Source organism: Haliscomenobacter sp. (assembly GCF_040403615.1).
Classification (GTDB): Bacteria; Bacteroidota; Bacteroidia; order Chitinophagales; family Saprospiraceae; genus Haliscomenobacter.
Genome location: NZ_JBBAKG010000002.1, coordinates 88,724 through 146,394, shown reverse-complemented (window position 1 = coordinate 146,394; position 57,671 = coordinate 88,724). Strand labels below are relative to the sequence as shown.

Below are 57,671 nucleotides of genomic sequence, written 5' to 3'. Positions count from 1 at the left end.
CGACTAAAGTTGATGCCCCAACGGGTGATGCCACTTTTGTAGCGTAGGGTTTTGAAAGGCACGGCCATTTCAAATGTCCATTTATCGTCTTCGGTTTTGACTTCGGAAGTCCACTTGTTGTCCCAACTCAGGTTGGCGCTGCCCCCTTCAAAAAGCAAACCATCCCATTGAGCACCTTCTGCGTTGGATCCAAAAGTAAAACCGTTGGTAAGGTCGTCAAAAGGATCCATAAAAAGCAGGAAATTGTCATTGCGGCCAAAGTTGAAGTCGCGACGCAAAGATTCGACCATATATGGGCCAGGAAGTTTTTCGTAACAAGTGGCCAGAAGGTACATGTTTTGCTGGTCGTACAGCATGCGCACTTCGGTACGCACCTTAGCTTTGCTGGTATCCATGGGCAATACCATGTAAAAATCAGAGACCATCTCCGCTTTGCTCCAGGCCGGATCATCGCCAGTACCATCAATCTTGATGGGGCCATCGGCACGGTGAATGTGGTATTCAAAAGCGGCATTTTTCTTTTGGGAAAAAAGCAGGTTGAAACAAAGCAGCAGCGGTAGGATGCTTGTGCAGCGTCGGAAAAGGTTCATTTTGCAAGCGATCTAAGGTACAGACTGTACAATTTAAAAATTGTGTCAGTCAATTATTTCCTGAAATAGTCGGCCAATTCGGGGCAATTCCTGAGACATTCTCGGTATGCAGCCGAATTTCCAAATTGATCGCGGAAGGTATTGAAAAATGGTGAAATGTAGGGTTCCTTTTCTTCATCATCCCAACGTCGAAGTCCTTTGTTCATCTGCGCAAGTTTATCACAAGACCCCATCATGAAGACAATCCGGGCAGCCAGCTCTGCGTCAGGCTTGGCATTGTAGGCTTTTTGATAGTAGTCCAGTGCCTTGTTCATTTGATAATACTCCTTAAAATAAGTCTTTGCATTGGGCGCAAAAGAAAAGCTTTCAATTAAAACATAGTCTTCCCGTTCCAGCTCCGAATTTGATCGACCATAGCTGAACATCATCCAGTTTTGCCCCCAATAGGTGAAGTTGTAATAGGCATTTCCCAGTAAATAGCAGGCTTCGGCTTGTTTTGGTCCGGCTTGTTCGGCCTGTTTTTGTAGGTCAATCATCCGCCGCAAAATCAGTTTCTTATTGCAGCTTGTCTGTGGTTCGCCCTGCCAAGGATAAGATTCAGCCGTTGCAAAAGGATCATGATCCAGATTTCGCTTGAACGCATAGGTTTCATCCCAATAATTGTCGGGCAAATGTTCAAATGCCTCTAATGCTTGAGACAAACGATTTTGGCGAAAGGCAATGGTCCCTTTAAGGTCATACAATTGCTCGATGGAAGGTACAACGTCGATAATGACTGAATCTTCCTGTGGATTGATTCGGTAGTAGTAATGTCTTTCTTTTTCCAAGGCATCAAGTGGTGCCAGCAGCAGTTTTTCCAGTGCAGATGGCGTTTTTTTGTTTTCCTTTAGGGCAATAATTTCGTCCAGATCGCTAAGGGTAGCAAAGCGATCGAAATAACTGATCGATTCGTAGTACCCAGAGCTGAGGTAAACATTCTTGGGAATGAATTTACTGCGGTTGTAAAACAGCCCGGCAGTTGAGCTTTCGCCTTTTTGTTGAAAGAGTCGCGAAAAGTGGAGCAAGAGTTTGGGGTATATCCGGATTCCTGCTTCGGCAGCGCCGGCATATGCTTTGACCCGCGCCAATCCGCGGGCGATTTCATCTTTGACTTGCGGGTAGCGAATATCGAGTTGTTCAGGTAAAATGAGCAATTGGGTCAGGTTCTTTTGCAGCTGAATGGTGGGGGTATTGCGGTCTTTGACCCTTTCGAGTTCTGCATTCGCCAAAATAGGTTTTTGTTGCAGGTAGTAAAGGTGCGCCAAAGCCAAATGCGCAAAATCCGCTTGTTGAAATTGAGGGTTTTTCAATAAGCCTGCTAATAAATCAGCCAATTCAGCCAAATACTCCAAATCTTTAGCCAGGTTTTTTTTCAAATATGGAATTTCCTTTTCCAACAAACCCGCGCTTTCACCCGGCATATAGGAGCGGTTTTCCCCGTTGAACGCAAAATCGTAATTGTCATATTGGTAGCTTCCAAAAAAAGTGACCCGAGCTGTAAGCATCCAATCTTCCAATTTATTGATTTCACGGGTGATCAAATGGGGCAGGTAACGCGAGTTGGGGGCAACCTCGGCCAGGGATTTCAGCAAATCGAATGCTTTCCCCGGATGCTTGTAGGCAGCGATGGCATAAACGGCTGCTTTTTCCCTGGGGGTACGCGCTTTCCGCAATACATCCGCTAAAAGTGATGGGTCAAACAACTGGAATACCCGGATTTTTTTTGACTCAGAATGGTCAAATACTTTAGACATCAAATAAGCCGACTCTACAACATCGCCTTGTGTAGCAATTACTTCAGCTTTATGGAATTGCGCCCAAGGCACCAATACACTGGTAGTATCGTCCCATCCAAAGTAATCCTCGCAGTAACGGGTGCATTCATCCGCATTTTCTGCATAGCGAAACTGTACCACCAACTGATAAGCGTAACGGCGTTTTAGAAAAGGATCTTCAAGTGTTTTTACTTTTTGTTGCGCCTGTCGAATCAAAGGGGTGATTCGTTCATAAAAGTCTGACTCCGTTTCATCCAATTCCCAGGGGTCTGAGGATGAGAAATGGGCAAATTCTGCCTGCATGGCCAATTTGAGGTAATTTAAAGCTTCTGCTTTTTCGGGTTGCAACAATTGTTGAATGAAAGCATTCCGAGGATATTTTACACTCAATTGATTGACTTCCAGCGCATCCAGAAAGTACTCCGGCCCTTTTTTGTACAACACCTCCAGCACATCACTTTCGCGTACTTCTGGCCCCAGATAAGCCATCCATTCCTGACAATTGCGGCGATAGTCTTGCAATTCAGGATCGGCGGCATATTGAAACCCATAATAAAAACTCAAATCAAACGGATGCAAGGCGGGATCTTCGGTCAACCTGGGATTGAACCATACGATGCGGAATTCGTCGCGTTGAAAATCGATGCCGCAGCCGTTGGTGCGCATGGTGGGCAAGAGTAAGAGAACAATCAATATGGGTAGATAACGAATCATGGCAATTAATTTTTTTGAGTTCCTTACCTGCTCTTGAAATAATCTGCCAACTCAGGGCAACTTTTGAGGCACTCCTTGAACGCTGCGGTGTGCCTGTACTTATCGCGAAAGGTAAGAAAAACAGGAGAAAAAAACCGCTTGTACTCCTCTTCCGAAACTCCATAATTTAGATAGCCATTGCCAACCGTTGCATATTTCTCACAATGCCCTAGCATATAGGTTGTTCTAGCGGCAAGTTCGTCATCTGGTTTGCTATTGAGTACCATCTTGTAATAAGAAACCGCTCGTTTCATTTGCAAATATTCTTCGAAATACTCCTTACTAAGGCGTTGAAAAGGTGCGTGTTCATTTGAAACCCATCCATAAAGGCAATAATTGTACTTACCATAACTGAACATCATCCAGGAATTGCCCCACAAAGTAGTGTTAAAGTAGGCATTGGCCAAGCAATAGGCAGCTTCAGCCTGTTGAGCCCCTGGTTTAGAGGCTTTCTCTTGCAAGGCTATCATTTTTTTCAACACTGCAATTTTATTGATTGGTTTTTGCTGCTTCCCATGCCAGGGAAAATGCTGTGTGTCTACGAAAATATCGTGCTTGAGATAATCTGCAAATTCATAATTGTCTCTCCAGTAAGTATCCGGCAAATGCTCAAAAGCAGCGAGCGCCTCTTTCAATCGATCTTGACGAAAAGCCATAGTGCCTTTCAAATCATACAATTGTTCGATACTGGGTAAAAAAGAACGGATGTCTTCTGATTCATTCATTCGATCGTATGCCCAATCATAGCTAAACTCTTGTACCTCTTGGATGTTTAGGGAATCCGTCAACAGTTTTTCAAAAGGATTCTTACTGGTTTTACTCACCAAATTGATCAATTGATCCAAGTCTTCCATAGATGCAAACCGGTCAAAGTAGCTGATCTGGCTGTAATAGTAAGTACCCCATCTATCCTCTGAACTTATTGGGATAGCGCTACTTCGATTGTACATCAACCCTGCCGTTACGATGTCTCCTTTCTGTTGGTACAAGCGAGAAAAATAGAGCATCAGCTTGGGATAAATGCGCAATCTGCTTTCCAACAAATCGGCATGGATCAATATTTGGTGAAAAAGATCTGCGATTTCAGCCTTTGCTCTCGGGGTTTGGATGTCCATCAGATCAGGCAAAATCAGCAATTGAATCAGACTTTTTTGAAGTTGAATGCGGGGATCTTCTTTTGCTGTGATCTGATCCAAATGCTGCTTTGCCCGTGCTGGCTGATGATCCAGATAATACAGGTGGGCAACAGCAAGGTGCGCGAATGACTTTGCAGGGAACCGAGGATTTTTCAACAAGGATTCAAAAAGGCTTCGAAGCTGACGGGCATAAGCCAGATCCTTGGCGAGGTTCTTTTTCAGGTAAGGTATGTCTTTCATCAACAGCCCTCGGTTTTCGGAGGGCATGAAATCAACACCATCAACATCACCATAGAAATGGTCACTTTCGTCAAAAAACGTAACTTTAGGAGTCAGCAACCAGTCTTCGATTTTATTGATTTCTCGCACCAACAATTGAGGCAAGTAGTGCGAAGCAGGATTTAATGCGGCGATGCGCTTTAGGTTGTCCAGGTTTTGACCCGGGTTTCTATAACCAAGCAGTGCCAGGATAGTGGATTGCTCTTGTTTGTTTTGGGTTAGTTTTAAAGCCTTCACCAAGTTATCTCTTACGACCAAATGATGCACGCGGTATTTTTTGGATTCGCACAAATCAAATACCCTGGAAAGGATGTAAGCGGATTCGTCCTGTTTTTCTGAAGGCAATATTTCTGCTTTGTGCAGTTGCGCCCAGGGCATTAAGACCGATCCTGGACGATTCAGCGGAAAATATTCGTCACAGTACTTCAGACTTTGCGCTCCTTTGCCAGTATAGCGGCTTTGCACCACCAGTTGAAATGCGTATCGCCGTTTCAAGAATGCGTCTTTTACCGTTTTGATCTTTTGCTCGGCTTTACTGACCAGCAATTTTAGTTTGTTGTCAAAACTGAAATTGTCTTCTTGCAACATCCAGGGATCGGTATCCGCAAAATGGGTGAATTCTGAACGTAGTGCTAGGTCGAGGTATTCCAAAGCATCGGCGTGTTCGGGCTGCAGGATTTTTTTTACAAACGTATTCCCTGGAAAAAGATCAACCAGCCCTTTTTCTTCCATTGCAGAAAGTACCAGGTCTGGCGTCGTATCGTAGATCACTTTTTGTACATCCTGAACGCGTACCTCCTTTCCCAAATAATCGGCCCATTCCTGGCAATTGCGTTGGTAATCTTTTTTTTCCGGATCCGAAGGTTCGTAATAAAAAGGGATGCCGTAAATCAAATGCAAGGAATGGGTGGCCGCTTCTCCAACCAGTGCCGGATTAAAAAATACCATCCGGTATTCATCGTGAAAATAATAGACCCCACAGCCGTTGGTGCGGCCCATAGGCACTGCGCACAGCAACAAAATGGCCACACCTATTTTAAGATTACGAAACGTCAACATGGCTAATTTTTTTTCAACGTTTCAAAATAAGCACCTACCTCGGTCTGGTTCTGTTTGATTTTGTCGTAGTCCCAATCAAAAAAAGCTACCCTGGAAAAACGGTGGCCAATTCGTTCCTTTAATGCTTTTAAGGTTTCATTCATTTGTGCGGGGGTAGGGCCGTCCATCCGAATCAGGTCGCCTTCGCGCAGGTAGTCTTGCCCAAGTACGGTGTCTTGCAAAACCCGGTATTGATTGTCTTGCTCATGCTTCAAAAAAGTGTTTGCTCCAGATTGCTCTGCACTAAAATTGCGCAGAAGTCCTTGAAAAGCTCCCGCTCGATACCAGGCGCCCCAATTGAAGATGGGCAAAGCCAGTTCCATTTCCAGCGGGTATATTCGGCCTTTCAGGTATTGCTTTACCACCTGTGCGTCCAGAATGGCGTTGGTCTCAGATTGTTTTTTTGGATCGCCGGTGTTATAGCACATCAGCATCACTTTGTCTACCGGAGGGATGCCCATTATTTTGCGATCCCGGTATTGGTGCAAGCGCAGGGTTGAAGTAATCGTTGTCCCGGCTGCCGTTTGTTTCAGGAGTTTTAAGAATGAAAAGTATTTGTCGCGGGTAGTTTGCGTCCAATCGCAGTCAATTTGTAGTTCAACTACCTTATTGCGCCACTGGATTTTTAGGGAATCGAGAATGTCGTTTCTTTCCTCCCAGGTCAATTGTGGGGGCATCCCATCCAAGTAGGAATAGCCATATACACTTTGAGTCAGGTCTTCGGTTATCTGACTGACCTTACGGGCTACCTTATCGGCCAGTGCAGGAAGGTCTGATTCCTTAATGCGTTCGAAAGTGCGATTGGTGATGTACACGGCAGGGGTAACGGTACGTTTTTCCCAACCATTCAAGGGGTGGTAATAATCCAGATTCAAGATACCTCTCGGGATTGCTGATTCGTAGCCCGCGCTCCAGTCTACATCAAAATAGCGGAGGTAAAAATGCTGGTTGCCCAATTGATCGGCCAACTCGGCAGCTGCCGGTGCAAAGTCAATGGTGGTTTTCCAGTAATAAAAGGCCGGGCCAGTGTCTTTGATTTCCTGACCTTGGCAACTGGGCAGCGTTATAGAAATACTTGCCATCCAAAGGACTACAACGAATCGGATTTTTTGAGACATGTAATTAAACATAGATAGACATTATGGGTAGAAAGATAAGCAAGCTGGGGCAATTATTGTGGGAAAAAATGAAGCAACCTCAAAATGCAGACTTTACTTGTTTTTTAGACAAAAAAAGACTTAATTTGATCAAAACTTTTAGACCATGCTGCTCGCATCCGAAGAACATCAAATTGCGACAATTCTGGAAAGTCCTAGTGCTCCGTTGGTAGTCAACAAACTGATGGCCGCATTGGAAGACGAGAAAAGAAGGCGACAAGAATTTTACCGCGACGTTGATGATGACATGAAAGTGGAATTCATCAATGGAGAAATTATTGTGCATTCACCAGTGAAAAAAGAGCATACGGATGCGACTGGGTTTTTGTACCAATTGCTAAATGTATTTGTACGCGTTCATAAATTGGGCTACGTTGGTTACGAAAAAGTCCTGACCGCACTCACCCGCAACGACTATGAGCCAGATGTGGTTTTTTTTGGCACAGAAAAAGCAGCAAGTTTCAAAAAAGGGCATTGGAAATACCCTGCTCCTGATTTTGTAGTTGAAGTATTATCGGACAGCACTGCCCACCGCGATCGAGGTATTAAATTCAATGATTATGCAGCTCATGGTGTGGAAGAATACTGGATTATTGATCCTGAAGATGAAACCATTGAACAGTATTTTATTCAGGATGAACAGTATAAACTACACTTGAAAATTGGCGAAGGAATCATCCGCAGCAAAGTTGTGTCAGGTTTTGCCATTGAAGTTCGTGCGGTTTTTGAAGAAGCAGTACACCTGGAGACCCTAAAAAAAATACTGAACCCAGATGCGTAAGTATGACGCATGTTTCTGCGTTACGAACTAAAAAATTTTCCAGCCCAGTACCAACGCTACCTTGGACAATTTCGATTCCAAAGCAGTATACAATCCCAACAAATCCCGATCCTGGTACCAGCGCATTTCCGCGCTGAATTTTTTATAGCCCATTCCCGCTCCGAAGGCAAACACATTGCCACCCAGTAAGTCATATTTGGTGCCATCGCTCCGACTTAAGGCCGATTTGAAGTTGAAATCAAAAGCATAGGCCGCAGACAAGGAAAATCTCAAATCGGGGCTTACATAAAAGTAGTGCCGTAAGCCAACCGGAAGCTCCAGTGAGCGGTAATTGATGGAGCTCAAATCGCCCCGTATGGCGTCCGTTGAGAAAAAAGCCTGTAGGTTGGGTTCAACAAAAAAGGCCCATTTGCTTTTGTTGAAAGGCAACACGAATTCTGCATCCAATCCAAGGCGTGGAATGATTTTTTGTGGGAATCCATCTACTCCTTTGAAGGTAAACGAAGAAAAACTAAGCCCGGAAGTAATGCGCACATTGAACAGGTCTCGCTTGATTTTAGGTTCGTAATTCAAAAACTTAAGCCCCATACATTGGTGGTAAGTCGAAAAATACCGAATGAGTTCTGATTTGTAGTAATCCAATTCCTTCAGCGCATTCGATCGGTCTTGCGGGCACTTTACAGAAGTGGCCAATTGTTCTCTGAATTCGGCATTGGTAGCAACCGTATTTTGGTCAACAATGTATTTTTTAAAAAGGAGTTGTTGGATTGAACCGCTGCCGACTTTGAAAAAAAACAGGATCAGATCGCCATCTGTAAAAGAATAAAGCGTTGCTTGGCCTTCAATCAGCACCCTCAAAAAAATTGCTTCGGTGCGAAACTCAGGGTTGCCCGCATAGCCCATTTTGCTTACATTCCCACTGGAGCGATCCATTTCGACTTTGGCACGAATGTATTTTGAAAAATTATACACGCCAAATTCCTGTACTTCGTTGATGGAAGCGGTTATTGTTTTGTTGCTGCCCGGGCTTTGAAACCCAAATGAATTCGGGTTGTTGCTCCAATCCGAATTTTTGATTCCACACTCCGTTCTTTTGCCTTCATTGTCAATAAAATAAGCCCTTTCAAAACGGATTTGGGCATCCAGTGTTTCCAAAATTCCCACTATCAGCATTAAAGCAATGAGCGTTTTTTTCATGGTTTCGATTTTTTGGACAACAAATCAAAGCAAATAGATGATCAACCTTTCACTAATTTTACTACCTTTCTTTGATTTTAAAATTAGTCAAAGAATCCACATTTAATCTGGTCAATTACCTAATGTGGCAATAACGACAACTACTTGCACAATAATTGAGTTTATTGGAAACAAGTCCTTTAGAACGAAGTCCCTCAAAACATAAAGCATGCTATACGACAATCATGGGCGCAAAATCAACTACGTACGGCTTGCCGTTACCGACCGCTGCAATTTGCGTTGTTTTTATTGCATGCCCGAAGAGGGCATCAATTATGTAGACAAGCATGATCTGTTGTCTTACGAGGAAATGATCCGTTTGGTTGAACTACTTGTAGACATGGGCATCGATAAAGTGCGCATTACGGGCGGAGAACCCTTTGTACGCAGGGACATGATGGACTTTTTGCGCCACATCAGCAAAATTTCAGGATTAAAGCAAATCAACATTACGACCAATGGAACGACCACTGCTCCTTTGGTGCCTGAGTTGAAAGCCATCGGCATCAAGTCCATCAATTTGAGCATGGATACCCTAGACCCAGCTCGTTTTTTTGAAATTACCCGCCGCAATGTGTTCAATGAGGTCATGAATACCTTTCACGCATTGCTGGAACATGGCATCCAAACCAAGATCAACGCTGTGGTAATGGATGGAAAAAATACCGATGACCTGATTCCAATGGCCGAGTTGACCAAAAATCATCCGGTAAGTGTGCGGTTCATCGAGGAGATGCCTTTCAATGGCGAGGGCAACCACTACCAGGAATTGCATTGGAACCACCGTCGGATTCTTGAACTTTTGAAGACTGCTTTTCCCAATTTGGAAAAATTGACAGATCCCCCGAATTCTACCTCTTACAACTATCAGGTACCTGGGTTTAAAGGAGACATTGGCATCATTGCCGCTTATAGCCGTACCTTTTGTGGTACTTGCAACCGCATTCGCATTACTCCTCAAGGAGGCCTGAGAACGTGTTTGTACGACAATGGCGTTTTTAATATCCGCGATTTGATGCGTCAGGGCGCATCAGATCAACAAATTCGAGATACTTTTGTAACAGCCTTGGGCAATCGGGCCAAAGACGGCTGGGAGGCTGAAAAAAATCGTAACTTTGGCCTGCCTGTAACAGAGTCGATGGCCACCATTGGAGGCTAGCGCATGCCACATTAATTCAGCAGACGTTTGTTTGTCGCAATGAAGGAAAATACCAAAAAGAGCAGAACGAAAAAGGAGAAAGCACCTGTTGTTGATCCTCCCGTTGCCAAAAGCAAGGGAAAAGCAAAAGGGAAAGACATCACTGTCGATCCCCCGATGGCCAAAAACACCGAGAAGGTGAAAGGGAAAGACGTCATTGTTGATCCTCCCAAAGCCAAAAGCACTGGGAAAGCCAAAGGGAAAGACATCATTGTGATTGATTCCAATGAAAATACCGGAGCGCAACCGCCTGAATCATTTACAGGAATCCGTAAGCGCAGCCCGAAAACCAAAGCAGCGGGCTTGCCCGCCATCAGCAGCTCACTTCGACATGCCCGCAAGTACATGCGGCCAGGTGAAGCGCTCAAAGTCATGTTCAAACTCAATCAAAAAGGAGGCATCGATTGCCCAGGATGCGCCTGGCCTGATCCTGATGACGATCGGTCTCGCCTTGGAGAATATTGCGAAAATGGCATCAAAGCCATCGCCGAAGAAGCACAACGCAAAAGCATTGGTGCAGATTTTTTTGCGCAGCACAGTATTGCTGAACTGCTCCAGCTTTCGGATTTTGAATTGGGAAAAAAAGGCCGCCTGGCCGAACCACTCGTATTGCGTGCTGGCGCCAGTCACTACGCGCCGATTTCCTGGGAAGCTGCTTTCCAATTGATTGCAACAGAACTCAATGCCCTCAAATCCGCCAATGAGGCCATTTTTTATACCTCTGGCCGCACCAGCAACGAAGCGGCATTTTTGTACCAGCTCTTTGTTCGGGCTTTTGGTACCAATAACCTGCCCGATTGCTCCAACATGTGCCATGAATCTTCTGGCAAAGCCCTCAGCACCACTTTGGGCACGGGCAAAGGCTCCGTTACCCTCGAAGATTTTGACCATGCCGACCTGGTGATTATTCTGGGGCAAAATCCAGGAACCAACCACCCGCGAATGCTCTCAGCCTTGGAGCGTTGCAAAGAAAAAGGCGGCCAAATTATTGCCATTAATCCCCTCAAGGAAGCTGGTTTAACCAGGTTTGTTAACCCTCAGCGGCCATCAAAAATCTTGAATGGTGGAACTAAGTTAGCGGATTTGTACCTCCAGGTCAAAATCAATGGCGATGTGGCCTTACTCAAAGCCATCATGTCGATGCTCCTTTTTCAAGAAAAACAGGAATTGGGCGACATCTTTGACATGGAGTTCATCACCAATCATACCGATGGATACGAAGCTTTCGCTAAACACCTCCAGCAATTTGACTTTCGGGAATTGGAAGAAGCCTGTGGCATCCCCCGCGGGCAGATTCGCAAGGCCGCTCGGTTGATCAAAAAATCCAAACGCATCATTGCCTGCTGGGCGATGGGGCTTACCCAGCATGAAAACGCAGTAGACAATATTCGGGAAGTGATCAATCTGCTCTTGCTCAAAGGCAGCATTGGCATTCAGGGTGGAGGCACATGCCCGGTGCGTGGGCACAGCAATGTGCAAGGAGATCGCACCATGGGCATTTGGGAAACCCCCAAGAAAGAATTTTTGGACAAACAGGAAGAAGTAGTGGGCATTAAAATGCCCCGCAAAGAAGGTTTTGCTACCGTTGACGCGATACAGGCCATGTACCACCAAAAGGCCAAGGTGTTTTTTGCACTGGGGGGGAACTTCCTCTCCGCCACTCCGGATACCGAAGTTACGGCACAAGCCTTGCGCAATTGCAATCTGACGGTTCAGGTTTCTACCAAACTCAACCGCAGTCATTTGGTGCATGGCAAACAGGCACTGATTCTGCCTTGCCTTGGTCGCACCGATCGGGATGAACAAGAGAGCGGAGAACAGTTTGTCAGTACCGAAAACTCAATGAGCGTTGTACAAATGTCCAAAGGTATCCTCGAGCCTTGTTCGGATGCATTGTTGAGTGAACCCGCAATTGTGGCCGGTTTGGCCAAAGCCACTCTGGGCAATAAAAGTAAAATCGACTGGGAAAACCTACTCAGCAACTACGACAACATCCGCGATTTGATTGAAAAAGTTATTCCTGAATTTGAAAATTACAACGAACGGGTGCGAGAACCAGGTGGATTTTACTTGCCCAATCCAAATCGGGAGCAAAAATTCGATACCGAAGACGGCAAAGCCCACTTTAGCCTCACCGAATTGCCCCGCATCCCACTGCAATCCGATCAATACCTGATGATGACCATCCGTACACACGATCAATTCAATACCACCATTTATGGTTTGGACGATCGCTACCGGGGCATTTACAATGAGCGTCGGGTGATTTTGATGAACCAGGCAGATATGGAAACTGCCAACCTGAAGGCGGGAGAATTACTGGATTTGGTCAGTGAATACGATGGCCAACAGCGGGTTGCGCGTAAATTTATTGCAGTAGCTTACGATATACCGTCACAATGCGTGGCCACCTATTTCCCTGAGGCCAATGTGCTGATTCCGGTCAACAAATTTGCGCGGGAAAGCAAAACGCCGATTTCAAAATCTGTGGTCATACGGGTGCGCAAGCACGAAGAAGGATACAAATAGCAAAGGTTCAAGGGCATGTCTCCCTTGAACCTTTGCTATTTGTAGTTCCACCCTTTTGCCAGGATTAAAACTTCACTACTTTTTCTACATGATTCAATCCTGCGCCTTTCACCTGCATCAGGTAAATTCCCGCCGGAAGGCCAGATAGATCAAAAGAAAGTAGGCGACTATCGTCATTGCGATTGGACATCATTTGCGTTTGCAGCACTCTGCCATCCATACTCAATAAATTTGCACTGGATTGTCCTGAAGGTAATCCTTCCAATTGCACGTTGATGCGCTCATTGGTTGGATTGGGATAGATGGCCATGCGGGTACGCCCTTGCAAATCTCGGGTAGAAGTAGTCAAGCCAGGCTCAACCAATGCCCCTTTTGAAGGTGCTTTGGCGCAAACTTTATCCCCCTCCGCTGTAGTGAGGCATACCTGTCCATCGTAATTGACCAGATCCATAAACTCAATGTTGTCAATTGTCCAGTTTTTTGAACGTGCAGGGCCATTGGCGGGATCATCATTGGAACCAAACCTGAAACGCACTTGAATTTTTTGCCCCAGGTATTTACCAAGATTGACGTAAGTAGGAATGTATTCGCCAGTTGTACCTGAAAAGCCACGTAGTTTGGGAATCGAAAAGGTAATGTAAGTAACAAGGCGCGTATAACCATTGCGGAATATCAAGCTATCGGGAACGTACTCCCAGCTACCGCCTCCATTGGTGCTTACCTCAACGATGCCGGCATCAAGGGCAGTTTCGATGCTGTAATTCTGGTAGAAGCGCAAAACCGGCTGTTTCCCGCTGACCAAGATGGGGTCTTTTAAATACAAAGCTTGATCGACGGAAGTTTTCCCTCCCGGAACTGTCCAGGCTTTGGTTCCTTTATAGGGGTTACTGGTCGTAATGCGAAAAGTATCTTGCCCTTCCAACGATGTTTTCTGCCACATGCTATTTATTCCTTCCACATCATCGATGACCTGGCGAATCGAAGGTTTGCTGCGGTTGCTTACGGCCAGGTATCGGATGATTTTACTCCCTCCAGCAGCCAAAGTTCCCAATTCAAAAGTGGCAATACCGCTATTAACAGAAGTCTTGATGGATCCTACTACGGATGCTGGAATCAAATTAAGGCCATTGGGCAATTCGTCATTGAGCACGACATTGGTAACTGGCGTGGTTTTGTGGTTGTACACCAGCAAATTGACACTAAGCGTATCACCCGCCTTAACGATGCCATTTACTGTTTTTTGCACCTTAAGCGTTCTGAGGCATTCGGGGCGGGTATCAAATGCCTGAAGACCGTCATTCCGATCGGCTGTACTACCCTGATCGGCACTCCAACCCAGGCCACGGCGTGCAAAAACCTCCCAAATCAAGCACTCATTCGCACCGCCATTGTTGGCTGCATCAGCAGCGATGATCGCATCTCTGCCATCCACAAATCCTGGGCTACAAGTCTGCAATTTCAGACCATCCATTACCAATTGTATCGCGATGTTGTTGCCTCCTTTACCCCGGTAAAGATCTGCGTCCCAACCGTATTTGTCTACCAAAGCCCAGTAAAGATCCCACAACGTAGTGGCCCAGATTTCGCCTACCGGGTGTGGTGCACTGGTTCCAATGATGTCGTCGTAGGTTTGGGCATTCACTTTTAGATCGGTAGAATAAGGTGCGCGGCGGATACCAGTGCCATCCAGCCCTTCGTACAACACGTAATTTCCAATTCCTCGGGCCAATTTTCCATTTTGACCAGGCTTGACGGTGGTAACGAGAGCAAAAAAGTCGCTCCAGCCCTCACCCATTTGTTCGTCGTTGTTCAAGCAAGTTGACACAGATGGCCCTCCGGTAAGGCGAATGGAAACACCGTGACCAAATTCATGTGCGACAATGCCGTTGTCGAAGCTGGCATCCAGCGAGTCTGGGCCTAAATTGGCCGGAGCAACCAACGTAAGTTGTACTTTTTCCCTATTGCTCAGTGCCTGTTTCATCAGTTCACAATCTCCCGAACGCATGCCAACTACAGGTATGGTTACACCCGTTAAGGTAGGATCATCCCCCAAACCAGCAGGCAAGGTATTCTCAAAATTACAGACCACACAAGCAATCGCTCCCGCCAATTGAGCATTGAGGGTTTTGCGTTCAAAGGTGCAGGTACCCCGGTCAATGAGTACAATTTTATTTTTCAGATTGCCTGGGTTCAATAAAGTTTGACACCCCAGATTAGCACTGGTGCTACCATCCAAGCCCACCGCAATTTCAGCAGTTATTGGTGTAGTGGTCAAGCGTTTGCCAAAACTTGCGGCCCGTACTGGGTATTTTCCAGCAATCCCCGCCGGAGATTCAATGAAGGCATTTCCACCAGAAGTATTCCAGATGAACATTTGCATGCGGCCAGGAGCACCGTCTACCCCTGCCCCAAAATTGGCGTTGTTGATATCGGTTCCATCTTGTGCTTCCGACAAAACAGCGTCAGATGCACGGCCACCTTTTCCGTAATTGTTTTGCTGAAAATTGCCCGCTGCTTCCGTGAACCCATATTTGTAGCTGAAGTCATGCAAAATGTTGTTCATGTAAAACAACTGCGTGATGGCGGCAGCACGAGATGAATTGGGTTCTTGCTCGGAATTGAATGGATAATTGAACGCCAGTTTAGCTCCTCCATTGGGGACAACGGTGGTATCAGGACGATTGTCGGCATTTTGATCCAGGTAGCTATAGGTATTGTTGCCACGGGTGATGGTATATTCTGCACCAGGCAAACCATTGGTATCGTGCCAGCCATAAGGAGAGGCATCAGGGTCTGCTGGACTGGTCATTATTTTGCGTACGCCGTGCAAAGGGCTTTCTACCGGTACGGGAAACACGTTGTAGGTGGCACCATCAGCAACTGGGGTAAGAATTTCCTCTGTTTCAGGCGTTTGAAGGGGCATACTCATGCGCTCCAAACCAGCCTCTTGCAAGCATTCATCAGAGATGAGCTGCGCAGAATGGTTGTGTCCCGGAAAAGTACAAGAAATCGTATGGTTGACTTTTTCAAGCACCACGCCAGTAAGGGCATCTACAAATGACATCCATTGATCAGCGCTGCGTGGATCATGAATTTCCATCACCCAGCACAAGCGCAAGCGGCCGCTGGCACTCGGATGGTACATTAAATACGCAGGGATGTTTTCGCGCGAAAGATTGCCCCCTGCAAATTCTGCTGAAGTATTTTTTTCGGAACGAAGAATCTGGATATTTTTGCTTTTTTCATTTAACCCTAAATCATCGGCTGCGCGCAGCAAAGCTTTTTCGGGCTTGATGCCCGGCTGAATGGCATTCACTCTGGAGGCAATATCCACGATGAATCGGTTGGCAGTATAAAAGACTTTACCATCCTTGATGTGTATACCACTGATGGCGTTGTACACTTCAATTCCTTCATGAGTCTGGGCAAAATAGATGTGCGTAATACCATTGTGTTCACTTTGGTATTCATTGCTCACTGTAAGACCTTGAATATCTTCTGGAGTGAGTTTCAATTGATCGGCATGCTGTTGTATGTACAATTTAGCCAAAGTTGAGCCTTCTATTTGCTGAGCCTGTGCATTAAAGCACCCGAGCATAAAGGCCAAAAGAGCAAAGGGGGAAAAAAAGGCGGAAATTTTCTTCATTTGAAATTTTGTTAAATTCGATCCGTAAAGTCTCAAAAATAATTAAAACAACTTGGCTTGATACGGAGAAAGAAGTCTATTTGTTCTGCGGAAAGATTAAAAAGTAGTTAATTTGTCAGTCATATGGCCAAAAGCTGGTAACCTTCAATCAATGATGCCTGAAAAGCAATCTGAAATAGTGTACGGACGCCATCCCGTAGTAGACGCCATCAAATCAGGATGGACGGTGGATAAAGTGGTGATGCAACAAGGCATTCGAGGTGAATTTGAAAAGGAGATCCGTCACCTTACCAAAGAATATGAAGTTCCTTTGCAAGTAGTACCCAAAGAACGCCTCAATAAATTGGTAGGAGGCAATCACCAAGGAGTAGTTGCATTCATATCTCCCATTCCTTTTCAAAGGTTGGAAGATATCCTCCCTGATGTTTTTGAAAAAGGGCAAAATCCTCTAATTGTATTGTTGGATGGGATCACAGATGTGCGCAATTTTGGCGCCATAGGTCGATCTGCCGAAGTATTTGGGGCGCATGCCCTGGTCATTTCAAGCAAAAAAAGCGCACAAGTGAACGCAGAAGCAGTTAAAACCTCTGCCGGAGCGTTGACAATTATTCCAGTATGCCGGGAAAAAAGCATGGTAGGAGCCATTGAGTTGCTCAAACTTTCTGGCGTAAAAGTGTATGTGAGTGATCTGAATGCAAAAGCCTCACTCTCAGAAATGGATTGGACTATCCCCGTAGCCTTGGTAATTGGATCAGAATCAGAAGGCATCACCTCTGCGGTAGCCGCATTGGCAGACAATCGATTCATCATTCCACAATTGGGACAAACCGATTCATTAAATGCCTCAGTTGCAGCAGGCATTATATTGTATGAAGCGACCAGACAAAGGCATCTTTGATGGATGGGGTTTTTAGGTTTGAGTTCATGCAATTTAACATCCGTTGTGCAAAATTGAGCAAACTCAAACCTAAAACTTCACTAGTCCAGTTCGCTGATTTTGCGGATAACCTGGTACAAGCGAGTATGCTCGTTGACGTCTTCTACGAAGGGATCGTGCTCCAGGTGGTTGGCAGAAATGAGTTTCAATCTGGTAACCCGGCCATTGCGGTCGGTGATCTTTTGTACGTGTTTCACCCAAATGTTGCCATTGTGTTTTACGGAATAGATTTTATTGTCCCGTACTTCACTCATGCTTTGGATTTCCCGACAAATGACTACATCTCCGTTAGAAATGATGGGTTCCATACTGTTTCCTTTAATGGGAAAAGCAACCAAACCACCACCGGCCAAACCAGGGATGTTAAAATAATCGATATCTTCAACAGCCCAACCATCTTTACCGACAGTTGAACCGGCAAAAGCTTCTTCTGATGTAAACAAAATATTGCCTACTTTGAGGCTTGTTTCATCTGCGGGCGAAGGCTTTGGTAAATCAAAGCCGAAAGGAGTTCCGACCCCGTCAATGAGGTACGATTCATTGACTCCGTATTCACGGCAGAGTGTTCGCGCATGGCGATAGTCAAGGCAGCGCTTGTCATCGGGATTGAGAAATGCCCTGATGATGTGGCCATAGGCGCGATTTCCGAGGATTTTGAGGGCAAAGTCACCAATACCTTTGCCGCTTCGGTCGTTGGGTTGAATGTCTCCGCGCTCTACCAGCAGGTCAAACACCTTGCGGAAACGCTCATTCAACGATATACGATCTTCACGAATCATGGAGTGTGATTTAATTCTTAAATTAAAAGTGCCGAATTAGGTGCAAGGTAAACAAAAAATTGTTGCCAACAAATATTTGCAAGACATTTTTTTTTGTTGAAATAGGAGTATTTTTGCTCGAACCCTGTCGAAAGCAAACGACGGTTATTAATTATGGCGGCAAAAAAGAAAAAAGGACAACTTTCTCTTCGATTTACGGAAGATGAGCGCATCCCTAAATTAGCTGGGGTGCTATTGTTGTTTTTTGCCCTTTATCTATTCATTGCCTTTACTTCGTACTTGTTTACCTGGCATATAGATCAAGATCGGGTACTGCGTTTTTCGTGGCAATTATTATTGGATGGGCGATATGAAATGGCCAACTGGCTGGGGCGCTTGGGGGCGATTCTGTCCAACTTTTTCTTTTATTACTTATTCGGGCTTCCTTCGTTCTTGCTCGTTTACTTACTGGTCTTAATGGGCAGTGCATTTATTCGGCGGATTCCCTTGTATCGATTTACCAGTCGTTTTCGCTATACGGTCATTCTGATTTTTTTCTTATCCGTGATTTTTGAGTTTTTGTTTGGCACCTTTGGTTTCCCCTGGGGTGGTGCATTGGGCGATACAGTCAATCAATGGTTGTTCAGCTTTGTAGGCACGGCAGGACAAATCGTCCTTTTTGGCAGTATTGCTTTTGGATTGGTGGTCTGGCGTTTCAACCCCAACTTTGATCAATTGTCTTTTGGACAGGCCATGCAAGAAATTTACTATTACTTTGAGGCTTTATTTCAAGGTAAATTGTTTCGACGCGCCAAACCAACGGATTTGCGGGAAGCCCAATCCAAACTCCGCCCAGGACCAAAGGCAAAACGGGTCAATTCGGGAACCAATGCTGCGGAAGCGAGCGAAGATGAAGAAGAAGAAATCGACATTGACATCCCCGCTTTGCCCGCTAACCTGGAGCAAGGTGCCCAGTTGGCTTTTGATTTGAATCGCGCCAATCGCCCTCCGGTGGCGAATACTCCTGGGGATTTAGAGCTGGAAATGGGCTACAGTGCCCCCGATGAGCGCCCACCCCTGGTTGAAAATGCCCCTGACCTCAACCTGCAACCGATCGATCTGGCGCAGGAAGAAAACCCCGATCACAGTGAACCTTATGACCCAACGCTGGATTTGTCTTCGTACGAGCACCCTGTTTTGGCGTTGCTCAACGACTATTCCGATCAAAAGGTAGAAATCGATCGGGAGGAATTGGAAGCCAATAAGGACCAAATCATCGAGACCTTATTGCATTACAAGATTGAAATCACCAAAATTCGGGCCACCATCGGGCCAACGGTAACCTTATATGAGATCATTCCGGCGCCCGGGGTGCGGATTTCCCGCATCAAAAACCTGGAAGACGATATTGCCCTGAGCCTTTCGGCCTTAGGTATCCGCATCATTGCCCCGATCCCCGGTAAAGGCACCATCGGGATTGAAGTACCCAACAAGAAGAAACAGATCGTTTCGATGAAAGAGGTACTGATGCACGAAAAATTCAAGAAAGCCAAAATGGATTTGCCCATTGCTTTTGGAAAAACCATCTCCAATGAAGTGTTTGTGGCCGACCTGGCCAAAATGCCCCACTTGCTGGTAGCTGGGGCCACTGGACAAGGAAAATCGGTAGGGATCAACTCCATCCTGGTGTCGCTTTTGTACAAAAAGCACCCATCCCAAGTCAAATTGGTGCTGATCGACCCCAAAAAAGTGGAGCTTTTCCCCTACAGCAAAATCGACAATCACTTCCTGGCCTTTTTGCCCAACCAGGATGAACCCATCATTACGGATACGACCAAGGTAATCCATACCCTCAACTCGCTGTGTATTGAGATGGACAACCGTTACGACCTGCTCAAGAAAGCTTCGGCACGCAACATTCGGGAATACAACGACAAATTTGTTGAACGCCGCCTCAACCCTCAAAAAGGACACAAGTTTTTGCCCTTCATCGTGCTGGTGATTGACGAGTTTGCGGATTTGATCATGACCGCAGGCAAAGAGGTAGAACTTCCCATCGGGCGATTGGCACAGTTGGCGCGTGCAGTAGGGATTCATCTCGTGATTGCCACCCAGCGGCCTTCGGTCAACATCATCACGGGGGTGATCAAGGCAAACTTCCCGGCACGGATTGGCTATAAGGTAACTTCAAAAATCGACTCCAGAACCATTCTGGACGCTGGAGGAGCAGAGCAATTGATCGGTAGAGGGGATATGCTGCTCTCCATTGGTGGGGAAATGATTCGCTTGCAAGGCGCCTTCATCGATACGCCGGAAGTAGAAAATGTCATCGACTTCATTGCCAAACAACAAGGGTATCCCGAACCCTATTTCTTGCCCGAATATTATGGCGACGACGAACCACCGGGCAAAACCGAACTCAAATACGCCGAACTGGACGAAATGTTTGAGGATTCGGCGCGCCTCATCGTACAAAGTCAACACGGCTCAACATCCATGATTCAGCGCCGGCTCAAACTGGGCTACAACCGCGCTGGCCGCATCATGGATCAATTGGAAGCGACTGGCATTGTTGGCCCGAGCGAAGGCAGCAAAGCCCGGGAGGTGTTGATTTACGACGAAAGCGAACTGGAACGGTTTTTGGCGGATTTACGGACTAAAAAGTGATCAAGGTATTGACTTGCTTTTTTTACCTTTAAAGAGACGAAAACTTGTGCTAGCAGGTGGGTTAAATTCCAGCTTGCTAGCTTTAAGTGCTGAAACCCTTAAAAAAACAAATGCAAGTTTCCCTCTTCCTTTCGAATCACTGGCTCCAGGCGGTAAGCCGTGCGGATGTGTTCCGCAGTAAGGGGTTCGTCCAGGATCAGGTAGCGAAACCCAGTAGAGGCAGGGTACCAGATTTGCGCGGCTACCCGCGCAAAATGAGTCCGCTGTTTTTCTCCGCCACTGAGCGTATTGTAATTTCGATCAGTCATTTCCCACACATCAAAAAAGCGCATGGCGGCTTCGCAGGCAGATTCGTCTTTGGTACTCGGTGTGCCAGCAAAATGGGGATACCGCCCCATCATCACCACTTCCGCAACCGATAAAGGGAAGGCCAGCTCAATGTTTTGGGACAATACCGCCCGCATGCGTGCCAGCGCGGCTACTGAAAGCTGAGTTGCCTTGGTATCGCCATAATACACGGCCCCTGATTCGGGTTTGATTTGCTGACAAAGCGCTTTGATCAAGGTGGTTTTACCGGCGCCATTGGGGCCAATGATCAGGTTGAGTCCACCAGGAGAAAAACTTACCGAGACATCGTCCAATAATTTTTTCCCGCGAATACCATAAGTGAGGTGAGTTGCACGCAACATGTCAGTTGAACATTTTTTTGGTTCTCAAAAGCAACAAAAATACCGGAACGCCTACCAAAGAGGTAACGATGCCAATGGGCAATTCCGCTGGTCGAAGCAACATGCGTGCCAATAGATCGGCCACACTGAGCATGATTGCGCCCAGTAGGGCACTGTTTCGAATCAAATACCGATGGTCTGAACCGTGCAGCATGCGCAACAAATGCGGTACCACCAGCCCAACAAAACCGATCACCCCCACAAATGCAGTTGCCACAGCAATCATCGCCACATTGATCACCAGGACATTTCTTTTCAGGTTTCGCACATTGACCCCTAAGAACATCGCTTCTTCTTCCCCAATCATCAAGGCATTGAGGTGCTTGGCGTAACGCAGCGCGAAAGCCAGGCACAATATCACAAGAAAAAAAGACCAGGAGCAAACCAAGTATGGCGCAAAAAATTACTTCCCGATTTTTTGAGGGGCTTTTGAATAGGAAGCTCACTTGAAATGAACCGTTCGACTTCCTATTCAAAACCCAAAATCGGGAAGTTAATTTTTCTGCGTTGCCAAAATGATCAATAGGTTCTTCATGGCTTGAGTTTAAAGGATGTATTTGACTTGCAAGCCGCCAAAGAAATTGGATTTGTTGGGGCCAGGCAGGTACGCATCGGGCAGTTGATTCAAGAACACCATGTTGTAGTACTGCTGCCCTGAAATGTTGTTGGCACCCGCATAAACATTCAACCCAAGATGGGTGCCAATGGGATACTGGAAACCAACTTTTGCATTGAGCAAGCTGTAAGCTGCCGTTTTGTTGACGTTGTCGGAAGTGTAGTACATCGGATCCCGGTAAGAATAAGTCATGTTGGCGTACAAGCCAGCTTTGGTTTCCAGATCAAAACCCAGGTTGAAAGTTACCGGAGGGACACCCGCTACGGTTTTATTGCTGAAATCTACCTCGGTAATCGATTTTCGATCTGAACTCAACTGCTGGAATTTAAAGTCTTCATATTTGAAGTTGGAGTAAGTGAAATTCGCAAAGGGACTCAATGATTTCAAAAATCCGGTCTCTGACTTGACCACCACGGCACGCAATGCAATTTCAATACCTTGATTTTTTTGCTGTCCACCATTGACTACATACACGTACGAAGTGGCGGTATTTCTGGCATTGGGTACAGCAACGGTAGTCATCTTGTTGGAGAAAATAGCCGAGAAACCCGCAATTTGATAGGTAAAACGGTCATTCCACAACGAACCTTTGGTACCGATTTCGTACTGTGTACCAATCTCTGGTTTCAAACCACGCACCACTTCGCCGGTAACCGGGATGAAGAAATACGAACTAACCGGAGCTTTGTAGCCTTTGCTGTAAGAGGCATAAACCGACACCCGCTTGGACAAAACCTTATTGAGGGTAAAGCGGGGAGAAAACAGGTTGTTGTACTCCGCTTTGTATTGCGAGGGTTTGTTTGTACCATTCGGATTACGGGGATTGTTGTTGTTGGCTACATAAAAACGGTCATTCAGTTCGATGCCCATCACACTGTACCCCAAACCCGCCGATAAGGAGAAATCAGCAGGCAAAGTGAGTGTCCATTCAGAAAAAGCTGAAATGGTGCGAGAAATGGTGTATTGGTTGCTACGCAAAGTTCCGATGATGTTGTAACCTGTCAGGTTGAAACTGTCGGCAATCATGGGATAACCCAGCGTTTGGGCATTTTGAATTTGACCTTCCGCTCCAGTGATTCCGGTCAGGGTCAAACCTTTTCCGATACTGAATTTGGTATCAAAAGTAGAACGGAATCCGTAGTTTACTGAGGACTTATCGGTCCAACCGCCCGCTGAGCTGACATTGCTGATCAAACCTGTGCCAAACAGGGCAGTGGTATTGGCAATTTTTTGGTTGAAACGATAGGTCTGGCTTACACCAGTTCTAAAAGTAGTCACATTGGAATGGGCGTTGTTTTTGATGTAGGCAGGGTTGCCAGAGTAGTCAAAAGTCTCGTACTGTTGCTTGGTCAATTCACCGTTGCGTTGGTCGTAGCTATTGCTGAAACCAAAATAAGTATTGATCGATTGCTTGCTGTTGGGGTGGAATTCACCCAGCGCATTCACAAAGTCCTTGTTTGAAGCGGTATGCTTCATGAAGCCATCATAGGTTTGCCGGCCATAATTGACCAGAAAAGAAGCACGCTCTTTGGCAATCTGCAAATGGGTAGTGTACCGACGCAGGCCATAACTGCCCACCAATAGGTCTTGCCCAAAAGAACTTTGCCCAGGAGTAGGTTTGATGGTGTTCAAATTCACAACCCCGGCAATGGCCAATCCGTATAGTGAGCCAGCCGGGCCTTTTACCACTTCTACGTTGCCGATAGAACCAAAATCGATGTCGTCCATCAGCGTGATGCCCTCCGCATCGGTAAGTGGAATGCCATTGAGGTACACTTTACTGCCCTGGCCATCGAAGTTGCTGTTGACTCCGTTGGTACCGCGTGCGCCATTGCCATAACCCCGGATGTTGAATTGTTGACCCGCCGAGAAGGTTCTGCGTTCCATGAATACCCCGGGAATATTGACGTTTATTGCGTCATCGAGCAGAAGGCCTGTGCTGCGCTTGATTTCCGTTTCCCCCAGTTTGGCGATCGAAAATGGCTGATACAGCACCGATTTATTCAAACTTGATGTAGCGGTGATCTCAACGGTATTGAGGTCGCTCGCCGAAAGTTCCAAGGAAAAATTCACGGCTTCACCACAATTCTTTACCTGACGACGCTCGGTTTCATAACCGATGAAGGAAACCGAAAGCTCCAAAGCCCCATTGCAGGGTACTGCAAAATTTCCATTTTGATCGGTGATGGTACCACCTCCGCCAGTTATTTGAACGTTTGCTCCAGCCAAAGGAGCATTGGTTGCTGCATCCAAAACTTTTCCTCGAAGTTGAGTTGTTTGTGCAGCCATAGAAAACGCAAAACAAAGGAAAATCAAGAGTACAAAAATATTTTTCATGTTGAATTTTATTGAAATGAGCAATAGCATAAAGGAGATACCTCTGAGCATTGCAAATGCCAGAAGACCTTTATTACAGCAATTAGAGAGCGCTGGAATAAGACTCTCGGAAACAAAAAATGAAAGACTACATAGAAAAAACCGGATTCAATTCGGGAGGTGGAATGTGTTGTGCCAGAGAAGGCGATGTGTAGTGGAAAAGAAAATCCCAGGATAGTTTTTTATCCCCAAAAACCGCCTTTGCTGTTTTGGGTAAACAGGTTATTAAAGGTTCGGCAGGAAACAATTGAAAAGGATGGGCAAACGAGGCTTTGTTGTGCCGCATTGGCATGCCCCCTTTTTTTACAAATTTGTCCAGTTCGGCATAAAGTGAGGTCTCTTTGTGATCGGCAATGCAAGTGTACATCACCACCCCAGAGGCGAGCTTTTTTTTGCTGACTACATCAAACATCAAGCCCCGGTAACTGAATTCGCGCTGGTGTTTCCAATGAATTAAGTGGGCATTTTCAGCGGTTACAGTAACCGTATACAAATCTTTGGTAGGATGAGTGGAAATGAGTTCCTGCACTTCGCGCCATACTTTAAAGCGCTGAAGTTCAAACTTCAAGAACGGCCCGATGCTGTTGAAGACAAAAACAACCAGTAAAAAAACAGCCTCGAATTTCTTCATACCTCCATTTTGCGGTAGAAAGGTAACAAGATTGCTGAAATAATTGCAAGGTTCTAAAAAGGATGAGAAAAAATGGTCATAAGATGCCTATTGGAGTAAGTTTTGCATGACGGAGAAACGACAGCTGTGTTATGGTAAAATTAATTAAACGTTCTATTTTTAAACCTACTTGCCTAACATTTCCTTGAACGTATTCACGATATAAGGAAACAAAGCTGGGTTTTGGTCTTGATGTGCAAGATTGAGCATAAAGTAAAAGCTTTCTTTCAGGATTATTTGATGCTCGTACAGCTCGGTTGGAAGTTGATTACAAATTAGCATTTTTCCTTTGACAAACAAAGCCCCTTTGAGCCGCCCAAGGGACTCGAACCCTCGACCTACGCATTACGAATGCGTTGCTCTACCAGCTGAGCTAGAGCGGCTGAACAATTTTACTGGAAAACAAAGATAAAACAAATGAAATCAAAAGTCAAGAAAAAGCTACTTTTTAAGGGAAAATAGCTTACCAGCTAACGCCTGCGCCGCCGCCGCCAGAAGAGCCACCGCCCCAACTGCCACCCCCACTGCTGCTGCCACCGCCACCAGAAGAACTACGGGTAAGCATGGGCAGACTGACCCGTTTCACGTCATGGTAGTTGCAGCTTTTGCACTCATTGACTACTTCTTTGAGACCACCAGAGGTATAAGTGGGAGAAATGATGGTTTTGCTTTGCGAGTTGTAATAGGTGATGTAATTGCACTTGGGGCAACGCCGATATTTGAGGGAATTTTTGCCGTAGCGTAAGATCAGGATATCATCGGCGTCGTTGTCGTTGGCCCATACGTCGTAGTCAGCTACGCCAATCTCTTCTTCGGTGATATGACCTTTATCCAGGTATTTGTCTTCTTCGCTTTCGGGAATGAGCCGCAATTCATACCCCGTTTTTTTGCTGAAGCGCTTGCCGTACCTCAGCGCTTTCATTTTGCGCCCGACAAACCACCAAATGAAAATGTACGGAATGGGAAAAAGTAGGAGTAAGCCCCATTTTCTGGTTTTGCGCAGTGCCATGTATTTGTTGTAAGCATCCTCTTTGTTGTTGAGGCTGCTGTACAAAAAGACCAGCGCAATGATATTAAAGAGGCCATTGAAAATGGAGTGGCCAAACAACACCGTCCACCATCCGCCGCCATTGCTGGTTTTGGCCGTTTGATCTTCAATTTCTTCAATATTGTTGGGGTTTTCCAGGATGTATTTGAACTTGTTTACTGCTGCGATCAAACCAGTGCCATACTTTTTTTGCTGAAAATAAGGCACCAATTCTTGCATGCCCACCCGGTAACAGATGGCATCAGGAAGGACACTTTCTGTACCCAATCCGGTTTCAAATTCGGTGCGGTGCTGATCCATTACAGTCAGAATCAACAATCCATTGTCTTTTTCGGCAGTACCGATGCCCCATTTGTTGAAGAGGCGGGTGGCAAATTCTTTGGGATTGTCTTCACCAATCGAAGCGAGCACCACCACGGCTACCTGGGCCGTACTGGAGTCTTCGAGGGCATTGATTAGTTTGTCCAACACCGCTTCATCGGAAGCGGAAATGAAATCATCCGGGTCGCTGACGCTGCTGTTCTTTGATTTGGGGTCGGGTACCTGGTCTACGGTATACGTTTTCCCCGTTTTTTGGCCATAAAGGAAAGAGATGGAACAAATCAGGACAAGGGCAAGGTATAAATGGCGCATGGCGTTGCAGCGTTTTTTGAGTAAATGAAGAGTTTGGCTTTGGAACCGAAAGCACTCGAAAAATTCGGCTCAATATCGCGATTTTCTGACAATTGTAGTTCGCTTATTCGACGCAAGAAATGATTCTCAGGGTGAATCAATGAATGGGCGGGGAATTGTTCAAGTGCTGCTTAAGGATGAGCAGCGACCCAAACCTCGCCGTCTTCAAAAATTTCCTTCTTCCAAATCGGTACACTTTCTTTTAATGTATCGATGGCAAATTGACACGCTTCGAAAGCAGCTTTGCGGTGCGGGGTAGCAACGGCGATGATCACCGCGATTTCACCAACTTCCAGGCTACCCACCCGGTGGTGAATTACAACATGGTGCGCTTGCCAACGCTCTTCGACTTCCGCAGCAATCTTGCGCATTTCTGATACCGCCATTGGGGCATAAGCTTCAAATTCCAGTCGAAGGACTTTGCGTCCCTGGGTTTGATCGCGGACTGTACCGATGAATACCGTACTACCGCCTGAGCCAGCATGAGCCGCCAGGTCAATGCATTCTTGCGGAGACAGGGGGCTATCATTGAGTTGGACGTGGAGCATGGGCTGTTAAATTACTCCTAGATGAATGATTCGCCCTCCGGTCTGGTTGATTGGGTCAACACTTTTGCCAATCACGATGCCATTTTCGGGAGCGGTATATTCTTTGATGACGTCTCCGAAGATATTGCGCAGGGTAGCGATGGTTTCCCCGGCGTAGACCAATTCGCCTACATTGGGCGCAACCGTGAGAATTCCTCCCGAGTCGGACTGAATCCAGTACGAATTTTTGCAAATATAGGGCCGTGCTTCGGGCAGTTCGATGGCTCCTTCCACCATTTGCAATTGGCGCAAGAGGTTGTAGATGCCCGTAAGCCCCGAACGCAGAAAACCTTTGTGAAAAGTGTGTGGGCTGCCTACTTCCAGCGTAATCGCATAAATGCCCAGTGAATCGGCAGCACCGCGCAGTGAACCGTCCGAAGGCAAGCTGTGTACAATCACCTGGGTGTTTTGCAAAATGGCCATTTCGCGGCAAGTGGTATCTTCGAGGTCTGCCCGAATGTAATGGGCGTTGACCCTGCCGAAACCAGCGGTATGAAGATCGAGTAAGTAATCAAAATAACGGACAATGCGATCAACCAGGCGGAAAGCGTAAACCTGACTGTTGTTGCCATCGGCACGACCAGGCATGACCCGATTGAGGTCGACACCATCAATAAAATTGCGTTCTTTGACCAGCAACGATGGAATGTTGATCACTGGTACACCTACCACAATTCCAGACAAATCCTCTAGTGAAATTTCCTGAAACAAGCGCTGTATCAGCGGAATACCATTGATTTCATTGCCGCGAATGGCTGCGGTGATGCCCAATACCGGGCCATCTTTGCGCCCTCGCGCTACAATGACCGGAATGTAAACGGGCATGCCCATACCGTCCGAAATGAGGTGCAACCAGAAACGGCGAATGGTACCTTTGGGTACATTGCCCAAATCGAGGCGCCGGATAACCTCTGTTGTTGTATCGGTATGAGAAAATGGATTCATAGCGTAATCTCTTCAATCAAGGATGGATCATTGTTAATCGATTTGAACAGTTTCATGCGAAACTTCCCCTGGCTATTCACCAAAGTTTGCGCCATTTTATCAATGGCAACGGTAGAAAGCACAGTCTGGATATAGGCTTCAATGAGGTCGTCCAAACCAATCCCCAATTTATTAAAATCCCGGCGATCCATCAGCACCAATCTGCTGGTATCACTGTCCCAGGTGCCATCTGGATTTTTGATCGAGAGGTTTGTACCCAACATGTCCCAGGATTGACTGCCATCTTCGATTTGATCCTCCAGGGGTTTGCGGGCCCGGCGTGCGTACGCACAAATGGGGAGGATTCCTGTTTCGGTAGAACTCACCATCATGCGCAAATCGGCAACATAGGTCTTGCCATTGGCTGTTGGAATGGTGCCAACGTGATAAAGCTTACCAGAAGAGGTTGTAGAACTCCAATTGTAATTGCCAATCAAGCTTTGCACAATGAAACAGTCGTATTTAAAATCTTCCGCCATGAATTTGGCCAATTCTGCTTCGGTTACAATGGTGTATACCCCTTGCCCGGCGTTGCTGTAGGGGACTTTCACCACCGCTTGGCCCCCCATTTCGGCTACTTTTTTAGGAATGTCTTCTTTGCTTACATCCCAAACCGTTTGAGGAGTATTGATCCGCAGGCCTTTATCTTCCCATTCTTCATTGAATAGCTCGTAAGCTTTGGCCGCCATCATTTTATTGCGGCCTCCAGCCAGGCAAGCCACTACCGGATTGAATATTCTGGTTTTGGTATGCAACGGTACACTGTACCAGGGGCGTTGGGTAACATACCGGAATGCTGCGCGGATCAGGTGCCATTCGTTGGCTTCGTCACGGACTTCCATTTGGGCATCCTGATTGAAACGCACGGGCATATCGGGGTCTTCGCTGAAAAACGGGACAAAAAAAACATCTTCCTTCATCACGTCGGCAATCACGGCTGCATAACCTGAAGCTTCCATGTGGTTTTTATCGTACAAAACGGCCAGTGCTCCATGCAAGCCAGGTGTTTTCTTTTGCAAAAAAGGCTTAAAAGTGCGCTCGATGAGCAAACGGTAGCCACCTTGCTCTTGATGATCATCGGTAAGTGGCATGGATTTTTGACCTGAAGGGCAGGAGTTGTTTTCGATGATGACCATTTGGCGGCGAGCCGAGGCGGAAGTTACATTGAGCAAATCAGCCCCTGCCCAAAGAAAATATTTGCATTTGTAATCAAGCAATTCTGCCAGGGCATCTGCTTTTACAACCGGATGAAGGTGACAGTATCGGCTGATCATTCTTTCTCGACTCAGGTTGAGAAAGAAATTTACCATCGGATGGATCGTTGCATTGAGTGCCTTAGGGTACCAATGACGGTGCGCTTCAAATTCTCCAGGATGAACGCGCTTTGCCGATTTGGGCGGCATAACTTCTGAGAGGTTCATTGGTACAGATGTTGATGGTGTTAACTGGGGAGAAAAGTACACAGAAAAATCAAAAAGTCAAGGGTCATTTGGTATGCTGAACAAAAGATGACAAATGACCCTTGAATGGTTAGTTGTCGTCGTCGTCGTCTACCTCCAATAGCCATTTTTTTGGGTTATTGTATTTAGGCTTTTCCTTGGAAGTGCCCATGTTCTTCTTGGTCTTGTCCTTGACAAACTCGGTGTCATCGTACTGACGACCTGTACTTTTTTTCTTAGGTTTTTCTTTTTTCATGACTCTGCGGATTTACGGCAAAAGAGCAAGGCGGATCATGAGATTTTTACGCCTGCTGCTTTGCTCCAGCACAGATTTTGGTGAAACAATATTAGTAGTAGGGCAAAAATAAGTGTTCATTTTTCCTGAGCCAGAGGATTAGATAAGATACTTGAAATGAACCGTTTACTGATCTAATCCTCTGGCAAAATGAACACTTATTTTTTTTCGCCCCTAAGTCGCGTCCAAAAGTCAATGAAAAGATAAAGGGCAATTTTATTTTTTGCAAGAGTTGAGGCTGAAAAATTGTAAAATCCAACAGAATAAGGTCTTTTTTGTGTCCAAAAGCCAAATAAAACACCTGCATAAAGTGTCTGTTTCCAATTTTTTCAATTTTAGCGTAGCTTTCCCAAAAAATCAATTCTATTTTTACCAAAATTCAAACCTACATCTGCAATGGATTTAGATCTAAAAGATAAAGCCATCATCGTCACGGGCGGAGGGCGCGGTATCGGTGCGGGCATTGTACATGCGCTGGCCCGAGAAGGCGCCATTCCGATCATCATCAGCCGCAGTGCAGAGCACAACGTCGAAACCCTCAAATCCATCAATGGGCAAGGATACCAAATCGCCATGGATTTGAGTGACCCCGCAGCGTGCAAAAGCGCAGTTGAACAAGCGCACAGTATCTTGGGGCACATTGATGGGCTAGTCAACAATGCTGGTGTCAATGATGGCGTGGGCCTGGAAAATGGCAGCTACGAAGGCTTCATCGCCTCTTTGCACAAAAACCTGGTGCATTATTACCTCATGGCCCATTACGCCCTGCCTGCATTAAAAATTTCTCAAGGGCCCATCCTCAACATCACATCAAAAACTGCTGAAACGGGCCAAGGCAATACCTCCGCATATGCAGCTGCCAATGGCGGGCGCAATGCCCTGACCCGCGAATGGGCGGTAGAATTGCTCAAATACGGCATTCGCGTCAACGCGGTAGTAGTGGCGGAATGCATGACTCCCTTGTATGAATCCTGGCTCACCACCCTGTCTGACCCAGAAACCATGCTGGAAAAAATCAAGGACAAAATTCCACTGGGCAAGCGCATGACTACGCAGGAAGAGATTGCCGATATGGTGGTTTTTTTGCTTTCTTCCCGGTCAAGCCACACCACTGGTCAGATCATCCACGTGGACGGAGGGTATGTCCATCTGGATCGAGCATTGCTTTAACCATAAAAACCCACTTCAGGTTACTGAGCGTAGCCGAAGTAACCTGAAAATCAATACCTAAAACTTATCATCTCTGCTATGACAAACAAAATCGCCTCTTACGCACTGTCTTTTGTGCTGGTTACCAGCCTCTTCTTTTTGTGGGCATTTGTGCACAATCTGGAGCCAATTCTGATTCCCCACCTCAAAAAAGCTTGCCAGCTTACCGATTTGCAATCTGCGTTGATTGACTCCGCCGTTTACTTGGGTTATTTTGTCATGGCTATTCCGGCCGGGATTGTGATGAAAAAATATGGTTTTCGCCGAGGCATTATCATTGGGCTATTGCTCTATGCCTTTGGGGCATTTTTGTTTATTCCCGCGGCCAGCACCCGGATGTACATTTTCTTTTTGGGCGCACTGTTTATCATTGCCTCAGGTTGTACTTTTCTGGAAACGGTAGCAAATCCCTATGTCACTTTGTTGGGTACACCCAAAGGAGCCACTACTCGCTTGAATCTAAGTCAGTCTTTCAATGGCTTGGGCGCTTTTGTAGCTCCTATTCTTGGCGGACAATTTATTCTGAGTGGCATCGAATTGACCCAAAGTGAAAAGGCAGCCATGTCCGCAGAGCAGATGAATGCTTATTTGCAAGGGGAAGCCAATACCGTGCAAATTCCCTACCTCATCATTGGGTTAGTGGTATTGTTGGTAGCAGTATTGTTCATTTTTATCCGTACACCTGAACCCGGCGTTAAGGAAGAAGGGACGACCGAGAAACGCAATTTGCTGCATGCCTTGCGTCATGCTCATTTGCGCAATGGGGTTATCGCCCAGTTTTTTTATGTGGGAGCGCAGGTTTGTGTGACCAGTTTTTTCATCCGCTTTGCCAAGTTTTCCAGCGATGTACCCGAGAAATCGGCGGCATTTTGGCTGAGTATGGCCATGTTGGGCTTTATGTTGGGCCGTTTCATCGGCACTTTACTGACTCGATACATTGCGCCCAATCGTTTGCTCACGCTATACTCCATCATTGCAGCAGGACTATTGGGTGTGGCCATTGTGATTGGCTCTGGTGTAGCCATGTGGGCGATTATTTTGGTGCCATTCTTTGAGTCCATTATGTTTCCGACCATCTTTTCACTGGCGATTCAGGATTTGAAAGAAGACACCGAGTTGGGTTCCTCTCTGGTCGTGATGTCGATCGTGGGCGGAGCATTTGCGCCGCTATTGATGGGCTGGATCTCTGATCAGTCAAGCATCCAAGTGGCTTATATTGTGCCGCTGCTTTGCTTATTGGTGGTAACCTGGTTTGGCGCAAGAGGGTATAAAGTTGTAAATTAGCTTTCAGCCATCAGCAGTCAGCCATCAGCTAACGGCAAACAAAGCTGAAAGCTGATGGCTGACTGCTCATAGCTAACTGCTGATTGCTGACGGCTGATAGCTGATTACTCATAGCTCATAACTGACTAAACATGAAAAGATTTTGCCTGGCGCTGGATCTGGTAGATGATCCAGCGCTGATTGCAGCTTACGAAAAATACCATGAACAAATTTGGCCAGAAATAACGGCCAGCATCAAGGATGCCAGGGTACTCGATCTGGAAATCTATCGGATTGGGGTACGCTTATTCATGATATTGGAAGTTTCGGATACCTTCAGTTTTGAGGAAAAAGCCGCCATGGATGCTGCCAACCCCAAAGTACAAGAATGGGAAACGCTGATGTGGAATTACCAGCAGGCCCTGCCTTCGGCCAAGCCGGGCGAAAAATGGCTCTTAATGGATAAGATTTTTGATTTAAAAGCGCAGTAATCAATTTATTTGCTCACCCTTGGTTAAATACAGATTCCTGCCATATCTTAAGAAAATGTTATTCTTCGCATGATCCCCACCAAAAGCACTAGTTTTGTTATTTAAGGAGAGAACATACGATAGAAAACCCATGAATGTGAGCATACATACAATGCGGAAACCACAAAAAATTGGCTGGGGTAGCGCGGCTGCAGTGGTTGTAGCCAACATGGTGGGGACAGGAGTGTTCACCAGTTTGGGTTTTCAGGTCGGGATCGTTCAGAATCGATACGCCATTTTGTTGCTGTGGGCATTGGGGGGACTAAATGCACTGCTTGGTGCATTTGCCTATGCCGAATTGGGGACGCACCTGAGGCGTTCGGGAGGTGAATACCATTACCTCAGTACGCTTTACCATCCTTTTTTGGGTTACTTATCTGGTTGGATTTCCATCACGGTGGGGTTCGGTGCTTCTGTCGCCCTGACTGCCATGGCGATGGGATTTTACATGACCCCGTTTATTGATGTTAACCCAACCTTTATTGCTTTTGCTTCCATTATCATTCTTTCACTGGTTCACTCTTTTAGCATTCGACAAAGCAGTTTGGTACAAAATGGACTAACGATGCTCAAAGTGGCCTTGATTGTACTGCTGATTGTAGCTGGCTGGTATTTGCCTCCGGCAGCAAAGGAATCTTGGCAATCTGGTGCGGACAATCCCTGGATTTGGGATTCTTCTGCATTTGTGGTTGCGCTGGTATTTGTCAATTATTCTTATTCGGGTTGGAATGCTGCAGCCTACATCGTTGAAGAAATTCGCAACCCCATCCGCAATTTGCCGCGCGCTTTGATTGGCGGTGCAGCAGTGGTGAGTGTCCTGTACATTTTGCTGCAACTTTCCTTTTTGCGACAAGTACCGCTGGAAGTGTTGATGCAAAAAGTAGAAGTGGGGCACCTAGCCGCAGAATCGATGTTTGGCCCAGCCATTGGCAACTGGTTCAGTGTCATCATAGCTTTGTTGTTGGCTTCCAGTCTAAGTGCAATGGTTTGGGTAGGACCGCGCATTACGGGGTCGATGGCCAAAGATCATGACAATTGGAGTTTTTTCCGAATCCAAAACAAGCATGGCATTCCGGTTCGTGCGATTTGGTTTCAAGCCATCATCAGCTTGGCTTTGATTTTGACCGGTACTTTTGAACAATTGTTGCTCTACAGTGGCTTTATTCTGCAATTGTTCAATGCCTTGACCATTGCAGGAGTATTCATATTGCGGTACAAATTTCCTGAACTTCGGGGCTACCGAAGTCCATTTTTTCCATGGTTGCAACTGGTATTTCTAATCATCAGTGTGTGGATGCTGGTGTTTTTACTGATCGACAAACCATTTGAAAGCCTTTTGGGTATTGCAAACCTTGCCTTGGGAGCCATTACGTTCTTTTGGGGCAAAAAAATTACCCATTTGTTTAACCGTTACTTACCCAAAAGAAAAGTGGATGTAGAAAAGCAGCATTTGCAATAGCCCTTAATCGTCTAGGTGCAACACCGCATTGCTGTGGAGGCGCTGTTGCAACCAATCTGCTTCGTGTCCATCAAAGGGATTGCCGTACAAAGGGATCATTGACTTCAATTTTTGCTGCCACTCTTCACACTGCATTTTTTCAGGAAAACAACTTTCCAACACCTCCAGCATGATCTCTACCGAAGTAGAAGCCCCAGGAGATGCACCCAACAATGCGGCAATACTTCCATCCGCAGCGTGGATGATCTCGGTACCAAATTCCAGAACCCCGCCTTCCTCTTCATCTTTTTTGATGACTTGCACGCGCTGGCCCGCAATGGCCAATTCCCAATCGTCAGACCGGGCCTGAGGGAAATATTCCTGAAGTGCTTCTATACGGTCTCCATGCGAGAGTGTGGCTTGCCTGATCAAATACCCGGTAAGTTCCAAGTTGTGCCAACCAGCACTCAACATCGGGATGATGTTGTCGAATTCAATGGATAAGGGCAGGTCAAAAAACGATCCGTTTTTTAGAAATTTGGTCGAAAATCCAGCGAACGGCCCAAACAAGAGTGCCTTTTTGCCGTCGATCAAGCGCGTGTCCAAATGGGGAACCGACATAGGCGGAGAACCCACCGAGGCTTTTCCGTATACTTTGACATGGTGTTGGGCGATGACTGCTTCATTTTTGCAAACCAACCACTGGCCGCTGACCGGGAAACCACCGTATCCACGGGCTTCTTCGATGTCTGATTTTTCCAACAAAGGCAATGCACCGCCACCTGCACCAATGAATACAAAATCGGCATGAACCTTGATTTTTTCTACTTTGACCAAGTCTTTGACCTTCAAGTTCCAAGTGCCATCGGCTTCTTTTTTGAGGTTGCGCACTTCATGCTGAAGGTGCAATTCCACGCCAGGCAAACTCGCCAGGTGCTTAAACAATACCCGGGCAAGATTGCCAAAATTGAGGTCAGTTCCAATGGCTACCTTGGTTGCGGCTACTTTTTCGGATGGATCGCGTCCTTCCATGACCAGGGGCATCCATTCTTTCAGCACGGCAGGATCTTCGGAATATTTCATACCCAAAAAGAGCGGATGGGCATGCAATGCTTCATAACGGGCTTTTAGAAAAGCTACATTTTCTTCCCCCCATACAAAACTGATGTGCGGGATATTGTTGATGAAGGCTTCCGGATTGGCAAAATACTTGGCTTTGACGAGGTAAGACCAAAACGCCTTGGAGATTTCAAACGAACTGGCAATTTTGATGGCTTTGTGGATGTCCACTTTGCCCGTTTCATCTTGGGGGGTGTAATTGAGTTCGCAGAAGGCGGAATGGCCGGTTCCGGCATTGTTCATCGCATCGGAACTCTCTATGGCTACCTGATCGAGGCGCTCATAAATGGTGATGCGGTACGCTGGGTTCAATTCTTTCAATAAAACGCCAAGAGTGGCACTCATGATGCCTGCGCCAATGAGGACGATGTGTGGAACTGTTTGGGTCATTTTTTCTTTTTCACAGCTTATACAGACAAAGGATTGTCGGAAATAGTAAGCATGGTAACCATTTCCACAAAAATAGGTGAATTGCAGGTAAAAAACAAACTGCCCCAGCACATCTCCATGAACGAAACCAAGCAATAATCTGCGATATTTAAGCACACTTCTACATATTAAAATGGGCAACAGTACGGAGTGATTCATTTTAATAAATTGATTTTCAACGAATTTCATTTATTCAATTTACCTTTTTCGATGAATCAGTAGTGCAATTCAAAAAAATGGGGTGGTCAAAAACGAGGCTTTTGGGGCAAAAGTGAAAATTTGGGGTGGTCATTGACGCGTAAAAGTGCCTTGAATATGCCCTCTAGTGGTAATACTTTTACATCAGAAATCAGGCAAAATAAAAAGTCCTGAGGTCTAACTAACTGGGGGCACTCAGTAAAAAAAATTACCACTACCATGCAAAGTGCGCAATTTGTACTGTGGTGTTGGCGGGAGTTCCGAAACCGTCTGGACAAGAAGTAGGAAGTTGTATTAAACATGAAATTTTTAGCTATGAAACTGTTTTTTTCTAAAGGTATCTTCGCAATGCTAATTCTTGCGTTATTGTTTTCTTTTTCTTGTACTAAGTCTGGATTTGACACAGGAGAAATTGGTTCTGTTAAGTTAATTGGAGCCGAAACGTTAAAGACTGAGAAGTTAATCGACAATGACTTAATCAAAAAATCAGCTGTATTGTTGAATGAATTCGATTCGCAAAAATCAAACGAGCGAAATGTCCAAAAACGGGATATTGACTTTAGATCCCTTAATTTTGATTTATCAAATGCATCGATTACTAGCTACAAAGGAACTAATACTCGTTTAATCGTAGTGCCTCAGAAAGGGAGCAATGATCCTTTTTACCAAAAAAGCTTTATCACTTTTTCTGATGGAAAAATGATGTTAAACACAGGAATAATTTTGGAGCAGTTGGAAAAGGATGGCTTAATCTATACAAAATATTTCAAACCTAATGGTGATTTAGTAGCAAGTTATACGTTGAAGGGTAATGAGGTCATTAGTTCATTTTTTGTAGAAGAAGATTCCATGCTTAGAGCATCTACTTTTTGGCAACGATTCACCGGGTGCTTGAAGCGGACTATTGATGAAATGAGCGATGGAAACCCTGGAAATACTGTTGTTGCAGTTCTTTGCATTGCTTTTGGCCCTCAATGTGCAGGTAGCATGACAGTACTTTGTACATTTGCAGCTGGTAGTGGATTTGAGTTTTAAGTTGTAGTTCACCCAAAGTTTCTACAGTAAGATGTACCTGTATCTATGTGCTCTATTGGCTGCATTTTATTAAACCAGCCTTGTGATTGAAAAATAAAAATTCTCATTTTCAATATACGGTACAATGTTTATGCGTACATCTTACTTCTAATTTTTAATTTCAGCCTGTAACCCTCAATTAATTGATAATCCAAAAAGCAACAACATGACCAGAACAATTTATCTAATTGCATTATTGATTCCACCAGCCCTCATAGGGTTATTACTTCCGCTTGAACAAGCGATTTCAACATTCAAGTACTTGGTAATATTTTACATTCCTGCAATCACTTTAATTCGTATGCGCAAAATTGGTATGAATGGGAAGGAGATTTTGAAAACATTTGTGCCTTTTCTGGGATTAAAAAACCAATGGCGCCCATTCGAGCGGGATCAAAAATGAGGCAATCATGTGTCTCTAAGGGGCGATGAAAAATTAAGTGTTCATTTTGCTAGAGAATTAGCCGAGTAACCGTTTCATTTTAAACGCCTTAACAATCCTTTAATCTAACAAAAATGAACACTTATTTCGTTTCCTTTCCTCAGAAAAATCCGAGTTTACTCTTGTTGTAAGAGATCAACATATTTTTGGTTTGGCGGTAATGGCCGAGCATCATCTTATGCGTTTCGCGGCCAAAACCAGATTTTTTGTATCCGCCAAATGGTGCATGAGCAGGGTACGAGTGGTAGCAATTGACCCAGACTCGACCAGCTTGAATGGCGATGGGTACATTGTATATTTCTTGGGCATCGCGTGTCCAGACACCTGCACCCCGAGTGAATTCAGACGTCAGCGTATTTTTTGACTATCCGTCCACTACCCACCAACAATTTTGTTCAGCATCTTGATGGAAATCAGGTAAGTAGGTTTTACACCATCGAGTCCCAAGCTTCCAGAAGCAAGTGTACTGCCCGTTTCCAATGGATTGTCCGAAGCATAATAGGCATAACGGATTACCACATCAGCAGGAATATTGTTTCGAATGCGCGCATGTGCCTGGATCGCTTTTTGGTAGTGTGCGCCCTCCATCTCCAACCCAATGGCCTTCCAAGAAGATTTGAGGAAATACCGCAGGATGTCTTTGTTTTGTAAGCTGGTGCCGAGTACCGTAATCATTGGCCCTTCAAATACCTGCAACCCCTGCCCTTCAAAATCGGTTTTGCTGAGGTCGTTGTCAATGGGGTAATTGTCGGCACTGCCTTCAAAAATATGGGCGTTTGGTACCATGATGTCGCCTTTATCGCCTTCCAGAATACCTGCTTTGCCCATAATGCCAATTGACTTCACGGGAATAACCCGCCGACCACCTTCATTTTCGTAAGGTTTGAACAATTCATCCAGGGTTTCGAAAGCCTGTTCACCAAAAGCATAATCCATCACAAAGAGGATGGGTTTTTCTTGTTGAATATAAGCCACGTTCCAGGTAATTTCTGGAGAAAGGGTAGCAGGATCAATCAATGAAAGATCAAAAATTTGGGCAGGAATATTGGTGCCGCTGTAGTCGTCCAGTTCGTACATGCCGTGTTGACCAGCCCAATTGCTTACTTTTTTGCGAAGATCGCCATTGCTTTCGATGCTCAACTCCCGGGCTAGGTCTTCAATTTGGGTCGAGCTGGTGAAACCTTTCAAGGCAGCGGGAGCATACAGGCAGTTCATAATGCTGTGGGTATTCGCGCTGATGATGTGCAAGGGGCGATGCTCCAGGCCTTTCTCGTGCAAAAAACGTTTGATGTTGGCTGCCCAGGCCTCCCCTAGCACGTGGTGGCCAATTTTTTCGCGCAGCGCCGAAGAAAAACTGATTTCGCGATCCTGGTTGTCCCAATGTTCTTCAGTTGCCAGACGCCCCAGCCAGTAAGTCACGTGAAAAAGACTGTTGGAGTTGGAATCAGCGGCGAACTTGCGCGCGGCATCCAGGGTATCCTGATAGGTACGACCCAACAATACGCTCAGATAAGTGTAGGCGACCTCTTCATCAATGGCTTCTCCTTTCAATTCCTTTTCTACCAGTGCCTCTAGTAATGCCCATTCGCGGCGTTTGCGGTCTTTGTAGTCTTCGCTGTTGCGCCGAATTTTCTCCGCCTCGATGTACATAAAGGTGAGGTGCGTCATGATGTCGTAAATATCACTGCGGCCACGGGTCATCTCTACAAACATCTGTTCTTCATCGATGCGGTAGCAATTGCGTTTGCGGCGGGGTGGTACCAGAGGCTCAAAACCCGAATCTTGATAGCCCTCACGGGTAATCAGGCGTACGAAGCGGCATTCCTCTATGCCACGCGGCAACCGCTGAAAGACATACAGCAAACCGTTGAGTTCAACCCTTTCCGCGTCATTGATAGAACCATAAATCTCGGGTTGCAGGGTTTTTAGGGCCTCAATCATGGCATCGCCTGACAAACCCAGCGGTTTGTAACTGCCCCGAATGAACAAGTGGCGCATGGCGATGTACAAACGTTGTACGGCGGCTCGGGATTCCTGGGCTCGGGTGCGGTGGGATGATGGCTCCATGACTTAGTTTTCGTTTTCAAATTTGGACTGCTTTTGCAAAGATATTAGACTTGATGGAGGTTTTTATCCAGAATTTTCCTACGTCAGTAGAATCTAGTTTACTTCCGCAATGGGATGCTTTACTTTTGCAGAAAATTAATCATCATGGCTGGGAAATTTAAAATGACTGGATTCGCGCGATTTTTCATCATCATGTTGTTTGTTGCGCCACTGGCCTATCTTGGCGCTTCCTATTACAACGGACAGGATGGAATTGGCAACATCAAGCGTTTCTTGCACATCGGAGAAACCGTGGAATCCAACGAGGAAAAGGGTACCGACAATAGCGAAGGTTTCAATCTATTCAAAGGAAGCAGCAGTGAATTACGCCGCGAACTGGATGAATTGCAAGCCGAAAACGAGGACTTGCAAGAGCGCTTACGGGAGCAAGAAATCGAAATACAGGAACTGAAGAGAGAAATGCGCTTGTTGCGTAGGCAGTAAGGTTACGAGAAGAAATTTAGGCAATGCCCTTTAAATGAAGGGCATTGCCTTATTTTTTAAGATTGCGAGAGTTGCCATTTACTTCATTCACCCATTTCATCCTCCCCACTCAGCACCCCCATAATCCTTTCAGCCTTCAACAAGCACTCGGCATACTCTGCCTCCGGATCAGAATCAAAAACGATGGCCCCACCAACCTGCAAGGAGAGATAGCTGCTGGCCTGGTTGTAGAGCAAACTACGAATCACCACATTGAAGTCAAAATCGCCGTTGGGGGCAAAGTAACCGATGGCGCCGGAGTACAAGCCACGCCGGCATTGCTCCAGTTTTTCGATCAGTTGCATGCTGCGAATCTTGGGGGCGCCCGTCATGGAACCCATCGGGAAGGCATATTGAATGGCCTGGATGGCCGAAATATTGTCTTGTAAAATGCCGCTTACCGTGGAGATCATCTGGAAAACAGTACGGAAGCCATAAATGCCAAACAGTTCTTCCACCACAACCGTTCCAGGTTGGCAACTGCGGGCCAGGTCATTGCGTACTAAATCAACGATCATCACATTTTCTGCCCGATTTTTGGGGCTTTGAAAAAGTTCGTTTCGCAAGGCAAGATCCTCAAGCGGGTCATTCCCTCGGCGAATAGTGCCTTTGATGGGCTGTGAAATGAGTTTTGGCCCGCGTTTGGCCAAAAAACGCTCCGGACTGGCGCAAAGTGCAAAGTGGTCATGCCAACGAAAAAATGCGCCAAAAGGAGCTTGAGTTGCTTCGCGCAAAAGCAAGTATACCTCAAAAGGATCGAGCGCTGCTGCCGGGTTATAAAATTCCTGGCAGAAGTTCATTTCGTAGATGTTCCCGAGTGATATCTCTTTGCGGATGGCCTGAACGGTACTTAGGTAAGTTTCACGGCTGATGCGAGGTTGCAACGCTACATCCAGTTTTTTTCCTTTGGGTTTGACTACCAGGTTTTGAATTTCCTGATAAATGGATTGTGGTGATCGAGTAGCGGATGCAATACGGATTGTATGCTGTCTGATTTCGATGCGGTGTTCTGGAATAAAAAAGCACAAATCGGGAAAACCAAGTGGGTCAGGATGGCCTGAAGACAATTGCTCCACCTCGTTCTTTAAGTCGTAACCCAAATATCCAAAAAGAAACGCACCTGAATTTTGGTTTTGAAAGTGAGTCAATTGTTGGATAGCCTCCTCTCCTGCCCTACAGATCAGCGCATCCAGACAACCTGCACCGAGCATCAAATCGTATTGGTGGTAGGGGTCTTGTTGCTGCGCATTGGAGTCCAGACAGCAAAATTGCTCAAAATCCTGCAACCAATGAATGGCCTTGGTTTTAAAGGCTTCCAAAGCAGAATCGTCGGGCGTGGAAATAGAAAAGACCTGGAAATTGGGGACTGAAAGGTCAAGCATTTAATTCAGGTTCAAAATTTTTATCTCTACTCTTTGGTTTTTAGGATCGTTCTTAAGCTCAGAGATGGGCTGTGTTTTGCCGTAACCTTTCATCACGAGGCGCTGGGCGGGTATGCCTTTTGCCACCAAATAACTGGCCACCGCAGAAGCACGACGCAATGACAATCGATTGCAAAACGAATCATCGCACAATCCATTGGTATGACCGCCAATTTCGATGACGATGTTGGGATTGTTTTTCATAAACTGAAGCAACACCTCCAACTGGGGATATGATGCCCGATTGATGAGGGTATCGTTGACCGCAAAGGTAATACTGGTCATGCGCAACGTTTGCCCTTGCTGCAAGTCTGAGGTTTTCAGGGTATTGAGGTCGGGATTTACCAGTACAATTGGCACTGTTTTTTCAACCGGAAGCGTCTTTGCCGTATCTCGGATGGCCACTGGAGGTTCTACCGGTTTTGCGGGCGCTTCTTTGGGTTTGTCTTCACATTCTTCAGAAGGAGTGATCGCGGAGGCATTGTCTAGTAAAATATTGCCATTGTAGGGAAACAGGTTGGGCGTTTTGTAAAATGCCTCAAAAGTAAGGTGGGTATAATCGTCAATCGGCTCAAGGTGGAAATTGTATTCCAACCAGCGGTAATTGATGATGAGGTTGGATTCGGCCAACAAGAACTGCTTGTCGCAAAGCGAAAAGCCACCATAGATCCTCAGCTTTGAGGGAGTACTGTAATTCGCCTGTCCACCTTTGGCTTCGCTGCGGCCAATGTATTCCATACTTCTGGCCAGGAAAATTTTAAAATCATAGCATTTGCCTCCTTTCAGCGCGCGGCTTAATTTTTGGCTGACTTTTTCCCAAGTCTCATTGTCGCGCACGACTAAGGCCAGATAGGTTTTGCCATGCTGTGCAGGAGTCGTTACGCCAAAATCTCCACTGGGTTGTATATCTGGCGCTAAAGCGGGGTCTGCACTGCAATTTACCCAACCAATAGGCGTGCGGTTTGCTTGAGGAACATCCTCGAAAGAGGGATTTTGCAGATGGCTCAATGTATCTTGTGCACTTGCATTGATCAGGGTAGCAAGGATCAATAATCCACAGTAAAAAAACGACTTACACATAAGGGCAACGTTTCAAATCGTTGATGATCAAGAAATACTTTCTCAAGGATTCCCTGATCATCCTGTACAAATTTACAATTCCAAAATCTTTATCTCCACCCTTTGATTGAGGGGATCATTTTTGACACCTGACAAAGGCTGCGTTTTGCCATAGCCTTTCATTTGCAAACGGCTGGCCATCGTTCCGTTATTAATCAAATAATTGGCAACGGCTTTGGCCCGATTGAGGGACAGGCTATTGCAATATTCATCATCGCAAACACCGTTGGTGTGGCCGCCAATCTCAATCATCACCTTCGGATTTTGTTTTAGGAAAAAACTTAGCTTATCCAAATCCACAAAAGAGGCTCGGTTCAGGGTGGTATCGTTGGTATTGAACACGATGGATCGAATCCGCAAGGTTTGCCCTTTCATTAAATTACTGGTTTTGACTGAATCCAGGTTCGGGTTTTCCAGTACTTTAAGAGGCGACTTGACTGTAACCGTTGGTTCAACAACCGGATCTTTTTTGGGCTTTGCCCTTGGGGGATCATTGGTTTCAATCGGAGTATTCCTTGGAGGATTTTTGGTTCCAATATTGGTTTTTGGCGTATCGGGATTGGGTTTAGGGGCCGCAGGCTGCTTGACAATCACCACAGGCTTTTCCTTGCAGGGAACCATCGCAATCGGTGAAGCATTGTCAAGAAGTAAGTTTCCATTGTAAGGAAACAAGTTTGGAGTTTGATAAAATGCCTCGAAGGTGATGTACGTATAATTGTCATTGGGTTCGAATTTAAAACTGAACTCCTTCCAATTGTAGCCCCCCACCAAAGGTGATTCAGCCAAAAGCTGTGTTTTTTGGCAAGCCCCAAAACCACCATAAATTCTCAGTTTAGCATTTTTGACATAGTTTACCCGTTCTTCGCTGATTCTACTCAGGCTGAGGTATTGCGGGCTTTTGGCCAAATAGATGCTGAATTCATAGCATTTGCCGCCTTCCATTGGACTGGTCAGGCGTTGGCTCACTTTTTCCCAGGTTGAATTGTCCCGAACCACCAATCCGAGATAGGTTTCTCCATGTTGCGGCAACATGGTTACTCCAAATTCGCCGCTTGGTTGCACATCAGGTTGCGATTCTCCAGAAAATCCGCAGTCAATCCATTCTTTTGGGGTTTGGCTATGGCGCGGCGTGTCCTCAAAAGAAGCATTCTTGAGGTAAATTTTATTGTCCTGAGCTTGTGCGAAACTCCTGGTTCCTCCGAAAACAAGTACCAGTGCGCTTAACAAGATTGATTGACTCCTCATATAACAGTATTTTCGGATAGTTTCCTTAATCAAACAAGAAACGTTAGAAAAGTACTAAATGGTCTTTTGTTGCTCAAATTATTTGATTTGAACAAAAAAAGAAAGGCTTAGCATCTAAAAAAACAAGCGCCAAACCTTTCACTGGTACAAAACTACCGTTTCCGATCAAATTATTGCCTTTTCTCTTTCACTTTTTATTGAAAAGCATTTAGTCCGGTAACGTCCATGCCGGTAATCAGCAAATGAATATCGTGGGTACCTTCGTAGGTCAGCACAGTTTCGAGGTTCATCATGTGGCGCATTACGGGATATTCATTGGTAATGCCCATTCCGCCGTGAATTTGACGGGCTTCACGGGCCACTTCCAATGCCATGTTGACGTTGTTGCGTTTGGCCATCGAGATTTGAGCAGGAGTAGCTTTGCCTTGATTGGCCAGAGTACCCAGTCGCCACGCCAAAAGTTGCGCTTTGGTGATTTCAGTGATCATCTCAGCCAGTTTCTTCTGCGTGAGTTGAAACTGACCGATTGGGCGACCAAATTGAATGCGCTCTTTGGAATAACGCAATGCCGAATCGTAGCAATCCAGTGCAGCTCCTAAAACACCCCAGGCAATCCCATACCGGGCCTTCGACAAGCAAGAAAGTGGACCTTTCATGCCTTGAACATTGGGCAACAAATTGCTTTTGGGTATGCGTACGTCTTCAAAAACCAGTTCACCCGTGATTGAAGCGCGCAAAGACCATTTACCATGAATTTCGGGCGCTGTAAACCCCGGCATACCCCGCTCAACGATTACGCCACGTATCACCCCACCTTCGTCTTTGGCCCATACCACGGCTACATCTGCTAATGGTGAGTTGGTAATCCACATTTTGGCCCCATTTAGGATGTAGGAATCCCCATCGTCTTTGATGTTAGTGACCATTCCGTTGGGATTCGATCCATGATCCGGTTCAGTCAGACCAAAACAGCCGATGAAATCGCCATTGCCCAGTTTGGGTAGGTATTTGCGTCGTTGTTCTTCCGAACCGTATTTGTAAATCGGATACATGACCAGTGATCCTTGCACCGATGCCATGGAACGGATGCCCGAATCGCCGCGCTCCAGCTCTTGCATGACAATGCCATAAGCGATCTCATCCATTCCGCCGCCACCATATTCAGCGGGTAAGCTGGGGCCGAAAGCGCCAATTTCGCCAAGGCCTTTGTACAAATGGGTTGGACATTGAGCGCGATCTGCATATTCTTCGATGATCGGGCTTACTTCCTGTTTTACCCAAGAGCGCACTGCTTCTCGTGCCAACAGGTGGTCTTCGCTGAGCAGATCATCAATGTTGTAATAATCGTGGCTTTGAAAACGATCTTCCTTTGCTCGTTTTTGAATTGGCTGAGTATTCGCCCCGTTTTCTAAGGACATATCATTGGATTTTTATGGTTAAGAGTATTCCAAACTGCAAAAATACAGATTTATCCCACTCACAATTCGTATTTTTGCTCCGTAAAATCATCTTATTTATGACGACGATCGCGCTGGAGGGTATGCAGTTTTTTGCCAATCATGGGTATTACGAGGAAGAACAGGCTACCAACACTTATTTTATCGTGGATGTTTATGTGCAAATTGGCGACAAGAACATGCGCGAAGTAACTATGGCCGATGACCTTACGGGTACGGTCAACTACGAAATGATCTATGAAATTTGTAAACTGGAGATGAAAAAAACCACGCGTTTGATTGAAACACTGGTGCAACGCATCCACAATCGCTTAAAATCCCAATTTCCTTTTGCCAGCAAAATTGAGGTTCGTTTGAGCAAAATGAATCCACCATTGGCAGGAGTTGTGGATCGGGCTTATGTTTTCATTAGTTGATGGGCAAGGTTACTGAGCAGTTTGGCCCTAAAAAAGCAGGGCGCCTTAAAATGACGCCCTGAATAACCCCAAAAAACCAAATGAAAACAATCTACATATGAATACTCTTTTTCAAAGAGATTTGAATTCTATTGTATCAATACTCCAAAAAAACGCAATAGGCAATTTCGAACCACTCATTTAACAAATAATTAACAAAAAGAATTATTCAATTAAAAAAATTAACAACTTGCCTTTGATTGGAAACGCTAAAATTAGCATAAAAATATATGGAGTCCGAATGATTTCTTTTTTTAATCATTTTGTGTTGTATCTTTGGATTTAAAACTAACAGTGTGGCTAAGGTAAAAAAAATATTTGCGTGTACCGAGTGTGGAGCAACTTCTCCAAAATGGATGGGCAAATGCTCTGCTTGCGGAGAATGGAATACCTACCAGGAGGAAATTATTTTCAAAGAAACCCCTCAGGAGACGGCAAAAAATGCCTGGAATCCCAAGCAAGGCCCGCTAGATAGCCCGAAACCAGTGGCTCTTACAGATATTCAAGCCAGCAACATGATGCGCCTGGTTACTCCCGACAGCGAACTGAATCGCGTTTTGGGAGGGGGCATTGTACCCGGCTCTTTGATCTTGATTGGCGGCCAACCCGGCATTGGAAAATCCACACTTTTGCTACAAGTCACCTTACAGTTGAAAAACAAAGTATTGTATGTTTCTGGCGAAGAAAGTGAGGAGCAAATCAAAATGCGCGCCGATCGACTGCCCCATTCGCAAGACCATTGCTACATTTTAACCGAGACCAATGTGAGCAAAATCATTGCCTTCGCAAGCGAGCTCCAGCCTGACCTGCTCATCATCGATTCCATCCAAACTTTACAATCTCCTTACATCGAATCCACTCCAGGAAGCATCTCGCAAGTGCGGGAATGTGCCGGAGATTTGCAACGTTTTGCCAAAACCAGCCATGTTCCTGTATTTCTCATTGGCCACATCACCAAAGATGGATCAATTGCCGGTCCCAAACTATTGGAGCATATTGTAGATGCGGTACTCCAGTTTGAGGGAGACCAGCACTATACTTACCGCATTTTGCGCACCATTAAAAACCGTTTTGGTTCAACCGACGAAATGGGCATCTACGAAATGCAAGCCAATGGATTGCGAGAGGTATCCAATCCTTCGGAGTTGTTGCTTTCTCAAAAAGAAGAAGACTTGAGTGGCAGCGCAGTTGCCGCAACCATGGAAGGCATGCGCCCGATGCTCATCGAGACCCAAGCCCTGGTTAGTAAAGCAGTGTATGGTACGCCTCAGCGCTCGGCCACCGGTTTTGACCTGCGGCGCCTCAGCATGCTGCTCGCAGTATTGGAAAAACGGGGAGGAATGCCCTTTGGAATGAACGACGTGTTTCTTAATTTGGCCGGCGGCATTCGAGTAGACGACCCGGCCATCGATTTGGCCATTGTCAGTGCGTTAATTTCCTCCTTGGAAGATGTAGCCGTACCCAGCAACATTTGCTTTTCAGCTGAAGTTGGACTATCAGGGGAGATCCGGGCGGTGAATCGGATCGAGCAGCGCATCCAGGAAGCGGAGCGCCTCGGATTCAAAGAAATTTATTTCTCCAAATACAACCTCAAAGGGCTGGATCAAAAAAGATTTGGCATCAAATTGCGCCCAATCAGCAAAGTAGAAGAACTGTATCAAGCCTTGTTTGTTTAATTGAATGGTTTGAGTCCGTTATCTGAACCATTTGATCAACACCTCAAGTATTATGAAGTCAGTCATTCTTTTTGATGGGGTCTGCAATTTGTGCAATGGATTTGTACAAACCACCATCAACGTCGATCCACAAGGCAAATTCCAGTTTGCGGCCCTGCAATCCGAATTTGGCCAGGAAATATTGACCAAAGCCAACTTGCCAATTGATAAACTCAATACCGTGATTTTGTACGATAACGGGAAGATTTTCACCCATTCTGATGTCCCATTAGAGATTTGTCGAAGGTTGGGTGGGTTCTGGCGTTTATTGCTGGTTTTTAAATTGATTCCTCGTGCTTTGCGCAATCGCCTCTACAATTGGGTGGCCAGCAATCGCTACCGCTGGTTTGGCAAAAGTGAAACTTGCATGATTCCTACTCCGGAATTGCGCAAACGGTTTTTGTAAATCCGCCATAATTACCGGGTTTTGTAATTTTATCGTTATTTTCGCCCCGCCTAAATAAACGCAAATGAGAAGGACTGAAATTGCTAAAGTATTGGCGCAACCTGCGCTCAACGAAAATGTGACCATAATGGGTTGGGTTCGGGCATTCCGAGGAAACCGCTTCATTGCCCTCAATGACGGCAGCAGCCCCAATACTTTGCAAATCGTATTGGATACCGACAAAATTGACGAATCCATTGTTAAAAAAATCAAATTCCACGCTTGCCTGAGCATTACTGGGCAACTTGTTGCATCTCAGGGTACAGGTCAAGCCGTTGAAGTATTGGCAGATTCAATCGAGGTGTTGGGCGAATGTAACCCCGAAGATGGTTACATGATGCAGCCGAAAGCGCAAACCATGGAGTTTTTGCGCACCAATGCGCATTTCCGCATGCGTACAAGTACTTTTAGTTCGGTATTTCGTTTGCGCCACGCCATTGCATTTGCCATCCACAAGTTTTACAACGATCAGGGATTTTTTTACATCAATACGCCGATCATCACTGGGAGCGATGCCGAAGGTGCTGGTGAAATGTTTCACGTAACGACCCTGGACGTCAACAATCCTCCACGCACCGAAGATGGACAAGTAGATTTCGGACAGGATTTCTTTGGCAAAGCGACCAATCTGACGGTATCTGGCCAGCTTCAAGGTGAAATTGCCGCCCTGGCTCTGGGTAAGATTTATACATTCGGCCCAACTTTCCGGGCGGAGAACTCCAATACGCCGCGCCACTTGGCCGAGTTTTGGATGATCGAACCTGAAGTAGCCTTCAACGACATTGTTGACAACATGGACTTGGCCGAAGAATTCACCAAGTACCTGATCAATTATTGCCTGGAAAATCATTTGGAAGACCTGGAGCTTTTGGACAAGCGGCTAGCCGAAGAACAGAATACACTCCCCAAAGACAAACGTCGGGCATTGGGGCTCATCGAGCAATTGCGCTTTGTAGTAGACAATGCCTTTGAACGCATTACTTACACCGAGGCCGTAGAAATTTTGATGAAATCAAAACCTTACAAAGAGAAAAAATTTGAATTCCCGGTAGAATGGGGCATCGATTTGCAATCCGAGCACGAGCGTTATTTGGTGGAAAAAGAATTCAAGAAGCCAGTAATCGTCCGGAATTACCCCAAAGAAATCAAGGCATTCTACATGCGCCTCAACGACGACGACAAAACTGTTGCGGCGATGGATGTACTTTTCCCTGGAATTGGAGAGGTGATTGGTGGGTCTCAACGCGAAGATCGCCATGACGTTTTACTGGAAAGAATCAGCGCAGTGGGGATTCCAGAAGAAGACTTGTGGTGGTACCTGCAATTGCGCAAATTTGGTGGAGCACCGCACGCCGGTTTTGGCTTGGGATTTGAGCGAATGGTGCAGTTTATTACTGGAATGCCGAATATTCGGGATGTGATTGCGTTTCCGCGAACGCCTGGGAATGCGGAATTTTGATAAAAAGGGTAGGAGCAATCACACAGGGTTGCCCCTACCCTTTTTATGGTATTTTTGTTTATTTTATATGATTTTTATCCAACTGTGGAATATTGTGCCTATACTTGCACCATTATGACTTTGTTATGACAATTCAACGTTATTCGTTGAGTTATGGGCAAAAAAAAAGCCGCACTCTGATGTACGGCCTCACGCTAATAACAAATCATAATCTCATGAAAAAATAAGACGACCTAAAAATCTTTATTAGAACGAACTAATGTCAAGTTTTGTTGTCTAAAACAGCTTGGCTTATGGAAGGTTCCCCGCTTTATTTGCAGGGAACCTTTTAAAGTTTACGGGATTATGATTACCGCACGATCAACTTACCAGTGTTAATTAGTTGCCCTTCAGATTCTAACCGATACGAATAGATACCGGCGGCAAGTTGATCACGATAAACATTACAAATATTGCTGTTAAAGAACTTTTGCTGAACCAGTTTTCCGTTTAGATCATAGACGTTCAGTTGAAGTCTATCGTATTGACGGCCTTTGACTTCCAAAGTCACCATCTCACTAAAAGGATTGGGGTAGATGTCTACTTTTACACCTGGAACGAACACCTCCTGACTAGAAGTAAGAACCCTTACAAAATCAGGGAAGTGATCGATCCGCCAGCGTACGGTGTTGGTTCCGGAGGGTAAACGGTAATCGAAATACACGGTTGCGCGATTATCGATTACCGTCCCCGTAGGGTTGTTCGGTTTTTGGGATGCCCGGAATTCAACATATCCGTAATTTTTTTGCGCAGTGCCGCCGTTGGCGGGAAGCAGATTGATACTATCAAATGTAATTTTCACGATACCGCCTTCGTATACTTCTAAAAAGTAGGGGTGGCTACTGGCGCCAGGTATGACTGTGGTGGGGTCAATTGCCTGGCTCAGGGTATCTCTGATCACTACACGCTGAATTGTATCTCTGCCGGAATTTTGGAAGATAACTGTAAATGTCAAATCGGTTTTTGCATCAATGGTACTTTGTTTACCATAGCCTTTGGGATGGCCTCTTAATGCCACCGGCTGCACAGCGCTTAAAATTTCTTGTACGTCAATCGAGACAAATGCATCCTGATCGTTTTCAGGAAACTGGGTTACTTGTCCCGTTATGATTGGTTTGCCTTCTTCGGCGCATCCTTCGACTGCCACTGTTGGCAGGCTTCTTCCTGGATGTCCTTCCGATTGTTCTGCGAACAGCCGGAGCGTTGATCCATTCGGATTAGGAATTGCGACTTGGATGGCTTTTCCACTTTGCAATTGGTAATTGGGGGTAACATTTTTCATGATGACGTCGTCCTGGATCACAATCCCTTTTTTGCGCTCCTTCATATCGCCTTTGCCGATATTCTGGATTTCAAAAATGATCGTGTCTTTCTTACAGGTGCCTCTCGCCACGATGCTTGAACGATCCCAGCGGGGGTCAAGATCAAGACAAAATGTATCCGGGAAAACTGTAGCCGCAACCAGTCCGGATTGCCCGTTGGCAATGCTGTTGCATGCTAATGCAGTTTTAACAGTGAAAGAACCGCAACCATTGGTAGGTACACTTCCCAAACGAAAGCGCAATTTTCCATTGGCCAACTGCTCTGCGGAAAGTGTAGCCGATTGAAAAGTCAGCTTGCCGTCCAATGCCAAATCAACATAAGCATTTTGAGCAGTTACCGTTCCCGTGTTGCAGTAGTTCACCGCGTAATCAACTTCGCTGCATGGGGCCAAAAAAGGAGTCGTAATGTCTACCTCCATAAAGGGGCAGTTGACCACCGCTTTAGCACCAAAATCAATACTCAAAGAGTCGTAAAAGTTGCGCAAGCGTACATTTACGCCTTCGCTATTGCAGGTAGACCAGTAACGATTGGTAGGCAATACTTTCAGGTTGTACACTCCAGTATCCACCAAGATGCTGTAGTACCCTTCGCTATTGGTCGTTCCGTATACTACATCAACTCCTTTGCTTGCTTTTACAATCCAGCCAGAGAGGGGGGACTCTCCCCTGTCGTAATCACATTGGTTGTCGCGATCCACAAATACCCGGCCATTGAGGCGATTGGTAATTGTGTTTGCTGCACCATCCGTTTTGACCAAAATCAGGTCATTGAAAGTGTTTAGTAGCTGGCCGTTGTACCCTGTAATAATGTACCCACCTGCTTTGGTAGTTTGAATATCCCGACCTTCTTCTGTAAATTCAGCATCGCCGATGGCTTTTTCCCATAGTATGTTGCCCTTGGCGTCTACTTTAGCGACCAGAAGGTCTACATTTGCTGAACTTACCAGTTTTAAGCCGGTGATCACCAAACTTCCATCTTTCAATTCGGTGATGGCGTTTGCTTCTTCTTCAATGTTTTCAGATCCGATCGAGCGCATCCAACGTTGGTTGCCATTGGCATCGTATTTTACGATCAAGGCATCCGCGTTGTCATTGATGACTCCGGTCAGGGCAAGACCACCATCTTGAGTGGTGATGATTGCTCTTCCTTCGTCGCGAAAACTATTGGCAATCCGGCGTTCCCAGATAATGTTACCCAACTTGTCAACTCGGTAGAGAACGATGTTATTGTCGAATCCAGTTTCGCTGCGTGTGTTGCCAAGCAATGCGTAACCTTCTCCAATGCGACTCAAGCCTTTGCCTTCGTCTTTGCGGGTTGTGCCGTAGGTCTTAGACCAGGTAGCAACACCCTCTGCATTGAACTTCACCAATAAAATGTTCTCATCCTCTTCTGTGGCGTTTTTGCTGGTTCCAATCACGGAGAACCCTCCGTCTGAATCGAGGACTACGTCGCTTGCGCGTTCGCTTCCTACACCACCAAATTGCTTGCTCCACAGCAGACCGCCTTTGCGGTCTATTTTCAAAAGATATATGTTTTCCCTCTCGCCAGGTTTGCCAACAATGTTGCCTACGATGAGGTAATTTCCATCAGCCGTTGTGATGATTGATCTTGCTTGTTCCTGAAAACCTTCGTCGTAGTATTTGGTCCACAAAACCGTACCGTCAATATCGGTGCGCACTACGAAAATGTTTTGGTCGTTGTCTGTGCCGAAGGATTCACCGAATCCTACTACGATGAATCCTTCGTCTTCAGTTTGCAAGACTGCCCAACCTTCGTCCTCTTTAGAACCGCCAAAGTTGAACTGCCATCCTTGCGCTTTCAAACCTCCAGCAGACACCACGAATAAAATGAACGCAACTACCAGAGTTTGCAAATTGATCATTTTATTTGTTGGTCGAGGTTTCATGAGTGCTAATTCTAATTCCTTTACTGCTGAATGCAATACAAAGATGCAGCCTCTTTTCACTGAGAACAAAGACAAAAATCGATGATTGTTGAAAAAAAAGTGCTTTTTATTCTGATCCAGCATGGTAATTTCTTTTTAATAGCATTTGATTGACAATGTTTTATATCTTTACATCGACAAAAATGCTGTTGAAAAAAATATTTTTGAAGCAATGCAAAATAGTCAGTTGATCCTCATTTTATCTTCACTTTCGAAGAAAGAAAATCGCGAATTGCGGAAATGGCTGGTTTCACCGATCCATAATCAGCGCTCTGATGTGGTGCAATTATATGAGTATCTAACGAGTGGCAACCGCCTGGAGGATGACAAAAGCCTGGAAAAAGAACGAATTTACCGGAAATTATATCCAAAAGAAGCTTATGATGACGCAAGAATGCGTCAGGTGATCCATTTTTTACAGGAATCGACCGAGGCATACTTGATTTATGCTAAAGGGCAAGAAGACAGTCTGCTTAATCAAATCAATCTGGTGAAAAGTTTTCGCGAACGGAAACTGGAAAAACTGTACGATAAGGCAATGAAACGCCTGGAGCAAGATTTTCTTGAATTCCCTTACCGCAATGAAGATTACCTGGACAAGGCGTATTGGCTAGAAAAAGAAAAGTCTGAGCAGATCAGTGAAAAACGGTCCCAGGTATCAAACTATCAGGAAATGTCTGATCAGGTTGAAATCAGCTTCATTACCAGGAAACTGAAATTGGCCTGTGTAATGCTGTCCCACCAAAAGATTTATAAGACCACTTACAATCTAGGACTCTTGGAGGGGGTATTGCAATACCTTCAAGTTCAGCCTGCACTCTTGCAACAACCCTCTATCAAGTTGTATTACCACTTTTACAACCTGTTTAAATTCCCGGATGAAGAGTTTCACTTTTTTGAGATCAAGCAAGTACTGTCTTCTTCTGAACACTTGTTTGACCCACTCGAACGAAAGGACATTTACCTGATGATCATCAATTATTGCATTTCCCGCATGAATATCGGATTCAAAGTATTCGTTCGGGAAGCCTTCGAGTTTTACCGCAAAGCCATCGAGAGTCGAATCATCATTGAAAATGGAATTCTCAATCATTTGGCGTTCAGAAACATAGTAGCTATAGGCACCACACTCAAGGAATTTGATTGGGTTAGCCAGTTCATCAAGGTTTACCAGCAGTACCTCTCCCCAGAATACCGCGAAAACTTCGTCAAATTTGCATTGGCCAGGCTTTACTTTGAGCAAGGCGACTATGATCGAGCTCAGGACTTGTTGATCCAATTTGACATCGATGACATTTTGATCAACCTCACGGCCAAAACCATGTTGATTCGCCTTTACTATGAAAAAGACGAATTTACGGCGCTGGAATTTTTGCTGGACAGCATGCGTACCTATATTAACCGCAAAAAAATGTTGGCTTACCATAAGATGTCGTTCAAAGAATTGATCAGTGCTTCCAAGCGCCTCATCAAAATTCAGTACAACGATAAGAAGCGGATTGAGGTACTCTACAACCAGATCACCAACTCCCGAACCCTGCCTTCGCACATGAAAGAGTGGTTTTTGGAGCAGTTGAAGAAACTGAGGCGCTGATTTACTCCTGTTGATTGGATTTGACTATTCCAATTTTTGATGTAAATTGGAATAAGAATCAAGAATCTCAACACGTGTATGAAATTTGATATATCCAGAAAGAGAAAATTTTAAGCTCAATCGCAAAAAGTGACAAAGCATTATTTTGCAAAACCCCAAATTTTGTCCCAATTTAATTTTACAGTTTTACCTTTGCCCCCCACAACCGAATGACCATGACCATCATCGAAGTCCAGAACCCCAAAGACTGGAAACTATTCCATCGAGTTCCCCACCGGATTTACGCCAAAGATCCCAATTGGATTGCACCTTTGGAAGGAGACGTGCAAGGCACCTTTACTTCAGGTAAAAATCATGCCTTTGACCACGGTGAGGCCAAAGTATTTGTGTTATTGGATGAAAAAGATCGACCTGCCGGGCGCATCGCTGCATTCATCGACCACCGCAACAATCAAATCCAACCCTACCCACTGGGAGGCATCGGCTATTTTGAATGCATCAATGAGCCCGATTATGCCCGGGCACTTTTTGAAACGGCGGAAACTTATCTGCGCGAAAAGGGCATGAAGGCCATCGATGGCCCTATCAACTTTGGAGGTAGAGACAAGTTTTGGGGCTTGCTCCAAACCGGCTTCGATCCACCGCTCTTTCAAGAAACCTACAACCCACCTTATTATAATGATCTCTTTTTGGCCAATGCCTACATTGCCTGGGAACAGATCCTGACCATGAAAGGTTGCCCTGTCGATATAGACCTTTCTCGCTTGAGGGCCGTAATTGAACGCATTCGTGCGGGCAACAATAACATTCAGGTAGAAACGTACACTCCGGCTAAGTTGGAAAAATATGCAGACGATTTTACAGAAGTATACAATGCAGCATTTGGCCACTACGAGCATTTTCGGCCTGCCGATCCCGAAGGGTTCAAAAAACTCATGGGCGAAGTGAAAAACATCATCGATCCCAAGTTCTTGGGCATAGCGTATTATGAGGACAAACCAGCTGGATTTTGTGCTTTTTTCCCCGACATCAATCCTTATCTTAAATTTGCAAAAGGTAAATTGAATTGGTGGAAAGCGCCACTGTTTCTACTCAAACTCAAACTTGCCCGCCAAAGACAAGCCAAAGGCACAGGCTTCGGCGTACACCCCGCTTACAAAACCAAAGGTATTTTTGCGTTTATCGTAGAGTTTATGAACTCGGATTACATCCAAACTCGCTATAACAATATTTACCTCACTACGGTAAGGGCACACAATAAAGAGGCCGTAAGCATTTACATGAAAACCGGTGTTTACATTGATCGGGTACACATCGGTTACCGCAAATCATTGGATGAAAGCATCGTTGTTGAACCAAATTATTTTATGGAAATCACACCACGCTAAATCCAATCGCCTGTAAATCGCGCCAAAAATCCGGGTAGGATTTTACCACTACTTCAGGTTCGTGAATTTTGATTGGTCCCATAAAAGCCAGGGGAGCAAATGCCATCGCCATGCGGTGATCTTCGTAAGTAGCAAACTCAGGAGCAATGGCAGGTACAACAGCCTTGCCCTCGATCCGAAAGTAAGCCTTTCCATCAGCCGTCAAGGGTTCCTCAATTACATTTACCCCTATTTTTGCCAATTCAATATCCAGCGCGGCAATGCGGTCGGTTTCCTTGATGCGCAAGGTTTCAAGGCCAGTAAATCTTCCAATTACCCCCAGACCCGCACAAACAACGGCAATGGTTTGCGCCAAATCCGGGCATTTTAGAAAGTCATATTCAAAGACCTCGGGAAGAGGCGCTCCAGTTTTGCTCAAATGTACGCCAGCTGGGTTAAAGGAAGTTTTGACCCCCAAACTGGTCATGATTTCGGTAAGCACCGCATCTCCTTGCAGGCTCTCTTCAAACAAGCCATTCAATTGCAAATCAACTTCAGTAGCAAAAGCAGCCATGGCATAATAATAGGATGCAGCCGACCAATCGGCCTCTACTACAAAAGGTTTGGGTTGGTACTGCTGCGGAGCTACCCAAATGAATTGGCCTTCCCATTCATGTTGTACGCCAAAATAGGCCATTTGAGACAAAGTCATTTCAATGTATGGCCGGGATACAATTTTACCCACCAATTCCAATTCAAGGCCATTGGGCAAGGTGGGAGCAATCATCAGCAAAGCGGAGATGTATTGGCTACTGGTACTTGCTGAGATTTGTATTTTGTTGTTGATGCCGAAATTATCAGGCGGCCCAATTTGCAGTGGCGGGTAGCCTTCTTTTTCCAGGTATTCAATATTTGCCCCCAATTTGCAGAGTGCATCCACTAATACGCCAATAGGGCGTAGTTTCATCCGTTCTGTTCCGGTTAAGGTCTGCGTCCCTTCCTGTGTAGAAAGGTAAGCCGTCATAAACCGAAAGGTCGTACCCGCAGCTCCAGCATCTCGAATTGCTTCGGTACTGGCCAAAAGCCCTTGCAACAAGTCGGTATCCTTGGCATTGGCCAGGTGTGCAATTGGAAAAGGCTCCCCACACAAGGCTCGAATAATCAGGGTGCGGTTGCTGATGCTTTTGGAGCCAGCAAGGGTGATTTCGCCGCTTAAGGTAGTGGTGTTTTTGTATATGGCGTACATGACAGCGTTTGGTTTGGGGGGTTAGGGCCAGATGAAGGTGATGGCTTGCTCGATATCGGGGTGCAAGCTTTTGGCAACGGGGCAATTGTAACCAATTTGCTCCAAAATTTGCTTCTCCCTGCTGTCGTAGGTTTTACCCACGGGGAAAGTAATCGTCATTTCGATTTTTGAAATTCTTCGTGGATTGGCCGCCACGTGTTTGGTGATGGAAGCATGCGCACCATCCATATCAATGCCCCGCTCGCGGGCACCAATGCCCATCACGGTCAGGGCGCAATTGGCCAGTGCAGTGGCTACCAAATCAGTTGGTGAGAAAGCCTCGCCTTTACCATGATTGTCTACTGGCGCATCAGTGATGATGCTGTTGCCAGAAGCCAGGTGGGTTGCGCTCGTTCTGAGCTCACCAAGATAGTTTACTTCTGATGTCATTGTTGTACATTTTTTTGGGTTATGAAAAAAATGCCACGTAGGGCTTACCCCACGTGGCTTACTCTACGTTTATCCTGTGTAGCAAGCCACGTAGGGCTTGTTACATGAGGCAAGCCACGTAGGGCTT

The 57,671-nt window shown here is 45.7% G+C and carries 44 protein-coding genes and 1 tRNA gene (1 of these 45 cut by a window edge); 18 read left to right on the top strand and 27 right to left on the bottom strand.

Annotation, left to right across the window (positions count from 1 at the left end):
- The 4 genes in view from ABW391_RS01620 to ABW391_RS01605 are tightly spaced (at most 53 nt apart) and all read right to left on the bottom strand, a layout consistent with a single transcriptional unit that may run on beyond the window.
- On the bottom strand, positions 1–590 hold the start of the coding sequence (locus ABW391_RS01620; RefSeq protein WP_353480062.1) for a DUF5916 domain-containing protein. 1,609 nt of this gene lie to the left of the window's left edge; the window shows 590 of its 2,199 coding nt (coding positions 1–590); the start codon lies at positions 588–590; the stop codon falls past the left edge of the window.
- A 53-nt stretch (positions 591–643) separates the two neighbouring features.
- The gene (locus tag ABW391_RS01615) at positions 644–3,118 is read right to left on the bottom strand and encodes a hypothetical protein (RefSeq protein WP_353480061.1); all 2,475 of its coding nucleotides are present in this window, start codon (positions 3,116–3,118) and stop codon (positions 644–646) included.
- Between the two features lie 23 nt (positions 3,119–3,141).
- Positions 3,142–5,631, bottom strand: a complete 2,490-nt coding sequence (locus tag ABW391_RS01610) for a hypothetical protein (protein WP_353480060.1) — start codon at positions 5,629–5,631, stop codon at positions 3,142–3,144.
- A gap of 2 nt (positions 5,632–5,633) precedes the next feature.
- Positions 5,634–6,788, bottom strand: coding sequence for a hypothetical protein (locus ABW391_RS01605; protein ID WP_353480059.1), 1,155 nt, complete (start codon positions 6,786–6,788; stop codon positions 5,634–5,636).
- Between the two features lie 145 nt (positions 6,789–6,933).
- Between ABW391_RS01605 and ABW391_RS01600 the strand changes: the two genes are divergently transcribed.
- A complete protein-coding gene (locus ABW391_RS01600; protein WP_353480058.1) occupies positions 6,934–7,608 on the top strand; it encodes a Uma2 family endonuclease in 675 nt (224 codons plus the stop codon).
- Between the two features lie 27 nt (positions 7,609–7,635).
- Here ABW391_RS01600 and ABW391_RS01595 read toward each other — a convergent pair whose 3' ends face one another.
- Positions 7,636–8,805 carry a hypothetical protein gene (locus tag ABW391_RS01595; RefSeq protein WP_353480057.1) on the bottom strand — a complete coding sequence of 390 codons (1,170 nt, stop codon included), beginning with the start codon at positions 8,803–8,805 and terminating at the stop codon, positions 7,636–7,638.
- A gap of 208 nt (positions 8,806–9,013) precedes the next feature.
- Here ABW391_RS01595 and moaA point away from each other — a divergent pair, with 208 nt between their 5' ends.
- Together moaA and ABW391_RS01585 are read left to right on the top strand one after the other, a co-directional pair.
- On the top strand, positions 9,014–10,003 hold the full coding sequence (gene moaA / locus ABW391_RS01590) for a GTP 3',8-cyclase MoaA (protein ID WP_353480056.1): 990 nt from the start codon (positions 9,014–9,016) through the stop codon (positions 10,001–10,003).
- A gap of 39 nt (positions 10,004–10,042) precedes the next feature.
- Positions 10,043–12,571 (top strand): FdhF/YdeP family oxidoreductase, encoded by a 2,529-nt coding sequence (locus ABW391_RS01585; RefSeq protein WP_353480055.1) that lies wholly within the window; start codon positions 10,043–10,045, stop codon positions 12,569–12,571.
- A 64-nt stretch (positions 12,572–12,635) separates the two neighbouring features.
- Here ABW391_RS01585 and ABW391_RS01580 read toward each other — a convergent pair whose 3' ends face one another.
- Entirely contained in the window at positions 12,636–16,217 is a 3,582-nt protein-coding gene (locus ABW391_RS01580; protein WP_353480054.1) for a T9SS-dependent M36 family metallopeptidase, read from the bottom strand.
- A 151-nt stretch (positions 16,218–16,368) separates the two neighbouring features.
- On the opposite strand from ABW391_RS01580, the gene rlmB reads away from it, so the two are divergent.
- Positions 16,369–17,115 (top strand): 23S rRNA (guanosine(2251)-2'-O)-methyltransferase RlmB, encoded by a 747-nt coding sequence (gene rlmB / locus ABW391_RS01575; RefSeq protein ID WP_353480053.1) that lies wholly within the window; start codon positions 16,369–16,371, stop codon positions 17,113–17,115.
- 80 nt (positions 17,116–17,195) lie between these two features.
- Here the strand turns inward: rlmB and ABW391_RS01570 are convergent, their stop codons facing one another.
- Positions 17,196–17,933, bottom strand: a complete 738-nt coding sequence (locus ABW391_RS01570; RefSeq protein ID WP_353480052.1) for a S24 family peptidase — start codon at positions 17,931–17,933, stop codon at positions 17,196–17,198.
- Positions 17,934–18,086: 153 nt separating this feature from the next.
- Here ABW391_RS01570 and ABW391_RS01565 point away from each other — a divergent pair, with 153 nt between their 5' ends.
- Entirely contained in the window at positions 18,087–20,579 is a 2,493-nt protein-coding gene (locus ABW391_RS01565) for an FtsK/SpoIIIE family DNA translocase (protein WP_353480051.1), read from the top strand.
- Between the two features lie 98 nt (positions 20,580–20,677).
- Here the strand turns inward: ABW391_RS01565 and ABW391_RS01560 are convergent, their stop codons facing one another.
- From ABW391_RS01560 to ABW391_RS01515, 10 genes are all read right to left on the bottom strand, one after another.
- Positions 20,678–21,268, bottom strand: coding sequence for an ATP-binding cassette domain-containing protein (locus ABW391_RS01560; protein WP_353480050.1), 591 nt, complete (start codon positions 21,266–21,268; stop codon positions 20,678–20,680).
- A gap of 1 nt (position 21,269) precedes the next feature.
- Positions 21,270–21,695: a FecCD family ABC transporter permease gene (locus ABW391_RS01555; RefSeq protein WP_353480049.1), complete on the bottom strand. Its 426-nt coding sequence runs from the start codon at positions 21,693–21,695 to the stop codon at positions 21,270–21,272.
- Between the two features lie 156 nt (positions 21,696–21,851).
- Positions 21,852–24,260, bottom strand: coding sequence for a TonB-dependent receptor (locus tag ABW391_RS01550; protein WP_353480048.1), 2,409 nt, complete (start codon positions 24,258–24,260; stop codon positions 21,852–21,854).
- 127 nt (positions 24,261–24,387) lie between these two features.
- Positions 24,388–24,930, bottom strand: coding sequence for a hypothetical protein (locus tag ABW391_RS01545; protein WP_353480047.1), 543 nt, complete (start codon positions 24,928–24,930; stop codon positions 24,388–24,390).
- A 349-nt stretch (positions 24,931–25,279) separates the two neighbouring features.
- A tRNA-Thr gene (locus ABW391_RS01540) sits at positions 25,280–25,352 on the bottom strand.
- 80 nt (positions 25,353–25,432) lie between these two features.
- Entirely contained in the window at positions 25,433–26,650 is a 1,218-nt protein-coding gene (locus tag ABW391_RS01535) for a TPM domain-containing protein (RefSeq protein ID WP_353480046.1), read from the bottom strand.
- Between the two features lie 170 nt (positions 26,651–26,820).
- A complete protein-coding gene (locus ABW391_RS01530) occupies positions 26,821–27,237 on the bottom strand; it encodes a molybdenum cofactor biosynthesis protein MoaE (RefSeq protein WP_353480045.1) in 417 nt (138 codons plus the stop codon).
- A gap of 6 nt (positions 27,238–27,243) precedes the next feature.
- Entirely contained in the window at positions 27,244–28,221 is a 978-nt protein-coding gene (locus ABW391_RS01525; protein WP_353480044.1) for a succinylglutamate desuccinylase/aspartoacylase family protein, read from the bottom strand.
- Positions 28,218–29,681: an ATP-grasp domain-containing protein gene (locus tag ABW391_RS01520; RefSeq protein WP_353480043.1), complete on the bottom strand. Its 1,464-nt coding sequence runs from the start codon at positions 29,679–29,681 to the stop codon at positions 28,218–28,220. The genes ABW391_RS01525 and ABW391_RS01520 overlap by 4 nt, the downstream gene beginning before the upstream one ends.
- Positions 29,682–29,790: 109 nt before the next feature.
- On the bottom strand, positions 29,791–29,955 hold the full coding sequence (locus ABW391_RS01515; RefSeq protein WP_353480042.1) for a hypothetical protein: 165 nt from the start codon (positions 29,953–29,955) through the stop codon (positions 29,791–29,793).
- Between the two features lie 435 nt (positions 29,956–30,390).
- Between ABW391_RS01515 and ABW391_RS01510 the strand changes: the two genes are divergently transcribed.
- The 4 genes from ABW391_RS01510 (at position 30,391) to ABW391_RS01495 (ending at position 34,455) form a co-directional block, all read left to right on the top strand.
- Complete coding sequence (locus ABW391_RS01510) at positions 30,391–31,164, top strand: L-fucose dehydrogenase (protein ID WP_353480041.1); 774 nt, start codon at positions 30,391–30,393, stop codon at positions 31,162–31,164.
- 78 nt (positions 31,165–31,242) lie between these two features.
- The gene (gene fucP / locus ABW391_RS01505) at positions 31,243–32,487 is read left to right on the top strand and encodes an L-fucose:H+ symporter permease (RefSeq protein WP_353480040.1); all 1,245 of its coding nucleotides are present in this window, start codon (positions 31,243–31,245) and stop codon (positions 32,485–32,487) included.
- Positions 32,488–32,618: 131 nt separating this feature from the next.
- Entirely contained in the window at positions 32,619–32,957 is a 339-nt protein-coding gene (locus ABW391_RS01500) for an L-rhamnose mutarotase (protein WP_353480039.1), read from the top strand.
- 130 nt (positions 32,958–33,087) lie between these two features.
- Entirely contained in the window at positions 33,088–34,455 is a 1,368-nt protein-coding gene (locus ABW391_RS01495; RefSeq protein WP_353480038.1) for an APC family permease, read from the top strand.
- A gap of 3 nt (positions 34,456–34,458) precedes the next feature.
- Here ABW391_RS01495 and mqo read toward each other — a convergent pair whose 3' ends face one another.
- Positions 34,459–35,943, bottom strand: a complete 1,485-nt coding sequence (gene mqo / locus ABW391_RS01490) for a malate dehydrogenase (quinone) (RefSeq protein ID WP_353480037.1) — start codon at positions 35,941–35,943, stop codon at positions 34,459–34,461.
- A gap of 537 nt (positions 35,944–36,480) precedes the next feature.
- Between mqo and ABW391_RS01485 the strand changes: the two genes are divergently transcribed.
- Both ABW391_RS01485 and ABW391_RS01480 read left to right on the top strand, forming a co-directional pair.
- Complete coding sequence (locus tag ABW391_RS01485; protein WP_353480036.1) at positions 36,481–37,215, top strand: hypothetical protein; 735 nt, start codon at positions 36,481–36,483, stop codon at positions 37,213–37,215.
- A 205-nt stretch (positions 37,216–37,420) separates the two neighbouring features.
- Positions 37,421–37,657, top strand: coding sequence for a hypothetical protein (locus ABW391_RS01480; RefSeq protein WP_353480035.1), 237 nt, complete (start codon positions 37,421–37,423; stop codon positions 37,655–37,657).
- 139 nt (positions 37,658–37,796) lie between these two features.
- Here ABW391_RS01480 and ABW391_RS01475 read toward each other — a convergent pair whose 3' ends face one another.
- Together ABW391_RS01475 and ABW391_RS01470 are read right to left on the bottom strand one after the other, a co-directional pair.
- A complete protein-coding gene (locus tag ABW391_RS01475; RefSeq protein ID WP_353480067.1) occupies positions 37,797–38,048 on the bottom strand; it encodes an aldehyde dehydrogenase family protein in 252 nt (83 codons plus the stop codon).
- A 23-nt stretch (positions 38,049–38,071) separates the two neighbouring features.
- A complete protein-coding gene (locus tag ABW391_RS01470; RefSeq protein ID WP_353480034.1) occupies positions 38,072–39,763 on the bottom strand; it encodes a DUF6909 family protein in 1,692 nt (563 codons plus the stop codon).
- Positions 39,764–39,907: 144 nt separating this feature from the next.
- Between ABW391_RS01470 and ABW391_RS01465 the strand changes: the two genes are divergently transcribed.
- Positions 39,908–40,246, top strand: a complete 339-nt coding sequence (locus tag ABW391_RS01465; protein ID WP_353480033.1) for a hypothetical protein — start codon at positions 39,908–39,910, stop codon at positions 40,244–40,246.
- 83 nt (positions 40,247–40,329) lie between these two features.
- Here the strand turns inward: ABW391_RS01465 and ABW391_RS01460 are convergent, their stop codons facing one another.
- From ABW391_RS01460 to ABW391_RS01445, 4 genes are all read right to left on the bottom strand, one after another.
- A complete protein-coding gene (locus tag ABW391_RS01460) occupies positions 40,330–41,667 on the bottom strand; it encodes an anthranilate synthase component I family protein (RefSeq protein WP_353480032.1) in 1,338 nt (445 codons plus the stop codon).
- Positions 41,668–42,786 (bottom strand): OmpA family protein, encoded by a 1,119-nt coding sequence (locus ABW391_RS01455; RefSeq protein WP_353480031.1) that lies wholly within the window; start codon positions 42,784–42,786, stop codon positions 41,668–41,670.
- Positions 42,787–42,858: 72 nt separating this feature from the next.
- Positions 42,859–44,070, bottom strand: coding sequence for an OmpA family protein (locus ABW391_RS01450; RefSeq protein WP_353480030.1), 1,212 nt, complete (start codon positions 44,068–44,070; stop codon positions 42,859–42,861).
- 194 nt (positions 44,071–44,264) lie between these two features.
- Positions 44,265–45,488: an acyl-CoA dehydrogenase family protein gene (locus tag ABW391_RS01445; protein WP_353480029.1), complete on the bottom strand. Its 1,224-nt coding sequence runs from the start codon at positions 45,486–45,488 to the stop codon at positions 44,265–44,267.
- Positions 45,489–45,586: 98 nt separating this feature from the next.
- Here ABW391_RS01445 and folB point away from each other — a divergent pair, with 98 nt between their 5' ends.
- The 4 genes from folB (at position 45,587) to asnS (ending at position 49,601) form a co-directional block, all read left to right on the top strand.
- Complete coding sequence (folB, locus tag ABW391_RS01440; RefSeq protein ID WP_353480028.1) at positions 45,587–45,943, top strand: dihydroneopterin aldolase; 357 nt, start codon at positions 45,587–45,589, stop codon at positions 45,941–45,943.
- 335 nt (positions 45,944–46,278) lie between these two features.
- The gene (gene radA / locus ABW391_RS01435; protein WP_353480027.1) at positions 46,279–47,658 is read left to right on the top strand and encodes a DNA repair protein RadA; all 1,380 of its coding nucleotides are present in this window, start codon (positions 46,279–46,281) and stop codon (positions 47,656–47,658) included.
- Between the two features lie 52 nt (positions 47,659–47,710).
- Positions 47,711–48,103 carry a thiol-disulfide oxidoreductase DCC family protein gene (locus ABW391_RS01430; RefSeq protein WP_353480026.1) on the top strand — a complete coding sequence of 131 codons (393 nt, stop codon included), beginning with the start codon at positions 47,711–47,713 and terminating at the stop codon, positions 48,101–48,103.
- Between the two features lie 64 nt (positions 48,104–48,167).
- A complete protein-coding gene (gene asnS / locus ABW391_RS01425; RefSeq protein ID WP_353480025.1) occupies positions 48,168–49,601 on the top strand; it encodes an asparagine--tRNA ligase in 1,434 nt (477 codons plus the stop codon).
- 349 nt (positions 49,602–49,950) lie between these two features.
- On the opposite strand, the gene ABW391_RS01420 is transcribed toward asnS, so the two are convergent.
- On the bottom strand, positions 49,951–52,845 hold the full coding sequence (locus ABW391_RS01420; protein ID WP_353480024.1) for a DUF7619 domain-containing protein: 2,895 nt from the start codon (positions 52,843–52,845) through the stop codon (positions 49,951–49,953).
- A 235-nt stretch (positions 52,846–53,080) separates the two neighbouring features.
- On the opposite strand from ABW391_RS01420, the gene ABW391_RS01415 reads away from it, so the two are divergent.
- Complete coding sequence (locus ABW391_RS01415; RefSeq protein WP_353480023.1) at positions 53,081–54,502, top strand: tetratricopeptide repeat protein; 1,422 nt, start codon at positions 53,081–53,083, stop codon at positions 54,500–54,502.
- Positions 54,503–54,717: 215 nt separating this feature from the next.
- On the top strand, positions 54,718–55,890 hold the full coding sequence (locus ABW391_RS01410; RefSeq protein WP_353480022.1) for a GNAT family N-acetyltransferase: 1,173 nt from the start codon (positions 54,718–54,720) through the stop codon (positions 55,888–55,890).
- Here the strand turns inward: ABW391_RS01410 and ABW391_RS01405 are convergent.
- Entirely contained in the window at positions 55,877–57,115 is a 1,239-nt protein-coding gene (locus ABW391_RS01405) for a 3-phosphoshikimate 1-carboxyvinyltransferase (RefSeq protein ID WP_353480021.1), read from the bottom strand. The two genes, ABW391_RS01410 and ABW391_RS01405, sit on opposite strands and share 14 nt — an antisense overlap.
- 21 nt (positions 57,116–57,136) lie before the next feature.
- Positions 57,137–57,544, bottom strand: coding sequence for an OsmC family protein (locus ABW391_RS01400; RefSeq protein WP_353480020.1), 408 nt, complete (start codon positions 57,542–57,544; stop codon positions 57,137–57,139).
- Positions 57,545–57,671 lie beyond the last annotated feature (127 nt).

Coding starts and splice junctions, on each gene's coding strand:
- ABW391_RS01615 (WP_353480061.1), bottom strand. CDS start 3,118: ATGATTCGTTATCTACCCATATTGATTGTTCTCTTACTCTTGCCCACC.
- ABW391_RS01610 (WP_353480060.1), bottom strand. CDS start 5,631: ATGTTGACGTTTCGTAATCTTAAAATAGGTGTGGCCATTTTGTTGCTG.
- ABW391_RS01605 (WP_353480059.1), bottom strand. CDS start 6,788: ATGTCTCAAAAAATCCGATTCGTTGTAGTCCTTTGGATGGCAAGTATT.
- ABW391_RS01600 (WP_353480058.1), top strand. CDS start 6,934: ATGCTGCTCGCATCCGAAGAACATCAAATTGCGACAATTCTGGAAAGT.
- ABW391_RS01595 (WP_353480057.1), bottom strand. CDS start 8,805: ATGAAAAAAACGCTCATTGCTTTAATGCTGATAGTGGGAATTTTGGAA.
- moaA (WP_353480056.1), top strand. CDS start 9,014: ATGCTATACGACAATCATGGGCGCAAAATCAACTACGTACGGCTTGCC.
- ABW391_RS01585 (WP_353480055.1), top strand. CDS start 10,043: ATGAAGGAAAATACCAAAAAGAGCAGAACGAAAAAGGAGAAAGCACCT.
- ABW391_RS01580 (WP_353480054.1), bottom strand. CDS start 16,217: ATGAAGAAAATTTCCGCCTTTTTTTCCCCCTTTGCTCTTTTGGCCTTT.
- rlmB (WP_353480053.1), top strand. CDS start 16,369: ATGATGCCTGAAAAGCAATCTGAAATAGTGTACGGACGCCATCCCGTA.
- ABW391_RS01570 (WP_353480052.1), bottom strand. CDS start 17,933: ATGATTCGTGAAGATCGTATATCGTTGAATGAGCGTTTCCGCAAGGTG.
- ABW391_RS01565 (WP_353480051.1), top strand. CDS start 18,087: ATGGCGGCAAAAAAGAAAAAAGGACAACTTTCTCTTCGATTTACGGAA.
- ABW391_RS01560 (WP_353480050.1), bottom strand. CDS start 21,268: ATGTTGCGTGCAACTCACCTCACTTATGGTATTCGCGGGAAAAAATTA.
- ABW391_RS01550 (WP_353480048.1), bottom strand. CDS start 24,260: ATGAAAAATATTTTTGTACTCTTGATTTTCCTTTGTTTTGCGTTTTCT.
- ABW391_RS01545 (WP_353480047.1), bottom strand. CDS start 24,930: ATGAAGAAATTCGAGGCTGTTTTTTTACTGGTTGTTTTTGTCTTCAAC.
- ABW391_RS01535 (WP_353480046.1), bottom strand. CDS start 26,650: ATGCGCCATTTATACCTTGCCCTTGTCCTGATTTGTTCCATCTCTTTC.
- ABW391_RS01530 (WP_353480045.1), bottom strand. CDS start 27,237: ATGCTCCACGTCCAACTCAATGATAGCCCCCTGTCTCCGCAAGAATGC.
- ABW391_RS01525 (WP_353480044.1), bottom strand. CDS start 28,221: ATGAATCCATTTTCTCATACCGATACAACAACAGAGGTTATCCGGCGC.
- ABW391_RS01520 (WP_353480043.1), bottom strand. CDS start 29,681: ATGAACCTCTCAGAAGTTATGCCGCCCAAATCGGCAAAGCGCGTTCAT.
- ABW391_RS01515 (WP_353480042.1), bottom strand. CDS start 29,955: ATGAAAAAAGAAAAACCTAAGAAAAAAAGTACAGGTCGTCAGTACGAT.
- ABW391_RS01510 (WP_353480041.1), top strand. CDS start 30,391: ATGGATTTAGATCTAAAAGATAAAGCCATCATCGTCACGGGCGGAGGG.
- fucP (WP_353480040.1), top strand. CDS start 31,243: ATGACAAACAAAATCGCCTCTTACGCACTGTCTTTTGTGCTGGTTACC.
- ABW391_RS01500 (WP_353480039.1), top strand. CDS start 32,619: ATGAAAAGATTTTGCCTGGCGCTGGATCTGGTAGATGATCCAGCGCTG.
- ABW391_RS01495 (WP_353480038.1), top strand. CDS start 33,088: ATGAATGTGAGCATACATACAATGCGGAAACCACAAAAAATTGGCTGG.
- mqo (WP_353480037.1), bottom strand. CDS start 35,943: ATGACCCAAACAGTTCCACACATCGTCCTCATTGGCGCAGGCATCATG.
- ABW391_RS01485 (WP_353480036.1), top strand. CDS start 36,481: ATGAAATTTTTAGCTATGAAACTGTTTTTTTCTAAAGGTATCTTCGCA.
- ABW391_RS01480 (WP_353480035.1), top strand. CDS start 37,421: ATGACCAGAACAATTTATCTAATTGCATTATTGATTCCACCAGCCCTC.
- ABW391_RS01470 (WP_353480034.1), bottom strand. CDS start 39,763: ATGGAGCCATCATCCCACCGCACCCGAGCCCAGGAATCCCGAGCCGCC.
- ABW391_RS01465 (WP_353480033.1), top strand. CDS start 39,908: ATGGCTGGGAAATTTAAAATGACTGGATTCGCGCGATTTTTCATCATC.
- ABW391_RS01460 (WP_353480032.1), bottom strand. CDS start 41,667: ATGCTTGACCTTTCAGTCCCCAATTTCCAGGTCTTTTCTATTTCCACG.
- ABW391_RS01455 (WP_353480031.1), bottom strand. CDS start 42,786: ATGTGTAAGTCGTTTTTTTACTGTGGATTATTGATCCTTGCTACCCTG.
- ABW391_RS01450 (WP_353480030.1), bottom strand. CDS start 44,070: ATGAGGAGTCAATCAATCTTGTTAAGCGCACTGGTACTTGTTTTCGGA.
- ABW391_RS01445 (WP_353480029.1), bottom strand. CDS start 45,488: ATGTCCTTAGAAAACGGGGCGAATACTCAGCCAATTCAAAAACGAGCA.
- folB (WP_353480028.1), top strand. CDS start 45,587: ATGACGACGATCGCGCTGGAGGGTATGCAGTTTTTTGCCAATCATGGG.
- ABW391_RS01430 (WP_353480026.1), top strand. CDS start 47,711: ATGAAGTCAGTCATTCTTTTTGATGGGGTCTGCAATTTGTGCAATGGA.
- asnS (WP_353480025.1), top strand. CDS start 48,168: ATGAGAAGGACTGAAATTGCTAAAGTATTGGCGCAACCTGCGCTCAAC.
- ABW391_RS01420 (WP_353480024.1), bottom strand. CDS start 52,845: ATGATCAATTTGCAAACTCTGGTAGTTGCGTTCATTTTATTCGTGGTG.
- ABW391_RS01415 (WP_353480023.1), top strand. CDS start 53,081: ATGCAAAATAGTCAGTTGATCCTCATTTTATCTTCACTTTCGAAGAAA.
- ABW391_RS01410 (WP_353480022.1), top strand. CDS start 54,718: ATGACCATCATCGAAGTCCAGAACCCCAAAGACTGGAAACTATTCCAT.
- ABW391_RS01405 (WP_353480021.1), bottom strand. CDS start 57,115: ATGTACGCCATATACAAAAACACCACTACCTTAAGCGGCGAAATCACC.
- ABW391_RS01400 (WP_353480020.1), bottom strand. CDS start 57,544: ATGACATCAGAAGTAAACTATCTTGGTGAGCTCAGAACGAGCGCAACC.